Source organism: Vibrio sp. HS-50-1, from assembly GCF_024747315.1.
In the GTDB taxonomy this organism is placed as follows: Bacteria; Pseudomonadota; Gammaproteobacteria; order Enterobacterales; family Vibrionaceae; genus Vibrio; species Vibrio diabolicus.
In genome coordinates this window covers 57,672-115,342 of the sequence record NZ_JAMPZF010000024.1, presented here as the reverse complement: position 1 = coordinate 115,342, position 57,671 = coordinate 57,672, and the positions used below count along the sequence as shown (strand labels likewise).

Genomic DNA, 57,671 nt, shown 5'->3' with positions numbered 1-57,671 from the left:
GTTTACGTAGCTGTTGGTTACTCGTCAACAACACTCGGCTTTGATGCCTCAACTGGTTAGTTTTGAGTGTCACTTGCGCAGCTAAATCACGGTTAGCCTGTACAACATAGCGAGAACGCCAGTACATAAGTAGTGCAACCATGGCAATACTCGCGACCACAAAACCTAAAATTGCGAGTTGCGATAAATACCAAGGATTAAGCACAATAAAATACGACTCGAGCCCAACCAACCCAGCAGCGACTTGAGACTCATTACTTACCTGTAGATGGTATTCACCGGAATTGAGGTGCTCTAGAGTCAGTTGGCCTCCCTCTAGCGCTTGCCAAGGATCATCGCTATTCAATCGATAATACAAATTTTGGCTGTCTGGTTTTGGCATCACGCCAAATAAGAAACTTAGAGAAGAGCCATACGGTAATTTTATTCCATTCAAATCGGCGCTACCAACTTGTAGAACCTCGTTTTCAAGCACAACTTGGCTCACGATAAACTTCGACTCTGGAGGGTTGGACACAAGCAGCTTGGATGCTTCAGCTTTTACCAACCCGTATTTCGACCCTAGGACGAGCTCTCGCTCACCACCTTCTTTTTGCTGTATAACACTGCAAATTCCTGGTAGAAACTCGTTGTTCATTAAGCCAGACGCCGATGAATAATGTTTCACTAATTCACCCGAAAGGTGGTAATAGCTTAATCCGACAGAAGAGGCTAACCACACACCTTGCCTGTCTCTGATCAAGCAAGCAGGTCGCGCGTTGGGCACACTCATTTCAACAACATGTTTATCGTAACTTCCTTTAATGGTTTTAAAAACGCCGTAAGATGACGCAAACCACTGACTGCCATCAACCGCCTTGACCATGTCTAATGATTCACCAAATTTTTCGGAATAGCGGATGAACTGGATGTTTTCATTGCTGTATTGATAAACCCCATGATCGGTCCCTATCAATAGAGAATCTTCAGTGTCGTATAAACGCGTAACCTTAGCTGGTAAGTACTGACTTACTAGCCACTCACTTCCAAAGTTTCTTACGCTTTGCTTGGTTATATCAATATTGTAAAGATGGTATCCACTTGATACCCAGAGACGATCATTACCATCTACAGTCACGTGCTCCACTGCGTGTCCAGCCATAACCTGTAAATAAGGAAATGTCACTTTGTTAAGACCATTCAACTCGAATATTTCGAGCCCTTTAGAGGTCGCAAGCCAAAGCATCCCACCTTGAAATGCAAATTCATTGATCTGCGAATCAAGCTCCAAGACTTTGATATTGCCACTCTCACCTGTCCGATAAAGCTTTCGGTCATCCGCGAACCAAAGCGCATCATCAGGTCCTGTGGCGGTTTGTCGAATTCGCCCTGATAAGGTTTGCGAGTCGTAACTACTGAAGGTTACTCGTTCAAACTTTTTACTAAACAAGGAGTAATAACGAATGCCTTGGTTAGTCGCGATCCACATCCCTCCCATGTTGTCACTCAATAGCGAATAGATCTTTGTATTATCCAGCTCCAGTTCAAGAAAGCTTGCAGGCTCGACTTCTGTCACTTCGCCTGACAAGAATGAGTATAAATACAGACCATGCTCAGTCCCCACCCAGTACTCTTGATTTGTCTCAGCGAAAGTCAATACATGAGAACCGCCAATCTTAATCACCTCTTCATCAGGTTGATAAATATTGAAAATTAATGCCCCACGCAACGTTCCTACCAGAATTTCTCTGCGCGTGTGTGAGTAGTAGATCTTTTCAATGTAGTTCTGACCTGAAGCGACTACATGGTCAAACTTATCTCCTTCTGAAAGATAAAAGCCAGAAGTTGTAGCAAGTGCCCACTTCTCTTCGAGCAGAACTGCATCGTTAATATAAACATAGCTATTGTTGCTATGTTGATAGAGCTGCAACAAAGAAAAGGACTTTAACTCGCTAGTATCGATGTTGTAAGTATAGAAATGTGCGCCATCACTAACCCAAATATAATCTTCAGAAGAACCGATTTTTCTTATTTGCGACCCGGGGTTTAAGCTAAAGACTAAACGTCTTTCTTGATTTGGATAAGTTTGATACACCTCATTCTCAACAAAGGTCCAGAACGAGCCTTCATGATAAGCCAGTTGCTTGGCAGACGTTTGTAAAAAACTGCCTGATTTAGGTAGGATATTTTGGCCATCATAAAACAACACCCGCCCATGCACGTCGTGAATCCACAAGCCCCCTTGCTCACCCAAGAACAATTTTTTAGCCGCAATAAAAGTACCCTTAACCTGAGTCGGCAAAGGGTAAAAGATGGCATTCGCATTATGAAGAGCAAATGCTTGGAAAGATAGGAAAAAGCCCAACAAGACAAGGGCTAATTGGCGTAGCAAGACGAAAACCTTTTATATCAATTTGTGCTCGGCGCTCACCGTCCATATCTTCTACAGCATGGACTTATACGGTTATTTTGAGCTGCTAATTATTGATAATGATATCTCAATTACTGTTTGAGAAAAGGCTCGCCTTGCCAAAGGTTGTAATTCTTACTACTGGATCACGTTAAAAGGACTATTCCTACACAACAACACTACTTAATCCGTCTTTTGGCTCAAGCACTGCTCAAAATTATTCGCCATATTGTTGAGAAAAGTAAAGTAACTGCCCGGTTTTGCTTCAATTGTGCTCCCTAATGGGTCAAGTTCACCTTTGGCAACTTTGCTACCTCGCATCACGCTCTGAACGACAGCTGGAGTAAACTGAGGTTCAGAAAACACGCAGGCTACATCTCCTGAACTTAACTTTTGACGAATTTGGATTAAGGTTTTTGCTCCCGGCTTACGATCCGGGCTCACGGTGAAGTGCCCCATTTGATTTAACTCATAACGCTCTTCGAAATAACCATAAGCATCGTGAAACACAAAGTAACCTTTGTCTTTCACTGGCGATAATTTCTTCTTGATCTCTAGGTCCGTCTGGCTGAGCTCAGTTTCAAATTTTTTAAGGTTTTCTTGGTACTGTGCTGCATTTTCCGGATCAAGTGATCCTAGTTGATTTACGACAGCCTTGGCAACTTGTTGTGCTTGACTTACACCTAACCAAAAGTGCGGATCATGTGAACCATGATCGTGGCCATCATGGTCATGGTTGTGCTCACTATCAAACTCACGCAAATCTAGATCTGGAATTTGACTAATAGTCAGAGTATTCGATCTGTCTGACACGACTTTTTCCAGAAACGGTTCGAGATCATGTCCGTACCAAATGACTAAATCAGCAGAAGCGATTTTCTTAACATCCGATGGGCGTAAAGCGTAATCATGGGGCGAAGTGTTAGACTGCAGTAATACATCTGGCGAAGTCACCCCTTGAGTAAGCTCTGTCACTAATAACTGAATAGGTTTGATACTCGTTAGTACCGTTACTGCGTGTGCTGGCAACGTTAGCATCGCTGACGCAGCAAGAATTAATGCTCTTTTCATAGTTTTACTTGGGATATGGTGTAGAAAGTGTGATAATGTTACATTATAACATTATTGATTTGCAAATGAGTTTCATTCATGTCTTCCTTAGTCCATCTTGAGCACTTATGCGTCGAGTTCGATGGCCGCAGAGTTCTCGATAACATTAGTATGGAATTACAAAAGGGCAAAATAACAACCCTAATTGGTCCCAATGGAGCGGGAAAATCAACGTTAGTCAAAGTCATTTTAGGCCTTCAAAAACCGACTAGCGGCAAATTAAACCGACAAAGAAAACTAAAAATTGGTTATGTTCCTCAAAAATTGAAACTCAATGACTCTCTTCCATTGAATGTCACCCGTTTTCTAAATTTAGCAGGAAAATACAGTAAACAAGAATGTATTGATGCATTAAGGCTTGTTGGCGCTGAGCATTTAATTAGTAGTAACATGCATCGCTTATCAGGTGGTGAAAACCAACGCGTATTACTTGCGCGTGCTTTGCTTCAACGCCCAGAGCTGTTAGTGCTAGATGAACCTGCGCAGGGTGTGGATATTCAAGGTCAAATCGATCTCTACGATCTAATTGAAAGCATTCGTCACCGATTCGATTGCGGTGTATTTATGGTGTCACACGACTTACATTTAGTAATGGCCAAAACAGATGATGTCATTTGTCTGCATCACCATGTTTGCTGCTCTGGTTCACCTGCCACGATTACTCAGCACCCTTCTTACATCGCGCTATTTGGCAATGCAGCGAGAGAATCGCTCGCGTTTTATCATCACGACCACGAGCATCATCATCACGATTTATCCGGAACGCCAGTAACTGGCGATGCGACATCATGCTCCAACCATAAACACGGACATCATCACCATGATTGAGTTTCTTCTACCTTCTATTCTTGCTGGTATTGGCATCGCGATCATTGCAGGTCCTCTTGGGTCATTCGTCGTTTGGCGCAAAATGGCTTACTTCGGTGATACCCTGGCACATGCTTCATTGATGGGTTTGGCATTAGGCTTTCTGCTCAACGTGAACCTTTATCTTGCACTACTCGTTTGCTGTTTAGCACTCGCCGTATTGCTCGTGACATTGCAGAAACAACAACTGGTCGCAACCGATACGCTTCTGGGTATACTCGCCCATAGCGCATTATCTGTTGGTCTAGTTTCTGTTAGTTTCTTGGATAATGTCCGTGTAGATCTGATGAGTTACTTGTTCGGTGACTTACTCGCAGTATCTCCGCAAGATCTGATGTTCATTTACGCAGGTGTCGCTGCTGTTAGTGTGTGTCTTTACGTTTTTTGGCGACCTTTATTGTCGAGCACAGTTAGTGAAGAGCTTGCTGCCGTCGAGGGCGTCAATACAGACTTGGTTAGGTTGGTGTTAATGCTTATGGTAGGTGTTGTGATTGCCGTAGGAATGAAGTTTGTTGGGGCACTTATCATGACTTCTTTGCTGCTCATCCCAGCAGCAACAGCACGTAAGGTCTCTTCATCACCAGAGCAAATGGCACTGTTCGCATCTATTATTGGCTCTGTGGCAGTACTAATGGGGCTTAGCCTATCATGGCACTTCGATACGCCGGCTGGCCCATCAGTAGTAATCAGCGCAACATCTCTGTTTATGCTTAGCCAATTTATTCGCCAAAAATCGTAAAAAGTACCTTGATACAAAAAAGCCTAGCAATAATTGCTAGGCTTTTTTAGCTTTAAGCTTCGAGTTGGAAATTACCAGCCCGTTACTTCACGTAGACCTTGGCCGATCTCTGCTAGAGATTTCACAGTCTTAACGCCCGCCGCTTCTAGTGCTGCAAATTTGTCTTCAGCAGTACCTTTACCGCCAGAGATAATCGCACCAGCGTGGCCCATACGTTTACCAGGAGGAGCAGTTACACCAGCAATGTAGGAAACCACTGGCTTCGTTACGTTTTCTTTAATGTATGCTGCTGCTTCTTCTTCTGCTGTACCACCGATTTCACCGATCATAACAATCGCTTCAGTTTCAGGGTCTTCTTGGAAAAGTTTTAGGATATCAATGAAGTTTGAACCTGGGATTGGGTCACCACCAATACCAACACAAGTAGACTGGCCGAAACCTTCGTCTGTCGTTTGCTTAACTGCTTCGTAAGTTAGAGTACCGCTGCGAGATACGATACCTACTTTACCTTTCTTGTGGATATGACCAGGCATGATACCGATCTTACACTCGTCAGGAGTGATAACACCCGGACAGTTTGGACCGATCATGCGAACGCCAGTTTCTTCTAGCTTCACTTTCACGTCGATCATATCTGTTGTAGGAATGCCTTCCGTGATTGTTACGATTAGCTCGATGCCCGCATCAATCGCTTCTAGGATTGCATCTTTACAGAAAGGTGCTGGCACGTAGATGACTGTCGCTGTTGCGCCAGTTGCTTCTACTGCTTCGCGTACTGTGTTGAATACAGGTAGGCCTAGGTGAGTTTGGCCACCTTTACCAGGAGAAACGCCACCAACCATCTGAGTGCCGTATGCGATAGCTTGCTCTGAGTGGAACGTACCTTGACCACCAGTGAAACCCTGACAGATTACTTTAGTGTCTTTGTTAATTAATACAGACATTATTTAGCCTCCGCAGCAGCAACAACTTTCTGAGCAGCATCCGTTAGCGACTCAGCAGCAATGATATCAACATCAGAATTAGCAAGAACTTCGCGACCTAAGTCTGCGTTAGTACCTTCTAGACGAACAACAACTGGTACGCTTACGCCTACCTCTTTAACCGCACCGATAATACCTTCTGCGATCATGTCACAACGTACGATACCGCCGAAGATGTTTACAAGTACCGCTTTCACGTTGTCATCAGATAGGATGATCTTGAATGCTTCAGCAACGCGTTCTTTAGTAGCGCCACCACCTACATCTAAGAAGTTAGCTGGCTTGCCGCCGTGTAGGTTTACGATATCCATCGTACCCATTGCTAGGCCAGCACCGTTAACCATACAGCCAACGTTACCGTCTAGTGCTACGTAGTTCAGTTCCCACTGAGCTGCGTGCGCTTCGCGCTCATCTTCTTGTGATGGATCGTGCATTTCACGAAGCTTAGGCTGACGGTAAAGAGCGTTTGAATCGATGTTGATCTTACCATCAAGACATAGCAAGTTACCTTCACCAGTAACCACAAGCGGGTTGATCTCAAGTAGAGCAAGATCGTACTGGGCGAACATAGTGCCAAGACCCATAAAGATCTTAACGAATTGTTTGATTTGGTCGCCTTCAAGACCAAGTTTGAACGCAAGCTCGCGACCTTGGTAAGCTTGTGGGCCTACTAGTGGATCGATTGCTGCTTTGTGGATAAGCTCCGGCGTTTCTTCCGCAACTTTTTCGATTTCCACACCACCTTCTGTTGAAGCCATGAAAACGATCTTACGGCTTGCACGGTCAACAACCGCACCTAGGTATAATTCGTTTGCAATGTTTGAAGCTTCTTCAACAAGGATTTTTGTAACTGGCTGACCGTTAGCGTCAGTTTGGTAAGTCACTAGGTTTTTACCTAACCACTTTTGTGCAAACTCTTTAACGCCTTCTTTTGTATCGTGCAGCTCTACACCGCCCGCTTTACCACGGCCACCAGCGTGAACCTGACATTTAACTACTTTCTTTTCTGTACTGATACGGCCTGCAGCTTCAAAAGCTTCTTGTGGTGTATCACACGCGTAGCCTTCTGGCACAGGCAAACCGAATTCTGCAAACAGCTGTTTGGCTTGGTATTCATGCAAATTCATTTCGATATTCCGTTTGTTTTTCCCTTAAGGGATTTATTATTTCCATAACGCTGCAGTCTTGGCTGCTTGTACGTCTGTAGGGTCTTCTCAAATCAATCCCTCATCACGAGTACTCATGGTGTGGGATTCAAATGAAGGCCAGACGTTGAGCTAGTCTAGCCATTGAAATTTTTAACGTCTAGCTACCTACGATAACTAGACGTTTTAGCGATATTAAACGTCTAATAGGAGACGTGCTGGATCTTCTAGCAACTCTTTAATAGTCACTAGGAAGCCAACAGACTCGCGACCATCAATTAGGCGGTGATCGTAAGACAGCGCTAGGTACATCATCGGCAAGATTTCAACTTTGCCATCCACTGCCATCGGGCGCTCTTGGATCTTATGCATACCAAGAATCGCTGATTGAGGTGGGTTGATGATTGGTGTAGACATTAGTGAACCGAACACACCACCGTTTGTGATAGTGAAGTTACCGCCCATTAGCTCGTCTACCGTTAGCTTGCCATCACGACCTTTGATAGCCAGTTCTTTGATGCCTTTTTCAACATCAGCGAAACCAAGCTTGTCACAGTCTTTTAGGACTGGTGTAACTAGACCACGTGGCGTTGATACCGCCATGCTAATGTCGAAGTAGTTGTGGTAAACAATGTCATCGCCATCAATCGAAGCATTTACTTCTGGGTAACGCTTAAGCGCTTCTGTTACAGCTTTCACGTAGAAAGACATGAAGCCTAAACGAATACCGTGACGCTCTTCGAACTGATCTTTGTACTGCTTACGAAGGTCCATGATTGGTTTCATGTTCACTTCGTTAAACGTCGTTAGCATTGCCGTGTTGTTCTTCGCCTCTAGCAGACGGTTAGCGACTGTCTTACGCAGGCGAGTCATTGGAACACGTTTTTGGCTACGAGCCGCTGCCGGCACGTCAACCACTGCTGGTGCTTCTTCTTTTGGCGCAGTTTTAGCGTTCGCAAGATGCGCTTCAATATCTTCGCGCGTAATACGACCACCAACGCCAGTGCCTTTCACTTGGCTTGCTTCTAAGCCATGCTCAGCCAATAAACGACGTACTGCTGGGCTTAGTGCATCATTACTTTCTTCGCTAAGCGCAGCTTTATGACGTTTATCAGGAGATGCTTCCGTACCTTCTGTTTTGTCTGCGGTAGGCTCACCTGCAACTGCACCTGGCTTCAATTTAGCAATGATTTGTTTAGAAAGTACTGTCGCACCTTCTTCTTCAACGATAGCTTCCAAAACGCCTGCTTCCGGAGCTGGCACTTCTAGCACGACTTTGTCTGTCTCGATGTCAACCAAAACCTCGTCACGCTCTACTGCGTCGCCTGGTTGTTTGTGCCATGTCGCTACGGTTGCATCAGCAACTGATTCAGGTAAATCTGGAACCAGAATTTCAATTGTCATATCTGTTTCTTCCTTTAACTTCTAGTTCTTAATTTGAAGTTTTTAAGTTCACGTTCAGAGCGTCTTCAACCAACGCTTTTTGTTGTTTCAAGTGCACCGACATGTAGCCAACTGCTGGCGAAGCAGAAGCTGGGCGACCTGCGTATTTAAGATCTGCACCTGCAGGAATAGCGGCACGGAAGTTGTGTTGGCTACAGTACCAAGCACCTTGGTTCTGAGGCTCTTCCTGACACCACACGAAGTCTTCAACGTTGGTGTATTGAGCAATCGCTGCTTGTACTTCTTCCATCGGGAATGGATAAAGCTGCTCGATACGCACGATAGCGACATCGTCTTGCTCGTTATTACGGCGCTGCTCCAGTAGGTCAAAATAAACCTTACCTGAACAGAACACGACGCGTTTTACTTTGCTTGGGTCTAAATCATCTACTTCTGGAATTGCAGATTGGAATGTACCGTCCGCTAAGTCTTCAATTGTCGAAGTACATAGAGGATGGCGCAGCAAAGATTTTGGCGACATAACAATCAGAGGTCGACGCATTGGGCGTACAACTTGACGACGAATCATGTGGTATACCTGAGCCGGTGTTGAAGGAACTACAACCTGCATATTTTGCTCAGCACACAACTGAAGGTAACGCTCTAGACGTGCAGAGGAGTGCTCAGGGCCTTGACCTTCGTAACCGTGAGGTAGAAGCATTGTGAGACCACATAAGCGTGCCCATTTCTGCTCACCTGACGAGATGAATTGGTCAATCACAACCTGCGCGCCGTTGGCAAAGTCACCAAACTGCGCTTCCCAGATAGTCAAACCACCTGGCTCTGCTGTTGCGTAACCGTATTCAAATGCCAATACCGCTTCTTCTGACAGTACTGAGTCAAACACTTGGAATGGCCCCTGATTGTCATGAATATTCGCTAATGGAATGTACGTACTTGCATCTGTTTGGTTATGAAGAACCGAGTGACGGTGGAAGAAAGTACCACGACCCGAATCCTGACCAGAAAGGCGAATACGCTTGCCATCATCAACTAATGTTGCATACGCCAATGTTTCGGCCATACCCCAGTCGATTGCTTTTTCACCGGTCATCATTGCTAGGCGATCGTTGTAAAGCTTATTAACACGGCTTTGCAGTTTATGGCTTTCTGGATACTGACAAAGACGATTACCCAACTCGATAAGACGCGTCTTGTCATATTTTGAATCCCACTCCATATCCCATTCATGCCCTAAGTAAGGGGACCAGTCCACAGAGTGCAACGCCATTGGACGCCATTCTTTAACCACTACTTCACCGCGGTCTAATGCGTCGCGGTACTCATTGACTAACTGAGTCGCTGTCTCGATATCTGATTCGTTTTTATCGATCAGAATATCCGCATACAATTTGCGTGGTGTAGGGTGTTTTTTGATTTTTTGGTACATCAAAGGCTGAGTCGCGTTTGGCTCATCGGCCTCGTTGTGACCGTGGCGACGGTAACACACCAAATCAATCACGACATCGCGCTTGAACTCGTTGCGGTAATCCAAAGCAATACGAGTAACAAAAGCAACCGCTTCTGGGTCATCGGCATTCACGTGGAAAATTGGCGCCTGAACCATCTTCGCGATATCTGTACAGTACATCGTTGAACGCGTGTCACGAGGGTTAGACGTCGTAAAGCCAACTTGGTTGTTAATAACGATACGCACCGTACCACCGACTTGGAAACCGCGAGCCAGTGACATGTTGAACGTTTCGGCAACCACACCCTGACCAGCGATTGCAGAGTCACCGTGGATAGTGATAGGAAGCACTTTGCTACCTTGATTATCACCCAAGCGATCTTGACGTGCTCGCACCGACCCCATGACTACTGGGTTGACGATTTCTAGATGCGATGGGTTAAATGCAAGAGCTAAGTGAACATCACCACCTGGGGTAGCAAAGTCGGCAGAGAAGCCTTGGTGATATTTCACATCACCCGTACCCCAAGTTTCGTCGTGTTTACCGGCAAACTCATCGAAAAGATCTTGAGGCTTCTTACCAAGCACGTTCACCAGCATGTTCAAACGACCACGGTGAGCCATACCGATAACCACTTCACGCATCCCACTTGTTCCCGCGTGACGGATCAACTCTTTCGTCATCGGAATCAGTGCGTCACCACCTTCTAGAGAGAAACGTTTTGCACCTGGGAATTTCGCCCCGAGGTAACGCTCCAAACCTTCAGCGGCTGTTAGCTCTTCTAGGAATGTGCGCTTCTCATCTTTGTTGAATGATGGCTGGCCTACGACAGACTCAAGACGTTGTTGGATCCAACGTTTTTGCTCTGTGTCAGTCATGTGCATGTATTCAGCACCGATGGAACCGCAGTAAGTTTTGTTGAGGGCTTCATAGATGTCTTTCAACTTCATGGTTTCTTGCCCAACAGCAAAAGAACCTACGTTGAAAGTTTCTTCGAAGTCATCTTCGGTAAGATTATGAAAAGCAGGGTCTAACTCCGCCACGGTTGGGCGTTGCCATAGACCTAGTGGGTCTAATTCTGCAGCTTCATGTCCGCGGAAACGGTATGCGTTGATTAGCTGTAGAACTTTTACTTGTTTTGCATCGACATCTGGGTCACTAACTTGGACATTGTAATGCTTTGTTTCTCTAGCGAGTCGACGGAAGTAGTCACGGACACGTGAATGTGGTTGTTCTGCCACTTCTTCTGACGGCTTAGGTAAGCCTTCAAAAACACGTTTCCACTCCTCACTTACCAGATCGGGATCACTTAGATACAGTTCGTAGAGGTCCTCTACATACGTTGCATTGGCGCCAGCCAAGTGTGAAGACTCGAGCCATGCCTTCATCACGCCGTTGTGCATATTTTCCCTTAACCAGTAGTTTTCACGTTTGCTTCGGTCTTTGCCGAGCTATAAGAGCCGACCAGAACTAGTCGGCAATTTTTGTATTCTTTACTCGAAATATTCTTGAAGCAGTGAAGCGGTCATATCGGGTGATCCGCAACACTGCGACATTCCTAAGAGCGAGTAAATTAAACCGAGCGATTAACCAGCATCGACTTAATATGGCCGATGGCTTTCGTCGGATTTAATCCCTTAGGACAAACACTTACACAATTCATGATGCCATGGCAACGAAAAACGCTAAATGCATCATCAAGATCAGACAAACGTTCATCTGTTGCCGTATCGCGGCTATCAATTAGCCAACGGTACGCCGCAAGAAGACCAGCTGGACCGATGAATTTGTCAGGGTTCCACCAGAATGATGGGCAAGACGTTGTACAACATGCACACATGATACATTCGTACAATCCATCTAAATGCGCACGATCATCAGGCGATTGTAGGTTCTCGCGTGATGGTGGTAATGCACCATCATCAATCAAGAATGGTTTAACTTTCGCATAGTTATCATAGAACTGCGTCATGTCAACGATAAGATCGCGCACGACAGGTAACCCTGGCAGTGGACGAATAACTATCTTATCGCCTTGTAGAGCAGATAACGGTGTGATACACGCTAGACCATTTTTACCATTCATGTTCAAACCATCAGAACCACATACCCCTTCACGGCATGAGCGACGGAACGCGATGCTTGGATCTTGCTCTTTTAGCAGAATCAATGCATCAAGCACCATCATGTCTGAGCCTTCGTCTACCTCAAGGGTATACTCTTTCATGTAAGGCTTGGTATCTACATCCGGATTGTAACGGTATAAAGAGAAGTTCAATTTCATAGTCGTATCCTCCCTTTAGTATGTACGTACTTTCGGCGGGAAAGCTTCACGATGCGTTGGCGTCATGTTCACATCACGCTTAGTCATCGCTTCTGTTTCCGGGTTGTAGATAGAGTGGCATAGCCAGTTCTCATCATCACGCTCAGGGAAATCGAAACGAGCATGTGCGCCACGGCTTTCAGTACGGTAGTTAGCCGCTACGGCTGTAGAGAATGCTGTTTCCATCAAGTTGTCTAGCTCTAGACACTCAATACGTTGCGTGTTGAATTCAGAAGACTTGTCCGCTAGATGCGCATCTTTCAGACGTTCGCGAATTACTTTCAACTCTTCTAGACCCGTTGCCATTGCATCGCCTTCACGGAATACTGAGAAGCTGTTTTGCATGCAAGCTTGTAGGTCTTTACGGATTTGAACTGGATCTTCACCGCCAGTACTATTTTCCCAACGCATGGTACGCGCTAGAGATGCTTCAATATCAGATTCAGTTGCAGGGCGTGCCTCAGCTTGCGCTGCGAGCGTTTCGCCAAGGTGCAAGCCAGTCGCGCGACCAAATACGACTAAGTCTAGTAATGAATTGCCGCCTAGACGGTTTGCTCCGTGTACTGATACAGAAGCAATCTCACCACATGCATATAGACCTTGTACTTCCATCTCGCTGCCGTCAGCCTTTTGCTTGATTGCTTGACCAGACACTTGAGTCGGTACACCACCCATCATGTAGTGACAGGTTGGAATCACTGGAATTGGCTCTTTCACTGGATCAACGTGCGCGAAAGTACGAGACAGCTCACAAATACCAGGCAGACGTGACTCAAGCACTTCTTTACCAAGGTGATCCAATTTCAGCTTAATGTGTGGACCCCAAGGACCATCACAACCACGGCCTTCACGAATTTCGATCATCATTGAACGTGCAACTACGTCACGACCAGCAAGATCTTTCGCGTTAGGAGCATAGCGCTCCATGAAGCGTTCGCCATCTTTATTTAGAAGGTAACCACCTTCACCACGACAACCTTCTGTTACAAGAACACCTGCACCAGCGATACCCGTTGGGTGGAACTGCCACATTTCCATGTCTTGCATAGGTACACCCGCACGCAATGCCATACCTACACCGTCACCAGTGTTGATGTGTGCGTTAGTGGTCGACGCGTAAATACGACCTGCGCCACCTGTTGCTAGAATCGTTGCTTTTGATTTGAAGTAACAGATTTCACCCGTTTCCATACAAATCGCAGTACAGCCCATTACGGCGCCGTCTTGGTTTTTCACCAAGTCTAGTGCATACCATTCCGAGAAAATGGTGGTTTTGTGTTTCACATTTTGTTGGTAAAGCGTATGGAGAAGCGCGTGACCTGTACGGTCCGCAGCAGCTGCTGTACGTGCAGCTTGCTCACCACCAAATTCTTTTGACTGACCACCGAATGGACGTTGGTAGATAGTACCGTTATCAAAACGAGAGAATGGAAGACCCATTTTTTCTAGTTCGATAACGGACTCAGGGCCATTTTTACACATGTATTCAATCGCGTTCTGGTCACCGATGTAATCGGAACCTTTAACGGTATCGTACATGTGCCATTGCCAATCGTCTTTGTGCGAGTTACCCAGAGCAACGGTAATACCGCCCTGTGCAGACACAGTATGAGAACGTGTTGGAAATACTTTTGACAACAAAGCACATGATAGGCCTTGTTCTGAAATTTGTAGTGCAGCGCGCATACCTGCACCACCAGCGCCGATTACTACGGCGTCAAACTCACGAACTGGAATAGACACTTACGCACCCCACAGAATAAATAGACCAGAGAAGACATAGCCGAATAGCACGGCAATAACACCAAGTTGCAGTGCGCCACGCAGTTTCGCGCACTTAATGTAATCCGTTAATACCTGCCACAAACCGACCCATGCGTGGATCAGGATCGAGACAAGTGCCAACATGGTGAATACTTTAGTGAAGGTACCACCAAAGAATTGGGTCCAAGATGCGTAAGAGATATCTGAAAATGCACAGAAGCTAATCAGATAAATCGTGTATAGCGTCATAATGATTGCAGTTGCACGAATTAGTAGGAAATCGTGTACACCATTACGACCAAATGAAGATACGTGTTTTACCATACCAAGATCCCCGCCAATAATGATAATACTGCTGTTGCACCAAACGCGACTTTAGCGCTCATCGTGCCAGAATCTAGCTCTTCAAAGTGACCTAGATCCATCAACAAGTGACGGATACCACCTGCAATGTGGTAGGCAAGTGCAGTAAGAATTCCCCACAGGATGAATTTTACGAAGAAGCTATCGACGATGTCAGCGGCTTCCATAAAACCCATTGGGGATGACAGAGAAATGGACAGTAACCACAGTAGTATACCCACCGCAACAAACGTAATTACCCCAGACACACGGTGTAGGATGGATGCGATTGCTGTGATAGGAAAGTGGATGGTCTGTAAATCTAAATTAACAGGTCTTGACTTTCTTTCTTTCACGGGCTTGCTCACTCAGCTCCATTGAGCATTTATTGTTATAACCAATTTCAGCTTCCAAACGTACAAAAGTTAACATCTATTTAACAAATATCGCGAGTAACCACCCAGATAATTGTAAACAACTTGTTAACAATCGGAGTCCAGCAACAAACCTCACTCTTTGTTTCTAGCCCCGAATTTATAAGGATTTAACTAAAATTTTCTTAGCCAATATACGGCGAGCAACATTCTAATACAATTGGTGTAACAAATTATGCTACATAGAACAGATTTTTAACGATTTTCATGAGAAAAATCATAACAAGTGCACACAAAGATGGAGAAAAATTGACTTTAAGCTTTAACAACAGTACAAAAATGGCACATAAACATCCTGGACGGATTAAATAATAAACAAAGGAGATTGTTATGGCGGATAAGAAAGCGACCCTTCATGTTGAAGGTCAAGCGCCAATCGAACTGCCAATTATGGACGGTACGCTAGGTACACCTGTAATTGACGTTCGTAAGCTGGGAGCCAATGGTTACTTTACTTTTGACCCAGGTTTTCTTGCCACTGCATCTTGTGAATCATCAATCACGTACATCGATGGCGGCAAAGGTATTCTTTTGCACCGCGGTTTCCCGATTGATCAATTAGCCAATAACGCAGATTACTTAGAAGTATGTTACATCCTTCTTTATGGTGAAGCCCCTACCCGAGAACAATACGAGCAATTCAAGACGACCGTAACGCGTCATACTATGGTCCACGAACAAATCGCAAGCTTTTTCCATGGCTTCCGACGTGATGCTCACCCAATGGCAGTAATGTGTGGTGTAGTCGGTGCACTTGCAGCCTTCTACCACGACTCTCTTGACATCAACAACGACGAGCACCGCGAGATCGCGGCGTACCGTCTGCTATCGAAGATGCCGACACTGGCTGCAATGTGTTACAAATACTCTATTGGTCAGCCATTTATCTACCCACGCAACGATTTGAGCTACGCAGAAAACTTCCTACACATGATGTTCGCAAACCCTTGCGAAGAGTATGAAGTAAACCCTGTCGTTGCTCGTGCAATGGATAAAATCTTCACGCTACACGCGGATCACGAACAGAATGCGTCGACGTCAACTGTACGTCTAGCTGGCTCTTCTGGTGCTAACCCATTTGCATGTATTGCCGCTGGTATTGCATCACTTTGGGGACCAGCTCACGGTGGTGCAAACGAAGCGTGCTTGAGAATGCTAGAAGAGATTGGCAGCGTCGATAACATCCCTGAGTATGTAGACCGCGCGAAAGACAAAGATGACCCATTCCGCTTAATGGGCTTTGGTCACCGCGTTTATAAAAACTACGATCCACGTGCGACAGTAATGCGCGAAACGTGTCATGAAGTTCTCAAAGAGCTAAACATTCAAGACCCTCTGCTAGATGTAGCAATGGAACTTGAGCGCATTGCGCTTTCTGATGAGTACTTCGTTTCTAAGAAGCTGTACCCGAACGTAGACTTCTACTCAGGTATCATTCTTAAAGCGATTGGTATTCCAGTTTCTATGTTTACGGTTATCTTCGCGATTTCTCGTACCATCGGCTGGATTGCTCACTGGAACGAAATGCACAGCGATCCACTGAACCGCATCGGTCGTCCTCGTCAGCTATACACTGGTGAGACACAGCGTGAGTTTTCTCCACTTCACGAACGTGAATGATCTTTTTAGTTAGAAGATAAACAAAAGGGTTGAGATTTTGTCTCAACCCTTTTTTCTTTTCAGCGTCTCACGTTATGAATAGCGAACACTAAACCGGATTATCAATATCGATAAACTCCACATGTAGGCCGTATTCATCCGCTAGCCATTTTCCTAAAGCCTGAACACCATAACGCTCAGTAGCATGATGACCTGCAGCAAAGTAATGAATGTCCATTTCTCGCGCAGTATAGGTTGTACGCTCTGAAATTTCTCCAGAGATAAATGCATCTAATCCGTGTTGTACAGCAAGCTCAATAAAATCCTGCCCTCCACCAGTGCACCAACCGACTGTCTCAATCATCTTATCGGTATTCTCTGGAGCAATATGCAGTGGTTCTCTATCAAGAACTTGATTGATCTTGCTCGCAAATTCAGCACCAGACATCGGTTTTTTCAAGCGTCCAAACATAGATACTGATTGAGGGTGTCCTTCAAGTCCACCTTCTACTTCGATTTCAAGTAAGCGAGCTAATTCGGCGTTGTTGCCTAGCTCTGGGTGAATATCCAGAGGAAGGTGATAACCATATAAGTTGATATCGTTTTTGATCAGACTACGAATTCGTTTACCTTTCATACCACGAATTGGCTCAGGTTCACCTTTCCAAAAATAACCGTGATGAACGAGTAATGCGTCTGCATTAAGCTCAATCGCTTTATCGATTAAGGCTTGGGAGGCAGTTACGCCAGTGATAATACGCTTTACGGCTGGCGTCCCTTCTACCTGTAACCCGTTTGGTGCGTAATCTTTAATTAACTGCGGTGACAGTTTGTCATTAAGAATCTGTTCTAGCTTTAAGTTATTCATTATTACTTCCAATTTCTAGCGCATGTAAGCCTAAATAACCTCTCGATGAAATCAGACCGAGAGTGTGCAACCTAGTTGATACAACAACGTTTTGACATCTGGCACCTTGATATCATTTAGGTACTTAAAGTGTATCTCGAACCCTAATATCGATGCTAGCCACCCTACCCTCAAAAGCAAATTTAGTTACAATAACAAAGCTTGTCGCCTCACCATACATATAGGGATACGGATGAACCAACTGCAAAGCTTTTACCAATGGATCGCCACTTCACCTCCTCTTTTCAAGTTACGCCCTCCGTTTACAACCTTAGAGGATCTTTCGGTAACGCCTTTAAATAACGCTGAGCAATACAATGGTAATCCAAGATTGGGCTTTTTATATCAGCACTTATGCACTGCAGTTCTCTCTAGTTCAGAACGATATCAGGTTATCGCGGAAGAGGTTCAGTTAAACGACATCGAAGGTAAGACCATTGGTGCTATCGACTTGGTGTTGCGGAATACAGAATCAAATCAAATAGAACACTGGGAAGTGGCGATTAAGTTTTATCTTCTTTATAACGGCGTTTGGTATGGTCCGAATGCTCACGACCAGCTGCATACAAAACTGAATAGAATGCTTACTCATCAGTTGAAAATGAGCGATCGCCCGGAATTTCAAAAAATAATTCCGTTAAACGACGCCCCACAAGAGCATCTATTGATGCAAGGACGACTCTATATTAATCCGTTTACTCCAGAGCCAACTCCTAGCGAGTGCTTGGGTTATGAACTAAATCCAAGTCAGATTAGTGGTTACTGGTGCTACCAGAGCCAATGGGAGTTAATCGGTAAGCCACTTTATCATTTACACAAACCATGCTGGGCGATTGGTACGGACGATTTCTCTCAACCCATTGAAAAACCTTCAGACCGATTTGTACATGCACAAACGGAGGACGGTCAATTCTGGTTTGTGGTACCGGATTCCTGGCCCGGAAACAACTCAGTTCAGGAATCTTAAAACGCAAAAGGGTTGATGCTTGCACATCAACCCTTTGTTTTCTAAATCGACTATTGGATGGTTTACAGGCCGGCAGCTGCAAACACTTGATTAACGATCTCTTGTGCTTCTGCTTCGATTTGTTTTAGGTGCTCTTCACCTTTGAAGCTTTCACAGTAAATCTTGTAGATGTCCTCTGTGCCTGATGGACGAGCAGCAAACCAGCCGTTTGCCGTCGTTACTTTTAGACCACCGATTGCAGCACCATTACCAGGCGCATGCGTGAGACGAGCCGTAATTGGATCACCCGCTAGTGTTTCAGCCGCGACCATTTCTGGTGACAACTTCTTCAGTACGTCTTTTTGTGGGCCATTCGCTACAGCTTGAATACGGTTGTATTTCGACTCACCGTGTTTCGCCGCTAGCTCTTCATAGTAGTCTTGTGGGTTCTTACCCGTTACCGCAGTGATCTCTGCCGCTAGAAGACATAACAAGATGCCGTCTTTGTCTGTTGACCAAGGCGTGCCATCTTTACGAAGGAATGACGCACCAGCACTTTCTTCGCCGCCGAAACCAAACTTACCAGTGTACAGACCGTCTACAAACCATTTGAAGCCTACTGGTACTTCACATAGCTCACGACCTAGATCCGCCACAACACGGTCAATCAGTGCACTTGATACTAGTGTTTTACCAACCGCTACATCTTTACCCCATGCCTCACGATGGCGGTATAGGTAGTCGATACAAACGGCTAAGAAGTGATTCGGGTTCATCAAACCTTTTGGCGTAACGATACCGTGACGGTCGTAGTCAGGATCGTTACCAAATGCTAGATCGTACTCATCTTTCAATGCCAATAGACCCGCCATTGCGTAAGGAGAAGAACAGTCCATACGTACAACGCCGTCTTTATCGAGAGACATGAATTGGAAAGAAGGATCAATCGCTTCACTTACTAGCGTTAGGTCTAGGTTGTATGCCTGACCTATTTGACGCCAGTAATCGATGCCGCTGCCACCCAATGGATCTACACCAATCTTCAGGTTTGCTTTTTGGATTGCTTCCATATCGATAACGTTCACCAGATCATCGATATAGGGTTTAACCAAGTCCATCTCCACAAACAGATCCGATGCTTTTGCTTCTGCTAGTGGTAAGCGTTTAACACCTTGTAAACCTTCGGCAATCAGTGCGTTCGCACGATCTTCGATAGCTTGAGTCAACTCAGCTTCTGCTGGACCACCGTGAGTCGGATTGTATTTGATACCGCCGTCTTGTGGTGGGTTATGAGATGGTGTAATCACAATACCGTCTGCTTTTTCATCGTGCTTGATGTTGTAAGTCAGAATTGCGTGCGAGATACCTGGTGTTGGCGTGTAGCCGTTATCCTGCTGTACGATGACTTTTACGCCATTCGCAATCAAAACTTCAATCACGCTAGAAAATGCAGGTTCAGACAAAGCATGCGTGTCTTTACCGACAAACAAAGGACCTGTGGTCCCTTGCTGGGCACGAACTTCTGCAACCGCTTGAGCAATAGCCAAAATGTGGTTTTCGTTAAATGTATGCTTATCAGCGGTACCACGGTGACCTGATGTGCCGAATTGAACCTTGTGATCGGGGTTCTTAGCATCAGGTTGAAGCAAGAAGTAATTGGCAACAAGTGCCGGAATATTATGAAGATCTTCCTGCTGCGCTTTTTGCCCAGCACGAGGGTGCATAGCCATGTTTGACATCCTTTCTTTAAATACAAATAAAATTAAAAAAGCCTCATAATATCCGCTAACTGCGACACATTATGAGGCTTCTATCAGGTTTCTTAGATTGAACCTGTTACTTTTTCTATTAAGTCAGGTTGGTACCCCATGTGTGTCATCACTTGTTCAACCATCTGTCTTTTACGACTGGTATTGTTGTTCGTGATAACCCAAAACGGTGTGCCAGGAATGGCTTTTGGCTTGGTCGTGTTGCCATTTGCCAACAAGGTTTCTTCATTATCTGCAAAGTACACGCGTTTGCGTCCCTTTACATTCGTAGCCTGCGCGAAACCTTCTGGATTTAATTTATGTAAGGTCGATAGTACTAACATAAAGCGATCAATCGCTTTTTTTAGACCGGCAAACTCATCAGAAATAAGCAGCGAACGCATTTCTTTCACTACATCAACAGATTCCGTTTTACCCGCATCTTTACTTACTACAATCCCTTGTGGCTTCTCTACTACAGGCGCGGCTTCAGCTTCCTGCAACTGACCATCAAGGTTTAAAAGGCGTCGCAAAATATCCGAGGCGCTTTCACCGATATGCTTAGTTTGGCTAGCAATGTAACGGTATAGATCCTCATCAACCTCAATTGTTTTCATTCGCTTTTCACATTCTCAATGTTTAAACTCTGGGGGATTATAACGAGATCCTCTCGGATACTCCACGTTAAACCCATCACGAATAAGATAAAATGTCAGCATTACTCAACTATAAGCAGGAAGGCCAAGGCCAAACAGTTGTTTTGATTCACGGATTGTTTGGTAGTTTAAGTAATCTGGGTCTACTAGCCCGCGATCTTATTAAAGATCACACGGTGATCAGTATTGATCTGAGAAATCACGGCCTCTCTTTTCACTCAAACATTCATAATTACGCCGACATGGCAAAAGATGTGGCACAACTCCTACAACACTTAAATGTTGATCCATCTATTATTATTGGGCATTCAATGGGTGGAAAGGTCGCGATGACACTGGTGGACATTGCTCCAGAGCTCGTCAAACAGTTGGTTGTACTCGACATGGCACCTGTCGCCTACACAGCAAACCGTCACGATAATGTGTTTAACGGTTTACACGCCGTAATTAACGAAAAGCCAGCAAGCCGTCAACAAGCGATGGATATCCTAGCTCAACATGTTGAGATCGACGGTGTAAGACAATTTCTCTCTAAGTCACTATACAAAAATGGCGATAAAATGGACTGGCGGTTTAACGTATCGAGCCTTTTTGAGAATTACGCACAAATTATCGGCTGGCAGGAAATTGCCCCAACAGACATACCCACTCTGTTTGTTAAAGGTGGTGATTCCGATTACTTAATGCCAGAGCACCAACCTGCGGTGCAAAAACAGTTCAAACAAGCAAAAGCACATGTTATCGCTAATACTGGCCACTGGCTGCACGCCGAAAAACCGGCCGAAGTAATGAGAGTCATTCGGAAATACATTTCGAGTTAACAAATTCGAAAAGCAACAATAGATTATTGAAATAACCCTTCTTGTAGTGCATTAACTTTACCGTTTAACAGTGGTATAGTGCGCCCAAGATTTTTCGGCATGAAGGGCTAAAATGCTTTACGACTATATGGATATGCTCGAGTCTATTGGGCTCGATCTTCTTTTTGCTGCTATCTTCTTTTTCATCGGGATGGCGATAAAAGATGTGCTAAAGCAAGGCAATGTACCTGTTTTTGGTCGTCGTATTGTATGGTTAGTCCTTTTCCTAGGCTGTGCTGGCTTTATTGCAAAAGGTGTAATTCAGCTAACTTGGGAAGGCTCTGGGTTAGGTTAAACCCTTAGTACCATCGCCAATAACAAACAATGTAAAGGTATAGACTCTATGGCAAGTGTAGGTATCTTCTTCGGTAGCGACACAGGTAATACTGAAGCCGTTGCAAAGATGATTCAAAAGCAACTAGGTAAGCATCTAGTTCACGTTCAAGACATCGCGAAAAGCAGCAAAGAAGACATTGATAACTTCGATCTTCTTCTTCTAGGTATCCCAACTTGGTACTACGGTGAAGCACAATGTGATTGGGATGATTTCTTCCCTGAACTTGAGCAAATCGACTTCTCTACTAAGCTAGTGGCTATCTTTGGCTGTGGCGACCAAGAGGACTACGCAGAGTACTTCTGTGACGCGATGGGCACAGTACGTGATATCGTTGAGTCTAAAGGTGGCACAATTCTTGGCCATACTTCAACAGAAGGCTACGAATTTGAAGCGTCTAAAGCACTTGTTGAAGGTGACGACAGCCAATTCGTAGGTCTATGTATCGATGAAGACCGTCAACCGGAACTGACTGACGAACGTGTTGAGAACTGGGTTAAACAGATTTACGAAGAAATGTGTTTAGCTGAGCTTGAACGCTAAATAAATCGAATTATACAAAGACCTCCGATTGGAGGTCTTTTTGTATATTTTCACAAAGCATCGGTGAGCACTTCCTCTTCGCGATACTGAGGTTTCTTTCTTACATAAAGCTTGCGTTGAACCTCTGAAACCACATTCCCCTGCTTATCTTTTACATGGGTAATAAATTCAGGAAAACACTTTTCTCCATTCCGTGTCATTTGATAAATGTTTTCTAGCATCCCTTCAGTAACTTCGAATTCTGCATATAAATCACTTTGCCCTGGCTTAATAAAGTTAATACTCGCCTCTTTATCCCACACGTAATACTCCTCGCGTAGAATCCCCATCAGCATCAACGAGTAAATGGGGTCAGTTAAAGAGAAAATACTGCCACCATACTGAGTACGATTGGCGTTTTTATTCCACCAGCGAAGCTTCAAACGCACCTTCACGGTACGAAAGTCTTCAGAAATATGTAAGATTTTAATACCAGCGCCCCAAAAAGGTGGCCAAATATTGAGTGCGAATTTTACAATTCCTGGTTTGTATATCTTCGCAAGTCGCTTATTCATCGCAGTCCGTGCCCTCTCCAAGCTCAATGTTACATAATTGTAACTGGTCAGATCTGTAATATAATCGACCTGTTTCTAATTTACAAAAAGATTCTATTAACCCTTTGAAGTTCGTGGTTTAATGTTCTGAGCGCTTATCCTATAATGGTAGGAAGATTGAATTCTGTTAAATCGCTGCAGATGATCCAACGGGAAAGTATATGTCAGATAATAATCAGGCGCTGAAGGATGCGGGTTTAAAAGTAACCCTTCCAAGGCTAAAAATTCTAGAAGTACTTCAGCAGCCAGACTGCCAGCACATCAGTGCTGAAGATTTGTACAAAAAGTTGATTGATCTAGGTGAAGAGATTGGCCTAGCAACTGTTTACCGAGTTCTAAACCAATTCGATGATGCTGGTATTGTAACTCGTCACCACTTTGAAGGTGGTAAGTCAGTCTTCGAATTATCGACTCAACATCACCACGACCATCTAGTGTGCCTAGACTGTGGTGAGGTAATTGAATTTTCTGACGATCTTATTGAAGAACGTCAAAAAGAGATTGCAGCTAAGTACAATGTCACGCTAACAAACCACAGCTTATACTTGTACGGCAAGTGCAGTGATGGTGGTTGTAAAGACAATCCAGATGCACACAAACCAAAAAAATAACGGTTTGTTGATTTAAAATAAACGTCAGCTCATGCTGGCGTTTTTTGTTTCTGAGGGCGATATCTTTCAATAGCTGAATTGCCGTACCAACTTTTGTAAAGCGTCGATTAGACTTACCAATTCAAACCTTAATAAACATCATTGTTTTGCTTCCAAACCGAACATTTATCAAACGTCCCTCGTTCTTAAGCAACTCCCTACACTACCTATAACCGCCGCATTACGATAATGAGAATAAAAAAATGCCAGCATTTGCTGGCATTTTTATCGGTTTTTGCATTAATCGAGATTATTGGTTCTCAATTTTTGCCCAAGTATCACGTAGACCAACCGTACGGTTGAATACTAGTTTATCTGCTGAAGAATCTTTCGAGTCTGCGCAGAAGTAACCCATACGCTCAAACTGGTAGCCTTTTTCTGCTTCTGCTGACGCTAAGCTAGGCTCTACAAAACCATTGATCACAACTAATGATTCAGGGTTGATTGTAGAAGCAAAGTCTTCTGCTGCACCCGGGTTTGGAACCGTAAATAGACGATCGTACAGACGGATTTCCGCTGGTAATGCTTTATCAGCTGATACCCAATGAATCACACCTTTTACTTTACGGCCATCAGCCGGGTTCTTACCTAGTGTGTCTGCATCGTAAGAACAGAAGATAGTCGTGATGTTACCTTCGGCATCTTTTTCAACGCGCTCTGCTTTGATCACGTAAGCACCACGTAAGCGAACTTCTTTACCTAGCACTAAACGCTTGTACTTTTTGTTCGCCTCTTCACGGAAGTCTTCACGCTCAATCCACAACTCACGAGTGAATGGTACTTCACGCACACCCATCTCTGGTTTGTTTGGGTGATTAGCAACCGTCAAGTTTACTACTGCACCTTCTTCAAAGTTTTCGATAACAACTTTAACAGGATCCAGCACAGCCATTGCACGCGGAGCGTTCTCGTTTAGGTCATCACGAATACAAGATTCTAATGAGCTAAACTCGATCATATTTTCTTGCTTCGTTACACCAATACGCTTACAGAATTCACGGATAGATGCTGGCGTGAAGCCACGACGACGCAGACCAGAGACTGTTGGCATACGTGGGTCATCCCAACCGTTAACCAGTTTTTCAGTGACGAGTTGATTAAGCTTACGCTTAGACATCACTGTGTACTCAAGGTTTAAGCGACTGAACTCGTATTGATGCGGACGGCTTTCGATCGTGATGTTGTCCAGAACCCAGTCGTACAGACGACGGTTATCCATAAACTCAAGAGTACAGATAGAGTGTGTAATGCCTTCTAATGCATCAGAGATACAGTGCGTGAAGTCGTACATTGGGTAAATGCACCACTTATCACCAGTTTGGTGGTGCGTAGCAAAACGCACACGGTATAAAACTGGATCGCGCATAACCATGAATGAAGAACCCATGTCAATCTTGGCACGAAGACACGCTTTACCTTCTTCAAATTCACCAGCGCGCATTTTTTCAAATAACGCTAAGTTCTCTTCAACAGAACGGTCACGGTATGGGCTTGGTTTACCTGGCGCCTTTAGCGTGCCACGGTATTCACGAATCTGCTCTGGACTTAGCTCATCTACATACGCTAAGCCTTTGTTAATCAATTCAATTGCATATTCGTAAAGCTTATCGAAGTAGTTTGATGAGTAACATACTTCACCACTCCACTCAAAGCCCAACCAGTTTACATCTTTCTTGATAGACTCAACGTATTCGATGTCTTCTTTTTCAGGGTTCGTATCGTCGAAACGTAGATTACATTGACCCTGGTAGTCCTGAGCAATACCGAAGTTCAAACAGATAGACTTAGCATGACCGATATGCAGGTAGCCATTTGGCTCCGGCGGGAATCGAGTATGCACGCTAGTGTGTTTACCATCCGCTAGATCTTTATCAATGATCTGGCGAATAAAGTTTGATGGACGAGCATCAGCTTCACTCATCTATAGCACCTCAAAAATATTAGTATTGTCAGAGAAAACGGAACTCTGCATCCAAGTATGGTTTTGCAGAGTACATTGTTTCTAATGATCCACAATTCTAAGCAATTAGACAACAAGAACTCGCGCTAAAACGACAATATTTATCGAGTTAGTGCGAAAGCACAGCAGATTCAAAGTGCCAAAACAAAAAAAGACCTCCCGAGGGAGGTCTTTAGTCAGATATCAGTTCGATGTAATTAAGGCAATTTTACATTCGATAGGTCTTCATTAGCACCGATTGCTTTCATTTCGCCAGCAACGATTTCAGCTAGAGGGCCAAGGATAACTTGAAGGTTGTTTTCACCAAGTTTAACAACACCTTTCGCACCCAGTTTCTTCAGTACTTCCTCATCAGCGACTGAACGATCTTTTAGCGTCAAGCGTAGTCGAGTGATACATGCGTCGATTGAAGTTAGGTTGTCATGACCGCCAAGTGCTTTTAAGTATTGGCGAGCTAGGTCACCACTTTTCTTCTCACCAGCAGGCGCAGCTGCTTCGCTGTCGTCATCTTCACGACCAGGCGATTTCAAGTTGAATGCGCGGATTGCGAAGCTGAATGTGAAGAAGTATAGAGCACCAAAGCCAAGACCAACTGCACCAAGTAGTAGCGGCTTAGTTGCTAGACCGTAGTTCAACAAGTAGTCAATTAGACCAGCTGAGAATGTGAAGCCGTGTAGCGTACCAAGCATGTTAGCAACAACTAGCGACAGACCAGTGAACACTGCGTGAATCGCGTATAGTGCAGGCGCTAGGAATACGAACATGAACTCTAGGGGCTCTGTGATACCAGTTAGGAATGAACAGAATGCAACAGAGAACAATGCACCACCAACTTGGCTACGTTTCTCAGCAGGAGCCGCTAGGTACATTGCAAGCGCCGCACCAGGTAGGCCGAACATCATTACTGGGAAGAAACCGTTCATGAACACACCAGCGCTCTTATCGCCGCCGAAGAAACGGTGTAGGTCACCAGATTTAACTGTTTCAGTTACTTCCTTCACTGTTGCAGTGATTTCAGGAGTGACAGAGTTAGCGAATTCAAATGTATGAGTTTGACCAGCCACAAGCGTTTTCGCTAGCGCAGGATCAACACACAGTTGTTGTAGAGCAGGAAGCGCTTGACCCGCAGCATTTGCACCAGTTACTAGCACTTCTTGACAAGACCCCATACCAAACCAGAAGAATGAGTTAAGTACGTGGTGTAGACCTACAGGAATAAGGGCTCGGTTCAGTGTACCGTAGATAAACTGACCAATAGCGCCAGAAGTTGAGATGCCATGAGCAAGCGCATCTAGACCACCTTGAATTGTTGGCCATACAATGCCACCAACTGCACCAGCAACTAAAGCGAATAGACCTGCCATAATCGGCACTAAACGTTTACCAGAGAAGAAAGCAAGCCACTCAGGAAGACGTGTAGCATGGAAAGCGTTGTAAGAGTGGCCAGCAATAATACCTGCGATGATACCACCAAAGAACGACATGTTTACTGATGCATCAATTGTTGACGCTGTCGCTGTCAGTACAAAGTACGCAACTGCACCAGCAAGGCCAGCTGCACCTTGACCGTCTTTAGATAGACCGATCGCAATACCAAGGCCAAACAACAATGGAAGGTTAGAAAAGATTGAGTTACCTGCTTGTGCCATAAATGCGATGTCAAAAACATCCGGCTGGCCCAAGCGCAGTAACAAGCCTGCGATTGGCAAAGTCGCAATAGGAAGCATAAGAGCTTTACCTAACTTCTGCGCGTATCCGAGAATATTCACCTTAAGTTCCCCCTATAGGATTAGATGTTATGTTGAATGACTTATTTCAGTCGTCCAATTTAGTCATCCTCAGTTTATGACATTAATTTTGCTCCGCAAATTAAAAGCTCACCGTTTGTGATCATAATCACCACAATTTGCCCTTTCGGAAGGTTTTTGCTAGCGAGATCATAAAACTTATTTTATTATACGAAAAAATGGCGTTTTAAAGATAATATTCTCGCACTTTATGCAAGGCAGAATCAGTGTTATTTTGGTATCTAGGCGGGTAAATCACTGTAACTTTGCTCTGAAAAAGAATCATAAAAAACCATACAATTATTACTTTTCAGTTAGTTACTATGACAATAACATCGATAAAACGCGACTTGCTGTATGTGACTCGTTATCTAATTCAGTGATACAAACTAAGTACCCATATGACTAAAGCAGTCTCCACTTAGGTAACGATATAGAAATTGAATTCTCATCTATAAGGACTAGCTGACTATGTACGCGCTAAGTAACTGTAAAATTTATACCGGTAGTGATGTTCTTACCGATCATGCGGTCATCATCGAAAACGACCTTATTCAATCTATTGTGCCGGTTGCAGAGCTACCTCAGGGCATCGAAGTGAAAGACCTCGCAGGCGCAAACCTAAGTCCGGGCTTTATAGACCTGCAACTGAATGGCTGTGGCGGTGTAATGCTAAACGATGCAATCACACCGGAAACCATGCAAATCATGCACGAAGCAAACCTCAAGTCCGGCTGTACTAGCTTCTTACCAACGCTCATTACTTCATCAGACGAAGATATGCGAACTGCAATTTCTGCCGCTCGTGAATATCATAACCAATATCAAAACCAATCACTTGGTCTACACCTAGAAGGCCCTTATCTTAACGTCGCGAAAAAAGGTATCCACAACGTCGATTTTATTCGCCCGTCAGATGAAAGCATGATTGATCTTATCTGCGCAAACGCCGATATCATCGCTAAAGTAACGCTTGCACCAGAGCAAAACGATCCAGAGCATATTGCACGATTAAAAGCAGCCGGCATCGTGGTTTCTATTGGTCATACAAATGCGACCTACGCCGAAGCGCGTAAAGGCTTTGAAGCAGGTATTACTTTTGCCACACACCTATTTAATGCGATGACACCAATGGTTGGTCGTGAACCTGGAGTTGTTGGTGCAATTTACGATACTCCTGACGTTTATGCTGGCATTATTGCTGATGGTTTCCACGTAGACTACGCAAACATCCGAATTGCTCATAAAATCAAAGGTGAAAAGCTTGTTTTGGTGACGGATGCCACAGCTCCAGCAGGTGCTAACATTGATCACTTTATTTTTGTCGGTAAGAAAGTATATTACCGAGATGGTAAGTGTGTTGATGAAAACGGCACACTAGGCGGCTCAGCTTTGACAATGATAGAAGCAGTTCAGAATTCAGTTGAGCACGCGGGGATCGCTTTAGACGAAGCTCTACGAATGGCCACGTTATACCCAGCAACTGCAATTGGTGTTGAGGATCGCCTTGGCCGAGTTCGAAAAGGGATGGTTGCAAACCTAACCATTTTCGATCGTGACTTCAAAGTAAAAGCGACGGTTGTTAACGGACAATACGAGCAAAATTAAGCATGAATGGCGGACAGATTGGTAATGTAGATTTAGTAAAACAGCTTAACAGCGCTGCGGTATATAGGCTGATTGATCAGCAAGGTCCTATCTCCCGTATTCAAGTCGCAGATGTGAGCCAGCTCGCACCTGCTAGTGTTACCAAAATAACCCGCCAACTTTTAGAGCGCGGCCTTATTAAAGAGGTCGCCCAGCAAGCTTCAACTGGTGGTCGTCGTGCAATCTCTCTGACCACCGAAGTCAAACCCTTCCACTCTATTGCGGTTCGTTTAGGTCGAGATTACGTACAATTTTGTTTGTACGATTTAGGTGGCACTGCACTTGCGGAAGATCAGCACGAACTGCATTACACCAACCAAGCTGACTTGATCGCTGGGCTTATCGATTTACTTAAAGACTTCGTAAACCGTTGCGAAGACAAAATTGATCAGCTCATCGCAATTGGTATTACGCTACCGGGCCTTGTTAACCCAACAACAGGCGTAGTTGAGTACATGCCGAATACCGATATCGATAATCTAGCGTTGGGTGAAATTGTTGGAGAGAAGTTTAATACCGCATGCTTTGTTGGGAATGACGTACGTGGTATGGCGTTAGCGGAGCACTACTTTGGGGCAAGCCAAGACTGTCAGGACTCCATTTTAGTTAGCGTTCACCGCGGTACCGGCGCAGGTATTATCGTTAACGGCCAGGTTTTTCTGGGCTTTAACCGCAACGTCGGTGAAATTGGTCATATCCAAATCGATCCGCTTGGTGAACAGTGCCAATGTGGGAACTTTGGTTGCTTAGAAACCGTAGCAGCGAACCCAGCTATTATCCAACGAGTAAAACAATTGATTGCTCAAGGCTATGAGTCAAGCTTGACTGACCTTCAAAACATCACGATTGAAGCTGTGTGTCAGCATGCAATGGATGGTGACGAACTTGCAAAGCAGAGTTTAGTGCGAGTGGGTAACCAGTTAGGTAAAGCGATTGCAATTACCGTTAACTTGTTTAACCCTCAGAAAATTGTCATTGCGGGCGACATTACTGCCGCACAAGATATTGTCTTCCCTGCAATTCAACGTAATGTCGAAAATCAATCTCTCAAAACTTTCCATAACGACCTTCCTATCGTGGCTTCACACATTGATAAGCAGCCAACGATGGGCGCATTTGCGATGATTAAACGCGCAATGCTAAACGGAGTTTTGTTACAAAAGTTACTTGAAGACTAAGTTTATACAACTAATTGAGTTACAATCTCGGGCTGTGTTTTCACAGCCCGTTTTTGTATATCAGGAATACAGCTCAACAGTATGGAAATTATTCTAATTACAACAGCTTTTTTAGCTGGCTTTATTGCGCTTAAATGTAGCCTCCCTCCCCTCGTTGGTTTTCTACTGGCAGGATTTGGTTTGCATGCATTTGGCTATCAAAGCAATGACGTTATCGTCACTCTTGCAGATCTTGGTGTCACTCTTCTTCTATTCACGATCGGACTCAAGCTTGATGTCAAAACGCTACTGTCCAAAGAAATATGGGGAGGAGCGACCGCCCACAACATACTGTCTACCGCTTTTTTTGCACTAGCGCTATCAGGTTTAAAACTACTGGGCTTAACTTCGCTCGCCAGTATGGATAGCGGTCAAATCCTACTTTTAGCTTTTGCACTATCGTTCTCCAGTACCGTTTTTGCCGTAAAAGCATTGCAAGAAAAAGGGGAAATGAACGCGACCTACGGCACACTCGCGATCGGTATCTTGGTTATGCAAGATATTTTTGCCGTGGTATTCCTGACTGCTTCAACCGGCAAAGTCCCAGAATGGTATGCCATTGGTTTGTTCGCATTGCCTTTCCTTCGTCCACTATTCTATAAGCTGTTAGATAAAGTTGGCCACGGCGAAATGCTGGTGCTGTTCGGTATTTTCTTCGCGCTTGTTGTTGGGGCAGGGCTATTCGAATTGGTCGGTATGAAACCTGACTTGGGCGCGCTGATTTTAGGCATGTTACTCGCAGGCCACCCTAAAGCTTCAGAGCTATCCAAATCGCTATTCAATATGAAGGAGCTGTTCTTAGTCTGCTTCTTTTTAAACATTGGCTTGTCCGCTTCATTGAGCGTCAATGGCGTCGTACTCGCCCTACTATTTATCTTACTGCTGCCAATAAAAGGGCTTTTGTACTTCATCACGATTAATCACTTTAAGTTTCGAGTACGTACCTCTTTGCTCGCCTCTTTATCGCTGTTCAACTACAGTGAGTTTGGCCTTATAGTCGCAGGGTTGGCCTATAAAATGGGCTGGATGCCAAGCGATATGCTCGCTGCGATTGCGGTTGCGGTGTCTGTGTCCTTTATTATTTCTGCGCCACTTAACCGCCTTAGCCACAAAATTTATCAACACTCCGGCAAGTGGCTGCAAGAGACAGCCGCAGAAAAGCTTAACCAGCGTGACCAACTCATTAACCCTGGGCATGCCCAGGTATTGATCTTAGGCATGGGTCGCATCGGGACAGGGGCCTATGATGAATTACGTGCGCGCTATGGCAAAATTTCACTAGGCATAGAAATTCGTGAAGATGCAGCACATCAGCACCGTTCAGAGGGAAGAAACGTGATCGCTGGCGATGCCACAGACCCAGATTTTTGGGAACGAATTTTAGATACAGGTCATGTCAAACTGGTGCTGCTTGCCATGCCTCATCATCAAGGTAACCAAACCGCACTTGAGCAGCTTAAACGCAGAAAATATAAAGGGCAAATAGCTGCTATCGCCGAGTACCCAGATCAGTTAGAAGGTTTGCTGGAAAGCGGAGTTGACGCCGCATTCAATATATACAGTGAAGCAGGTATCGGTTTTGCTCGACATGTGTGTAAACAACTTGAACCTCAGTTCACACCAATAAAATAAGCAACCATACTAATATTTTTTAAAAGCCTTTCTATCAATAGAAAGGCTTTTTTGTATGGTTTTTATACCAAACCTTGATTTCATTCACCAAACGAGCCATTAAATTAAATAATATTTACACAACAAGGCTTTTTATCATTTTTATAATCACAAAACGTTGCTTTTTTTACTAGTAATGGCAAATTTAAGCCATACCGATTAGAAATTATTTAGTTTAGTAAGGATGTAGTATGTGTTCAGTATTTGGCATTTTAGACATTAAAAGCGATGCAGCCGCATTGCGCCCTATCGCATTAGAAATGTCGAAAAAACTTCGTCATCGTGGCCCTGACTGGTCTGGGATTTACTCTTCAGAGCGCGCGATTTTAGCGCATGAGCGCTTGGCGATTGTTGGTCTAAATAGTGGTGCACAACCGCTATACAGCCCTGATAAAAAGCTCATCCTTGCAGTCAATGGTGAAATCTACAACCATAAAGAAATTCGTGCTCGTTACGAAGGAAAATACGAGTTTCAAACCGATTCAGACTGTGAAGTCATTCTTGCACTGTACCAAGATATGGGTGCAGATCTCCTTGAAGAACTAAACGGTATTTTCGCTTTTGTTCTGTACGATGAAGAAAAAGACGAATACTTAGTCGGTCGCGACCACATTGGCATTATCCCTCTTTATCAAGGTCATGATGAGCATGGCAACTACTATGTTGCATCAGAGATGAAGGCACTTGTTCCAGTATGTAAAACAGTGAGCGAGTTCCCTCCTGGTAGCTACTACAGTTCAAAAGATGCCGAGCCAACGCGTTACTATGTTCGTGACTGGAACGAATACGCTGCCGTTCAAGGTAACACCACCAGCAAAGAAGAACTGACTGAAGCACTAGAAGCAGCGGTTAAACGCCAACTAATGACGGATGTTCCATATGGTGTTTTACTATCAGGTGGTTTAGATTCATCCATCACCTCTGCTGTGGCTAAACGTTTTGCTGCAATGCGAATTGAAGACGATGAAAAGTCAGAAGCTTGGTGGCCACAACTGCACTCTTTTGCTGTTGGCCTAGAAGGCGCGCCTGACCTGAAAGCCGCTCGCGAAGTTGCCGACCAAATCGGTACCGTTCACCATGAAATGACTTATACAATTCAAGAAGGTCTCGACGCGATTCGCGACGTGATTTACCACATCGAAACGTACGATGTGACCACCATCCGCGCATCCACGCCTATGTTCTTAATGGGTCGCAAGATCAAAGCGATGGGCATTAAGATGGTACTTTCTGGTGAAGGTGCAGATGAGATCTTTGGCGGCTACCTGTACTTCCACAAAGCACCAAACGCGAAAGAGTTCCACGAAGAAACAGTACGTAAGCTGCTTGCTCTGAACATGTTTGACTGCGCGCGCGCAAACAAATCGCTAGCGGCATGGGGGGTTGAAGGCCGAGTACCGTTCCTTGATAAAGAGTTTATCGACGTTGCAATGCGCCTAAACCCAGCAGATAAGATGTGTGGCAACGGCAAAATGGAAAAACACATTCTACGCGAGTGTTTTGAGCATTACTTGCCAGAGTCGATCGCATGGCGTCAAAAAGAACAGTTCTCTGATGGCGTAGGTTACAGCTGGATTGATACGTTGAAAGAAGTCGCAGAGCAAAAAGTGACGGATCAGCAGATGGAAACGGCTCAATACCGCTTCCCATACAACACGCCAACCACAAAAGAAGGTTACGTGTACCGAGAAATCTTTGAAGAGCTGTTCCCACTACCTTCAGCGGCTGAGTGTGTGCCAGGTGGTCCTTCAGTAGCTTGTTCATCAGCGAAAGCGATTGAATGGGATGAGTCATTCCAAAACTGTGTAGACCCGTCAGGTCGTGCGGTGCAAACCGTCCATAACGACGCTTACTAAGCGACTAAGTAGGGTGTCATGCCCTACTCCTAATCGGTAACCATCGTTGTTTTGCTAAGCTCGCTAAACAGCGTCCCACTGCTGGTGATTACCAGCAAGATTAAAAAAGAGGTGCCAAAGCACCTCTTTTTTTGTTTTTACACATTAGCTATTTCAAGTCTAAATCGCTGTTATCAATACTGACAGGCACTCGTTTAGTGATCATCTGCACTAACATGATTGAGCGTTTCTCACCATCTTGCTCTTGGAAGATAGCATCTATACCAGCAAACTGACCGCTCTTAACTCGGATTTGATCACCTGGTTTTGGCATACACTCAGAAGCGGTATTTTCATTACAGCATTTTTCTAGCTGCATCAATTCAAAGACTAAGTCACCTTGGACTTCTTTCGGTTGAGCACCAAAACGCACAAAATCAACAACCCCTCGAGTGGAGCGGACTGAGGTGAAGTTAGGTCCCTGTTCATAATCAAAGTAAGCAAACACATAACAAGGAAACAGCGGCTCTTCGACTTTTTGTCTTTTCCCGCGCAAAATCTTCTCAACTTCTACAGTTGGATAAAAGCACTCTACACCTTGGTTTTCAAGGTGCTGTTTCGCCCTAACCTGCTCCCCACGTTTACAATAAAGTAGATACCAACGTTTCATCTTTTTTACTAGCCAATTCTATTTTGTTTTTATCCTAGCATTAAGCCAAAGTTGAGTCATTGACATTCAGTTTATCTATAAAAGTATGATTATACATCGCTCGCATTAACGGTATTTTTTCAAGAACTTACGAGAAGAAGTCCATAGACAAAAATGGAAATTAAGTTTGTAACACAGCCAACACACCATCATATCATCTGCAAATACACTCAAAAACAGTCACTTAACAAACAACTTTAGTCGTAATACAAAATTTTATTGTTTGTCACTCATTAAATTGCAATGTATACGTAGAAGTCGTTAAAAAATGTAATAACTATTATTAGAAGAGCTTATGTCAAACCAACATCAATATTTCGGCCATCCTCGTGGCTTGTTCTTATTGTTCGGTACTGAACTGTGGGAACGCTTTTCTTACTACGCAATGCGCGCCATTCTAGTACTTTACCTTACAGATACAACGATGAATGGCGGCCTTGGCTGGTCAACCAAAGACGCACTAGACCTATACGGTATTTATACTGGTCTTGTGTATATCACACCTCTTATCGGTGGTTACTTAGCGGATAACTATTTAGGTCAACGCCGTTCAATTTTGCTTGGTGGCGCGTTAATGGCTATCGGCCAGTTTACACTCGCACTTCCTGCTGACGCTCTGGGTATTGGTTCGCTACACAGTTTCTATTTAGGTCTTGGTCTGCTTATCACTGGTAACGGCCTCTTTAAGCCGAATATCTCAACCATGGTTGGCGATTTATATAAAGAGGGTGACAACCGTCGTGACGGCGCATTCACTATCTTTTATATGGGTATCAACTTAGGTGCGTTACTTGCCGGCGTCGTTTCTGGCTCTGTGACAACCTCTTACGGTTGGAAAGCCGGTTTTGTGGCCGCAGGTGTAGGTATGATTATTAGCTTAGTGATGCAAATGGTGCTAGCTCAGTCTTGGCTTGGTGACATCGGTCGCGAGCCCGCAGCAAAACGAGATCTAAGCAACAAAAACTCCACCACGAAGCAACCCCTAACGAAAGAAGAAGTAAACCGACTAAAAGTAATTTTGGTCATGAGCTTATTCACTATCGTCTTCTGGGCTGGCTTTGAGCAGGCCGGTGGCCTAATGAACATCTACACTCAACAATATACTGATCGTATGATTGGTGATTTTGAAGTACCTGCTGCGTGGTTCCAATCGCTAAACCCATTTTTCATTATTACCCTAGCACCAGTTCTGGCGGTCCTTTGGGTAAAACTGGGGAAACGCGAACCTACGTCGCCAGTGAAATTTGCGATGGCACTATTTTTCTTGGCAATTGGCTTCCTATGTATGGTTGGCGCTGTGCTAGAACAAGGTGGAGACACAACGGTAAAAACATCAATGTTGTGGCTGGTGGGTGCTTTCTTCTTCCACACCTTGGGCGAACTGTGTTTATCTCCAATTGGTCTTTCACTGGTAACCAAGTTAGCACCGCTTCGCTTAGCTTCACTCATGATGGGTGCATGGTTTGGCTGTAATGCGATTGCAAACTACGTTGCGGGCTATGTGGGGTCTCACGTAGGAGAATTGGGCGCAATGGCTATCTTTAGTGGCATTGCCGTCAGCGCTACCGTGAGTGGTGTCATCCTACTTCTATTCTCGAATACGCTCGTTCGCTGGATGCATGGTGCAGAGAATACTCACAGCACAGCAGAACAAGTCGAAGAGCAGCAAGTACAAGTCGCTTAATCGCTCTACAAAAAAGGGTCGCTTTTGCGACCCTTTTTTGTACCTAAAGCTTAGAGTGAACTAACTCAGCCATCATTTCTATATGAAGCTCACTATCGTTCAAACAAGGAATGTAGGTAAAGTTTTCACCACCTGCTTCAAGGAAAATCTCTTTACACTCTTCCGAGATTTCTTCCAACGTTTCTAAACAATCCGAAGAGAATGCTGGTGTCACTACATTGATATTTTTTACCCCTTTTGCAGGAAGTGCCTCTAGGGTTTTATCGGTATAGGGCTGTAACCACTCTTCTCGGCCAAATCGAGACTGATACGTCATACCTATCTGTTGCTCGTTTAACCCTAACGCTTCAGCGAGTAAGCGAGTCGTCTCTTCACAGTGCTGAGGGTAAACATCTCCATTATCAGCGTAACGTTTTGGAATACCGTGATAAGAACATAGCAAGTAGTCTCCCTTACCATACTCTTGCCAATGTTCACGAGCTGAATGCGCTAACGCTTCAATGTATTTCGGGTGATTGTAGTAATCCCGAATAAAGCTAAAGCCCGGTATCACGGGCAGGTTTTTAAACGCTTTAGTGATTCCGTCAGAAACCGCTGCCGTTGTTGTGCCCGAGTATTGCGGATACAAAGGTAAAACGATGACTTCTTCTACCCCTTGAGCCAACAGCGCTTCAAAACCTGATTGCAAACTTGGATTTCCATAAGTCATGCCAAGTTCGACTGGCATATCAAGCTTTTGAGCCAACTTTTCTGTTTGACGCTTAGAGTACACCATCAGTGGCGAGCCCTCTTCCATCCAAACTGATTGATAGAGTTTAGCAACCTTGGGAGCTCGGATTGGAAGGATAACGCCGTGCAATAGCGGACACCAAAGCCATCGAGTCATGTCTACCACTCGGTGATCATGAAGAAACTGACTTAAAAAGCGCTTTACGGCAGGAGCGGTTGGTGCGTCAGGAGTACCCAGGTTCACGAGGAGTACACCCTGTTTATTATTCTCTTTCATAACATCCTATTCATGGTAAACGGCTTAGTTCATATACTTAAATAGCCTCACAGCGCTGCATCGTTGCCACTTGAAGTCATTTAGATATATGTTTACGAGTAAACTAAAAAAAGCGACCACTTGGGTCGCTTTCAATATATCAAAATATTAATTTTTTGACTTCAGCAAATTAAGAGAGTGCTTTCTCGATATCTGCACTAACTTCAGCTACTTGCTTAGTACCATCAAACTTAAGGTACTTAGTGTTGCCTGCTTCAGCTTCTTTACCGTAGTAGTTGATTAGTGGTGCAGTTTGCTCGTGGTAAACACCTAGACGTGCACGTACTGTTTCTTCTTTGTCGTCATCACGAACAACAAGATCTTCACCAGTTACGTCATCTTTACCTTCCACTTTAGGTGGGTTGTAAACAACGTGGTAAGTACGACCAGAAGGAAGGTGAGCACGACGACCTGCCATACGCTCAACAATCACATCATCTGCAACGTCAAATTCGATAACGTAGTCTACATCAACGCCCATTTCTTTTAGGCCGTCAGCTTGAGGAATAGTACGTGGGAAACCATCCAGTAGGAAACCGTTTGCACAGTCTTCTTGAGCGATACGCTCTTTGATAAGACCAAGGATGATTTCATCAGAAACTAGCTGACCAGCGTCGATAACAGCTTTAGCTTGTTTACCAAGCTCTGTACCTGCTTTGATAGCAGCACGAAGCATATCACCAGTAGAGATTTGTGGAATACCGTATTTTTCCATGATGAAGTTTGCTTGTGTGCCTTTACCTGCACCTGGAGCACCTAGAAGAATGATGCGCATGATTTATCCTCTTTAATATTTAAGATTTATACCGAAGCTCACAATAGCTGGGCTTCTTAGACATCAAACCCGAGAAGCACTCGCAACGATAAGTTTCGGTATAACGTATATAGGCGAGCAAAAATACACGCCTTATTACTCACATTCAAGTCGCAGATTCTATCACAGGTTCGCCGCGCAAAGAGTGTATTAAGACTAAAGAATGTTAACGATACCCTCTTTCACGCCCTATTGATTATTAACTCAACACCTGAGATGCAAAATTTTGCGACAACAAACAAAAAGCTCGCGAAATGCGAGCTTTTTGATGTACTGAGGTTATTACACCTTAGTCAAAAGTTTATTAACAGCTCCTAAGAACTCCGTTGGGTCCTCAATTGAGCCTCGCTCTGCAAGCATTGCTTGACCAAGCAGGACTTCTACCCAACGACCAAATGCCTCTTCATCCGCTTCGTCAGCCATGCGCTTAACCAGCTCGTGCTCAGGGTTTAGCTCAAAGATGTACTTCACTTCTGGCACTGCCTGACCCGCCGCTGCAAGAAGCTTCGCCATTTGAGTGCCCATTTCGTAATCGTCCGTTACCACAACAGCAGGTGTAGACGCGAGTTTAAAGGTCGTACGAACTTCTTTCACACGATCGCCTAGGTAAGACTTCGTGCGTTCTACAACCGACTTAAACTCTTCTTCAGTTTCTTTCTGCTTCTCTTTTTCTGCTTCATCTTCAAACTGACTTAGATCGAGCCCAGCTTTTGTGATTGACTGGAACTGCTTGCCGTCAAACTCAGTTAAGTAGTTCATCAGCCACTCATCAATGCGATCGTACATCAAGATAACTTCAATGCCTTTCGCTTTGAACTGCTCTAAGTGAGGGCTGTTTTTCGCAGCTGCATAGCTGTCTGCCGTCAAGTAGTAGATCTTATCTTGACCTTCTTTCATGCGCTCAACGTAAGCAGCTAGACCCACGGTTTGCTCCGCAGAATCCACTTCAGTTGAAGCAAAGCGCAATAGGCCTGCAACTTTCTCTTTGTTTGCGAAGTCTTCTGCCGGGCCCTCTTTCATCACAAGACCAAACTCTTTCCAGAATGATTGGTATTTCTCTTCATCATTCTTAGCCATGCGCTCTAACATCGTTAGCACACGCTTAGTACAAGCATTACGTAGAGACTGAGTCACTTTGTTATCTTGTAAGATCTCACGCGATACGTTGAGTGGCAGATCATTGGAGTCTATTAAACCTCGTACAAAACGTAGGTAAGACGGCATGAACTGCTCTGCATCGTCCATAATGAACACGCGTTGTACGTACAGTTTCAAGCCTGATTTGTGGTCGCGGTTCATCATATCCCATGGCGCTTTAGATGGGATGTAAAGCAAGCTCGTGTAATCGTTTTTACCTTCTACACGGTTATGGCTCCAAACCAATGGATCAGCAAAGTCATGTGATACGTGCTTGTAGAACTCTTGATACTCTTCATCTGAGATATCCGATTTATTACGCGTCCACAGTGCTTGAGCTTTGTTGATTTGCTCCCACTTCTTCTCATCCGTTTCTTTGCCTTCGTCATCGCGAACAACAGTTTGGATTGAAACTGGGATGCCAATGTGATCCGAGTACTTACTGATCACATCACGTAGACGCCATTCATTTAGGAACTCTTTACCTTCTTCACGCATATGAAGAATGATATCAGTACCACGCGATTCTTTAGTGATGTTTTCGATGGTGTACTCACCTTCACCGGCTGAGTGCCATTGTACTGCTTCATCAGCGGCTAGGCCCGCAGCACGAGTGCGTACGGTGACGGCATCAGCAACGATAAACGCAGAGTAGAAGCCAACACCAAACTGACCAATAAGCTGAGAGTCTTTGCTCTGCTCTTCAGACAGCTTTGAGAAAAACTCCGCGGTCCCGGATTTTGCGATCGTACCTAAGTGCTCGATCACATCATCGCGGCTCATACCGATACCGTTATCAGAAATGGTTAAGGTATTTGCGCTTTCATCAAACGACAGTTTCACGCAAAGGTCTGCATTACCTTCATATAAGTCTGGGTTAGATAGCGCTTGGAAGCGCAGCTTGTCCGATGCATCTGATGCGTTAGAAATCAGCTCGCGCAAAAAGATCTCTTTATTTGAATAAAGAGAATGGATCATTAAATGCAGTAGTTGTTTTACTTCTGATTGAAAACCACGAGTTTCTTTGTTTTGAGATACGGTTTCGCTCATGTGTGCTCCATAACATCTAAACTAATTGGCTTTTTCATGGAGATAAGTTTGTGACTTTCCCCTTGAAATTACCTTACTGAGATGTCATTTAACATGTGGCTGACAAATGTAAATTCAAGGTCAATATTGCTAAAAACGGTGTTTTTTTAGAAAAATTTAATTATCCTACCAGCCTAAAAGCATCTAAAATGTCGTGCGCACTCCATGCGCTTCGGTAATTTTGTGACATAAATCACTATAATTACAACATCATCCATCTAAGAAGAACTAAATGACTAACATCGGCACCAAATTTCTACTTGCTCAAAGGTTCACCTTTGATCCAAATAGTAATTCGCTCGCTGACCAACAAAACGGCAACGACGTTGTACGATTAGGAAGCAACGAAAGCCGTATACTTCTGATGTTGGCAGAGAGACCAAACGAAGTTTTAACCCGTAACGAGCTTCACGAGTTTGTTTGGCGTGAGCAAGGTTTTGAGGTGGATGACTCAAGCCTGACTCAAGCGATCTCTACTCTGCGTAAGATGTTGAAGGACTCAACAAAATCTCCAGAGTTTGTTAAAACGGTTCCTAAACGCGGTTATCAACTCATTTGTTCAGTGGAACGCTTAAGCCCATTATCTGCTGACTCTAATACTGACGTTGAAGAAGCCACTTCTGAAAATGAAGTGCACGCTGCTGAAATAGAAACAAGTGACGCGCCGTCAACAGAAGCGGCGACAGACACCACGACTGAAGTAGAGCCTCAAGTAGAACTACCTAAGGCACAGCCAAAACCAGCAGCTAACACTAATAACTGGCTGCCGCGTATGATCGTTCTTTTGTCTCTGCTGCTTCCTATTTGTGTATTGCTATTCACCAATCCTGCAGAATCCCAATTCCGTCAGATTGGTGAGTATCAAAATGTACCTGTGATGACGCCAGTGAACCACCCGCAAATCAATAGTTGGTTGCCGTCCATTGAGCAGTGCATTGAACGCTACGTAAAATACCATGCAGAAGATTCAATGCCGGTAGAAGTGATTGCTACAGGTGGCCAGAACAATCAGCTGATTCTGAACTACATTCATGACAGTCAACATTCATATGAGAACGTGACATTGCGTATTTTCGCTGGTCAAAATGACCCAACCGATATCTGTAAATAAGGAGGCCAGAATGAAGATAAAATTAGCATCTGCGGTTTTGGCCGTATCCGTTCTTTTCAGTGGTTGGTTATATTGGGGTAGCGACCTAAAAGTGGAACAGGTCCTCACTGCCAATGAGTGGCAGTCAACCATGGTGACGGTCATTACAGACAGCTTGCCTGACGATCCTGTCGGCCCACTGCGTCGTGTTAATGTTGAATCAAATGTGAAATATCTCCCTAATGGAGACTATATTCGCGTAGCAAATATCAAACTATTCGCTCAAGGTTCAACGGCAGAATCCACGATTAATATCTCGGAAAAAGGGCGCTGGGAAGTAAGTGACAACTATTTGTTGGTTTCGCCTTCTGAGTTTAAAGATATTTCATCTTCTCAATCAAAAGACTTCTCCGAAGCACAGCTACGTTTGATCACTCAAATCTTTAAGCTTGATGCCGAGCAAAGTCGCCGTATTGATGTCGTGAACGAAAAAACGCTATTGCTCACTAGCTTGAACCACGGTTCTTCGGTGCTGTTTAAAAACTAACTTTGATTTGATGATAAGGGGGCAAAACGCCCCCTTTATTTTGCTTATGGATTGGCTAGATACCCTCACCCTCTTTTTCGGCTCACTTATCGCCAATACTCTGGCTTCGCTTTCTGGCGGCGGTGCAGGCTTACTTCAATTCCCTTTGCTCATCTTTCTCGGCTTGCCATTCTCGGTTGCGCTGGGGACACATAAAGTGGCTTCCGTCGCTTTAGGCTTAGGGGCAGCAAGCACACACTTAAAAGCAGGCACAATTAAATGGAAGGTCGCGCTCTACCTTATAGTCTCTGGCAGCATTGGCGTAGTCTTAGGGGCGAACTTAATTGTCCAAATACCTGATGGTATGGCGGAAAAAATGCTAGGGAGCATGATTCTCGCGCTCGGCATCTATTCACGATTTAAGAAATCGTTAGGCCAATCAGAAATAATACGTAACCGTCACCCAATCGGTTGGGTCATCGGCGGTGTCGGACTAATGCTCATCGGTATCATCAACGGGTCGCTGACCGCAGGTTCTGGTCTGCTCGTGACATTATTTTTAGTTCGCTGGTTTGGGTATAACTATAAACAAGCCGTTGCTTACACCATGATTTGTGTCGGCCTGTTTTGGAATGGCATTGGAGGCATTGCCGTCGTCCAAGCTGGCGCTCCGATACATTGGGCTTGGTTGCCTGTTTTATTGTTAAGCTCATTTCTAGGCGGCAGTTTAGGCGCATGGGCCGCGACTCGATACAGCAACCGAGTGATTAAAATTGCATTCGAAATTCTCACGTTTGCCGTGGGTATCAAGTTGCTAGTTTAAACCGATTAAAAGGAAAGTTTCATGGATAAAGCAATCATTGATATTTATTACTGCCGCCAATGCAACTGGATGTTGCGTTCAACTTGGCTATCGCAAGAACTACTGCATACTTTTAGCGAAGAAATAGAAACGATCAGCTTGCACCCAGATACGGGTGGTCGCTTCGAAATTTTCTGCAATGGCCAGCAAATTTGGGAACGGAAAAAAGACAGCGGCTTTCCTGAAGCAAAGGTGCTAAAACAGCGCGTAAGAGACATTATCGACCCAGAACGAGATCTAGGCCATTCAGACACAAAATAAGGGAGCAATTCGCTCCCTATTTTTTTACTTAGTAAAACCGTTAAATCATGGTTTGTGCTAATACTTCGCCTTCTGGCGTTTTTACCGTTAGCGTATTGTCTTCTAAAGTACCAAAGCTTCTTGGTAAACCATTACGTGGAAATGTCATCGAGCCTGGGTTAAATATAATGGCTCCATCTTGCATCTCTGCGACAGGAACATGCGTATGACCGTGGGCGATGATATCACCTTCACGCAGTGGCGGCCGTTTTTCAGAGTTATACAAGTGACCATGAGTCAAAAAGATTCTCTTGCCAGATTCAAGTAGCACCCACGAGTAATCCATCATCATTGGAAACTTCAATAGCATTTGGTCCACTTCACTATCGCAGTTACCACGCACAGAAATAATTTGCTCACTGTATTGGTTCAATAGCTCCGCCACCTGCGGTGGGTTGTAACCTTCTGGAATCGGGTTTCTTGGCCCGTGGTTTAGCGTATCCCCCAACAAAATCAGGTGCTCCGCACCAGAGGATAAAAATAGCTCAATAGTTTCTTTAGTTGCTGGCAAAGAGCCATGCAGATCTGAGGCAAAAAATAGTTTCACGACATCGTCTCCTCACAAAGTACGAGGTCATTCTACGGCATTTTTATGACAGCTCAACCAACGACTACTGATAGCGCAATGATTCAATGACCATAGGCAAAATATAGAACCATGCTGCATACGCAGTTCCAACCAACACCAGTATCCAAAACACCATCGACATAAATTTTGACTTAGCTAGGTGGTGCAGCGGGTCTGGCTCTCCGCATCCTGGACATGCGTGAGCGCGCTTTGAGATTTGTTTCTCACACACAGGGCAAGAGACTAAAGGCATGATACAAATTCCTCGACAATAGACTTAGGGCGCAAAGAATAATGGTGAATTAACACATATGCAACCTAACATATATTAAATATTTTAGTTCTTTGTAACAGTCGCTGACTTGAGAAAAAAATGCGTTGATTTTTCATTTATATCAACCTATTACACTTCTTCTCGCACCATGCCATTAATGACAATATTGTTATAACTCACCATGCCAATGACCTCCCCATCTTCAATGACAGGAGCTCGGCTAATGCCAAATCGTTCAAATAGGCGCGCACAATATTTCACATTCATATCAGGGTCGACACACAAAGCGGGCTTGGTCATGATCTCATAAATATTCGTGCGCTGTGGAGAGCGATTATTCGCCAGCACCTTTTTGGCGATATCATTCATCAAGACGATGCCATATTCATCGTTGTCATCTCGCTTTTTCACCACTAGCGCTTTGACTTGGTATTTTTTAGCCAACGTTATGCCTTCATAAACTGTCATTAGCCCATCAACCATGACATAAGTAGCCGCCATTACATCTCGAACTCTAATTATCGTTTGACTGCTCATAACTCATCCTCAACCACTTTGGTCAACGTCTCTACTTGATGCGCGACACCGACTGCATCCTCAATATCGATCTGAATAGCAATGCCCTGCCCCGACTCTCGGTCGAACTCACCAACTTCATTGATGGTTTCTAATATGTGTCGAGAAAGGTGCTCCTCAACGACAAACAGCAGCACATCTTTTTGTACTTCCAGCGTTAAGCCAAAAAACGTTCGCTTTTGATTTAAGCCTTGTCCACGAGCGTTATTAATCACCGTCGCACCAGTCGCGCCAGCTTCGCGAGCAGCGTCCAGTACCTTGTCTGTTTTGCTGTCTTCAACAAACGCAAGTATCAATTTAAAGCGCATTTTCTTCGTCCTCCGAGACATCTTTATTCAGCCATTGGGTTATTTGCGCATAGCCCATCACAGAGATCATAGGAAACAGACTGGCAAAAGCGATCAAGCCAAAGCCATCAATCATTGGGTTTCTTCCTGGGACGGTAGAAGCAAGCCCCAGCCCTAGTGCGGTTACAAGCGGAACAGTGACAGTAGAAGTCGTGACGCCTCCAGAATCGTAGGCGAGCGGAACAATAAGCTTTGGCGCATAAAACGTTTGAATCACAACCACGATGTAACCCGCGATGATGTAATAGTGAATAGGGTCACCGACAACAATCCGATAGCTCCCTAGCGCGATGCCAATGGCCACCCCAAATGCAACGGCCACGCGTAAACCGTTAATACTGATACTGCCACCAGAAACTTGGTTTGCTTTTATCGCTACGGCTATGAGAGAAGGCTCAGCAATCGTGGTACTAAAACCGATAAAAAAGGCGAAGGTATACACCCAATAGTAGTCGACCCACACTAAGGCTTTTCCCGCAGAGACTTTAAACTCTTGTAAAAATTCCGGCGCCGTCAGTTGCACGGCCATGGTCTCTCCGAGCGGAAACAGAGCCATTTCTAATCCGAGCAAAAAAAGAGCGAGCCCAAGAATCACATAAACAAACCCAAGCAAAACCTTCTTAAGGTTGTTAACTGGACGCCTTAACACCGCTAACTGAAAACCAAAAATAATGCTGGCGATAGGAATGACATCTCGAATGGTCGATAATAAAGTGTCTAGGAAATGTTCAATTGAAATCATGTTACGACCATTCCGTAAACCATCACAAACATCATCGGTAACAGCGAGGCAAAAGCGATTAAACCAAAACCATCCACCATGGGGTTGCGCCCTTTAATCGCCGATGCTAAACCAACCCCTAGTGCAGTGACCAAAGGCACGGTGATAGTCGACGTCGTCACACCTCCAGAATCATAAGCAACGCCAATAATGGCTTCCGGTGCAAACCACGTCAGGACTACAACGCCGACGTAGCCGCCGATGATCATGTAATGAATTGGCCACCCTTTTAAGATGCGCAGAACGCCAATAACGATAGCGATCCCCACAGAAAGTGCCACCGTTACTCGTAGCCCTTGTCCATAATCCTGCATGGATTGCTCTGAGTTTGTGATCATCCCTCCTTCTGCCGCAACTTCTGATGCTTCTTCTGCTACGGCCGTTAATGCTGGCTCTGCGATCGTGGTGCCAAACCCCAAACAAAACGCAAAAACTAACAACCAGAACACGCTACCTTTTTTTGCAAAGGCTTGAGCCATACTCTCTCCGATAGGAAAAAGACCAAGCTCTAGACCAAAAATAAAAAACGTTAACCCTAAAACCACAAGCAATAAGCCAAAAAGAATGGAGATGAGATTAGGAAGTGGCTCTTGCAAAACAACTAATTGAAAAAAAGTGATAACAACAACGATGGGTAGCAGATCGCGAGCACTATTAAGGAGCGCTCGAAAAAGAGCAACAAATGCTTCCATACCTATCCTCCTTGATGGTGCAAACTGATTACGCTTGTTCCGGTAGCGATGTTTCTAGTCTGGCATAGATTTAGTTCTCCTACCGTGAACGAATTAGCGCCATGCATAACATTTAGTTACATTTTTTCAATATGTGAAGTCAGTAGCCTCGCTACAGGCTTGCCACTATCCTAGAAATAATAGTCTTGAGATGATCAAGCTCAGCACAAAACGACTATAATGTTCTAATACGTGTACATTCAAAGAGATAACATGAAGATATTACTCACAGGTGGCACTGGGTTTATTGGTTCGGAGTTGCTCAAGCTGCTATCCACTCACCAAGTTATGCTACTTACACGCTCTCCAGAGCATGCAAAACAACGCCTCCAACACGCTGATTTGGGTAATATCGAATACCTTGACTCGCTTGAGTCATTCGCCGATCTCAATCACATTGATGCCATAATTAATCTTGCGGGTGAGCCTATCGCAGATAAAAGATGGACCAGTGAACAGAAAGAAAAAATCTGCAAAAGTCGCTGGAAAATTACCGAACAAATCGTTGAGCTGATCCACGCCAGCACAGAACCTCCCGCTGTTTTTATTAGTGGCTCGGCCGTTGGTTACTATGGCGATCAACAAGACCACCCGTTTGATGAGTGCCTGCATGTTAACAGCGAAGACTTTCCTCACGAGGTTTGTGCAAAGTGGGAGCAAATAGCCAAACGCGCAGAGTCTGAACAAACACGTGTTTGTCTATTGCGAACTGGCGTAGTACTCGGCCTTAATGGCGGGGCTTTGGCGAAAATGCTCTTACCTTACAAACTTGGCGTAGGCGGCCCGCTCGGGAACGGTAACCAGTACATGCCTTGGATTCACATTCTGGATATGGTCCGCGCCATCATGTACTTGCTTGAAACACCACATGCCCACGGTGCGTTCAATATGTGCGCACCTCACCCTGTGACTAACCGTATCTTTAGCGGCACGTTGGCAAAAACGCTCAAACGACCACATATCTTGTTCACGCCTAAATGGGCAATGGAACTCCTAATGGGTGAATCTTCCTGTTTATTGTTCGATAGCATGAGAGCCAAACCCAAAAAGCTCACCGAACTTGGCTTCAAATTTAGCTACTCCAGAATAGAGCCAGCACTCAAGCACTTGCTTCATGACCGGAGCTGATGAATGATGACCTCATTCAATGTTGCTTGAGGCTTAATTTATGAAAAAGTCGATTCTTATTACGGGCTGCTCAACCGGTATCGGTTACGTGTGCGCTCACGCCCTGCAAAACGAGGGATTTCATGTCATCGCATCTTGTAGGAAAGAGCAAGATGTCCAACGTCTAATTAATGAAGGGCTAACCTGCATCAAGCTAGACCTAAACAGCCCTGAAAGTATTTCTTCGGGCGTGAAGCAAGCATTAGAGCTAGCAGAGGGTAAGCTTTATGCCGTGTTCAATAATGGTGCCTATGGCCAGCCCGGTGCATTGGAAGACTTGCCCACCGAGGCTCTTCAAGCTCAATTTCAGACCAACTTTTTTGGTTGGCACCAGTTAGTCAGAGAAGTGCTTCCTCACATGCGCATACAAGGCGAAGGACGGATAATACAAAACAGTTCTGTTCTTGGCTTTGCTGCAATGAAGTACCGCGGCGCCTACAATGCGTCAAAGTTTGCCCTAGAAGGCTGGACTGACACACTACGGCTAGAGCTTGCGGATACGAATATCAAAGTGGCATTGATAGAACCTGGGCCTATCGAAACTCAATTTAGAAATAATGCATTAAAAGCCTTCGAGAAGTGGATTGATATTGAATCCAGCCCTCACCGCCTCGCCTATGAAGGACAAAGAGAGCGACTCAACAAAGACAAATCTAATAATCGATTTGTTTTACCTGCAGAGTCCTGCGTCGCACCTGTTCTTCATGCATTAACTAGCGCTTCACCTAAAATTCGCTATCGAATTACTACGCCGACTAAATTATTCGCAATCTTGAAAAGGTTATTACCAACCCGTGTACTTGATAAAATTTTGCGACAGGCTGCATAAAAAAGTTTTGTCGAAATGTAATTTCACCGTAACAATGTGATGTCATTATGAACATGTAGGTTAAAAAAACCTCAACCAAACGAATCAATTTCTACGCAATTCAGCGGGGATTCTTTCGCCTAAAGTGATTGAGTTGCTTAGATTTGGTATCGCCACCCATTACGTTTTGTAGCAATGTTTTTACTACTGCGAGGCAACAATGACATTAAATCAGCTTAACTGGCTTAGTGTGGGTGTAGTGTTGACCATGTTCATCCTATTTTGATACCGCACTAACAAATAGCATTAGAACTGCGCTGCTTCGGCAGCGTTTTCTTTTTGCCTTACACCTATTCAGCAGTAACACTATTCTCTTACCGCATCCTTTCACAAAATAGAATGATTCATTATTGATGACGATTAGCAACCATCGCTTGAATTTCCCTTAAATCAACTCCATATCTATTATCAACGACAAGACACAAAGCAAGGATACTCTGATGCAATCCCCATTTATCGTTGAGATAACAGAACAGAACTTTCGCGAAACTCTTGAAGGATCAATGAACACGCCCGTTCTGATCCACTTTTGGGCCAATGCTCAACCAGAAAGCGCACAGATACTCCCTGAGTTGCAATCTCTTGCTCAACAGTACAACGGTGCATTTACGCTTGCTTTATTAAATTGTGAAGATCAGCCGGCTCTAGCGTCTCAATTTGGTGTGCAAGTATTGCCAACTATCGCGCTGTTTATAAATGGTCAAGCCGTCGATGGATTGGGTGGCCCTCAGCCAATTGATGCCATTGCAACCATGCTACAAAAGCATTTGCCAAGCCCAGATGAACAGCTATTAAAGCAAGTCAGTGAACTTCTTCAGCAAGGTGAGCATGCTCAGGCTTTAAGCATCATCCACACTTTGCCGCCAGAACTGCAAGAGCGTGGCGATGTGAAACTCGCGATGGCTGATTGTTTATTAGAAACCAAACAATTTGATGTCGCCCAAGAGCTACTGAACGCTATCCCTCTTGAGTATCAAGATAACTACTACAAGAGTCTAATAGCCAAGCTCGAGCTGCATTTGCAGGCTGCAGATAGCCCTGAGTTACAACGACTAGAACAAGCATACGCAGCAGACATGGCAAACTTCGAACTTGCTTGTGAATTGGCGGTACAGTACAACCAAGTGGGTCGTGATGAAGAAGCGTTGGAACTGCTGTGGAATATTCTTAAAAAAGACTTGGGTGCCCAAGACGGTGAAGTAAAGAAGACTTTTATGGATATTCTCAGCGCGCTAGGTCAAGGCAACGCATTAGCAAGCAAATATCGCCGTCAGCTGTATTCGATTCTGTACTAACTCGCTGAAAAGCGAAACTTCGACTAAAGGCCGGATATTCCGGCCTTTGTTATATAAAAAACCAATAACCTCTTAAGGTTCTCAGAACTTCAATTGTCTATTGTCTATAAATAGGTAAAAATGAATCGGACATTATGCACTTAAGGGAATAACTCATGCCAATTGATTCACTGATTACCATCGGTATTTTCGTCGTTCTTGCTGTAGTTATCTTATCTTCAGCCATTAAGACGGTGCCACAAGGAAATAACTGGACAGTCGAACGCTTCGGACGCTACACCCATACGCTAAAACCCGGCTTAAACTTGATCATCCCATTTGTTGATAAGATAGGGCAAAAAGTCAACATGATGGAGCGCGTTCTTGATATTCCAGCGCAAGAAGTTATTTCAAAAGACAACGCTAACGTGGTTATTGATGCCGTCGGATTTGTTCAAGTCATTGATGCTGCCAAAGCGGCTTATGAAGTCAACGATTTGGAACATGCCATTAGAAATTTAACTCTCACCAATATCCGTACCGTTTTAGGCTCAATGGAGTTGGACGAAATGCTGAGTCAGCGTGACATGATCAACTCCAAGCTGCTGGCAATTGTTGACCAAGCCACCAACCCGTGGGGTGTAAAAGTCACACGAATTGAAATAAAAGATGTACAGCCACCATCCGATCTAACGGCGGCGATGAATGCTCAAATGAAAGCCGAGCGAAATAAACGAGCGGAGATTCTTGAAGCAGAAGGGGTACGCCAAGCTGAAATTTTAAAGGCTGAAGGTCATAAGCAATCGGAGATATTAAAAGCTGAGGGCGAAAAGCAGTCTGCTATTCTCCATGCTGAAGCTCGTGAACGCGCCGCGCAAGCAGAAGCAAAAGCGACTTATATGGTTTCTGAAGCGATTGCCAAAGGCGATATGCAAGCCGTCAATTACTTCATTGCTCAAGGCTATACCGAAGCGATCAAAAGCATTGGTCAAGCCGAAAACGGCAAAATCATTATGCTTCCATTAGAAGCGACCGGACTAATGGGCTCGGTTGCAGGGATAGCAGAGATGTTTAAACAACAAGATAAAGAATAACTTATGGACTTTTTCAGTTTGCTGGAAGGTATCTCTTTCTGGCATTGGCTAGCCTTCGGTTTTGCACTTCTAGCGGTAGAGCTACTTGGGACTGCGGGATATTTTCTCTGGCTCGGGGTTTCTGCACTTATCGTTGGAGCACTAATGACCGTTTTGCCAATGAGCTGGCAATTACAATGGCTTTGCTTTGCAAGTTTCAGCTTAATCACCACTTGGTTATGGTGGCGACGACAATGGTCTCAAGACAAGAAAGAAGACCAAGAAAGAGATCTGAACCAAAAGTATAAGCAGTTAATCGGACGCACACTTACCATTGAAGAGGACTTTTCTGTTGGACTCAATCGTATCAAGGTTGCCGATACCACGTGGTCGGCGCAGTCGGATCAAGCACTTCCAGCAGGAACGCGCGTTAAAATAAAAGATATCGATGGTATTATTTTAATCATTGAGCCTGATTCTAAGTAATTTATGCCAAAGTAATGGGGCAAACTATGCTCCATTACTTTAATCTAAACAACCGCTTTCATTTCATTGATTTAATTAAAATCGAACAAAAAATAAGTAGCAGCCATATTATTAATATCCTACCCTATCCTTCCAATAATTTAATTATTCATCATACGATAATCAATAAGATAGAAATATATCGATATAAATTATCTTTATAAATTTATTTTAAAAAATAAAACTTTATTGAATTATTTTTTGATCTTTTTGCCCCCCCCATACATACTTAACGCATAAGCATTTAAGTTGAATGCTTTTTATTTGGTAAGTAAGAGGATGTACTATGAAGAAACTTCTCTTTTTAATGTTATGCGGTATCTTTTCTTTTTCTTCCTTTGCCTACACCAACGGAAATGGTGGTACAACTAATTTAGGACCGATAGTCGAATGTAAATTGCCAAGTGGTGATGTCACTAATATTCCAAGTGAAATGTGTCGATTTAGAGGCGGGGAATGGAACTAATATAGAAGTCAGTAGTTAGTTCAATATTAAGAAACTATTGATACCTTACTTTTCAGTAAAGTCATTATTTATCCAAGAAAGTAGATATTCAATGTCTACATTAAGGTGATGATTATGAAATTTTTAGCTGGTCTATTGTTAGCATGTTTTGCCCTAGCTCCATTAACTACTTATGCTAATGGTGCTTCAGGTGGTCGTACGCTAGCCCCAGAGATAAAGTGTGAGTTACCAAACGGTAACGTGCATATGCTACCGCCGTTATATTGCAAAATATATGATGGTCGAGAAGTAAAATAAAAAAGGAGCCTAGCGGCTCCTTTTCATTATCTCACTAAGTATTAGTGGAAGCTGTAAGGGATAAGAACTTGTAGACGTAGGTCTGTTTCATCCGCATCACCAGCACCAGCGTACTCATCACGCTCTAGGATTGTACCGTGTAGACGGATCGTAGAACCTTTCAGTGCACCACTCTGTAGAGAGTAAGATACTGTCGCGTTAACTGCGTATTCACTTTCGTAATCCCAGTCACCTGATGCACCGCTTGCTGCAGAATCAGCTCCAGTACCGTAACCAAAGCCTAGGTAGTAGTTCCAGCCGTTACCTTGGTTGTAAGATAGACGGTTGTACCACGCTAGCTCACCCGCTTTGTTCCAGTCAGACAGTGCATCCCACCACTGAGACCAAGTACCGTTGTTCATACCGTAAGTATGAATTGTACGTGGAACGAAGTCAGCACGGTTGTCTGTGTCTGTGTAGCGTAGCTCAGACATCCAAGCTAGCTTGCCGAAAGATTGATTCAAAGATAGACCAGTGTGGAAACCTAGACCATCGTATTTCACATCATCGTCAACACCGTAGAAATCAAATGCTAGAGTTGTACGGTCACTCACAGTGTACTTCAAGTAAGCCTTGTAAGAAGTGTTGTCAGTTTCGTTGTGGTAGCTAGTTACTTGACCTGCACCCCAGTCGATACCATTTGCATATTGAACGCCAGTAGCTTGACCCAAACCAAGTTGCATAAACAAGCTGTCAGTTAGGTTACCGTTTAGGCCTAGAGAGTGTAGGTAGCTCCATGAAGTATCAGACCAAAGCGCTGGCGCGTAGTCATCTTCGTGAAGTAGCCAAGGTGCTGTAAATTGGTCTGCACCAAAGTAGCTTAGGTTGAAATCACCTAGTTTAGCGTTCAATTCGAAACCACGGTAAGTACCAGGTACGAAACTCCAAACGTTACCAATAGTACCGTTACCACCCGCTTGTAGCATACCAAAGCGCGCGTTGAAGCTTTCGTTTGCTTTGAACTTCAGTGCTGCTTTGTAAACTTTAAGCTGTTGACCATCACCTGCACCCCAGTCTAGGTTGTTACAAGTTGAAATTTCGTTACATAGGTAGCCTTCGTTTGAATTGTAAAGGCTATCGTTGTAAAGGTCGCCAGAATAGTAAGCCGCAACATCTGCACCAACCCAACCATCATGGTAGCCAGAAGTAAAGTCTAAAATTGCGTTGTAAGAAGAGTAGTTTAGACGACTCCAACGGTCACCGTTTTCACCGCCAGGCTTACCTGTTGTACGAGTACGAGAACGAGTATCAACTAGAAATAATGCATTAAGACTAGAGTCTTGCATAAATTCGTTCACTTTCTCTACGTACTCGCCACCTGCTGCACTTTCAGTAGACGCTGTAGCTGGAGCAACAGCAACAACACCAAACATTGCTGCGGTTAACGCTGAAACCTTAAAAAATTTGTCCATGGAAAAACTCCTAAAAATGGATATAGCTGTATTTTTTTATCTCACCTTTAGTTGGCCGCCGAAGGAGAGAAGTAAATTCCTGATCAAACCTCATTATTTCTAATTTGGCTTTTTTTAGTTCCTGCATACACACCGTGTATCCACGTGATTAAGACTAACTTCGCAGCTAAAAACATCCAAACGGAACTTATTTTTTTTCTAAAAAAATATGAGCCAGTCCAAAGTTCCATATAAGTTGTTGATCCAGATCTTACTTTTAACAACACTAACACAAAAAGACAGTTAAACATTAAATATCAACAGCTTAAATAACACCCTAGAATTCCAACTTGAAGTCACTCGCAGACTAAAGAAGTAAAAAACCTTAAAAATTCAATGGGAGATCTTGATCACTGAAAAGATAAAAAGCACAAATAACTCAATCAAAAAGCACTTAATTATGAGCAAGAAAAAGCCCCACATGCTTACTATGTGGGGCTTTTAGTTATTTTTTAGCTTTTTTGATAAGACTTAATTCATCAACTCGAGTAAGTCTTGTTCTGTTTTGATCTCGATACCCAGTTCTTGTGCCTTTGCCAACTTCGAACCTGCATTTTCACCAGCAAACAAAATATCCGTTTTCTTAGAAACACTACCTGTCACTTTTGCACCTAGGGATTGGAGGGCTTCTTTAGCCTCTGTGCGACCTAATTGAGAAAGTGTTCCTGTCAATACAACAGTCTTACCTTCTAACGGTAGCTCTCCTACCTGCTCAGTAGTATTAATCTCTGGCCAATGGATCCCTTGTTCAAGCAAATCTTTAACCACTGCTTGGTTCTGCTCTTCACTGAAGAAAGTCGTAATATGTTGAGCAACCACAGCACCGATGTCTTGCACTTCAATTAACTGCTGTTCGTTAGCATTTTGGATGGCTTCCAACGTTTTAAAGTGCATTGCTAGGTTTGCGGCGGTTGCCTCGCCAACTTCACGAATCCCAAGCGAATACAAAAAGCGAGGTAACGTTGTTTCTTTGGATTTTTCTAACGCATTCACAATATTCTGCGCAGACTTTGGCCCCATGCGATCTAATACCGTTAAAATCCCCGCAGATAACTTAAATAAGTCAGCAGGAGTTTTCACCATCTCACGGTCAACAAGTTGCTCGATCACTTTATCGCCTAGACCGTCAACGTCTAACGCTTTACGAGACACAAAGTGTTTTAGCGCTTGTTTACGTTGGGCTTGGCAAACTAAGCCACCCGTACAACGTGTTACCGCCTCTCCTTCGATCCGCTCAACATGCGAACCACAAACCGGACACTGAGTTGGGAAAATAATATCTCGCGCCGTTTCTGGTCGACGCTCTTTGATGACAGAAACGACTTGAGGAATAACGTCACCCGCTCGACGAATCACAACGTGATCACCGATCTTAACTTGCAGACGTTCTATCTCATCTGCGTTATGAAGCGTCGCATTACTTACCGTTACCCCGCCAACAAATACAGGCTCTAGTTTAGCAACAGGTGTAATCGCACCAGTACGACCGACTTGGAATTCCACCTCATTCAACGTCGTCATTTCTTCCTGAGCCGGGAATTTGTAGGCAATCGCCCAACGTGGAGCGCGAGCAACAAATCCAAGACGCTCTTGCACGGCAATATCGTCAATTTTAATAACGACACCATCGATCTCATAAGGAAGGGCATCACGACGCTGCAAGATATCTTGGTAGTAAGCTTTTACATCCGCCAAGCTTTCAACTCGCTTGGTCTCCGGGCACATTGGTAATCCCCAAGATTTAATTTGCAAGAAGCGTTCGTAGTGACTTGCCGCCAATTCAGCGCCTTGCACCACGCCTACACTGTATGCATAGAAGCTAAGCGGACGAGAAGCCGTAATGCGTGAATCCAATTGTCGTAAGCTACCTGCCGCAGCATTACGTGGATTAACAAAGATTTTTTCGCCTTTCTTCCTTGCTAATTCATTGAGCTTTTCAAACCCAGCTTTCGGCATAAAGACTTCACCACGAACTTCAAGACGATTTGGCCAGTCATTACCCCTGAGTTTTAAAGGAATGGCTTTAATCGTACGTACATTTTCTGTGATGTTCTCGCCAGTAGTGCCATCGCCTCGTGTTGCCGCCTGAACTAAAACACCGTTCTCATACAGTAAACTAACTGCGAGTCCATCCAGTTTCGGCTCACAACAGTATTCTTTCACACTCTGACTGCCCACCCGCTCTTGTGCTCGCTTATGGAAACTATCAAGTTCGCTGTCATCAAACGCATTATCAAGCGAAAGCATCGGTACTTCATGTGTCACTTGGCTAAACGCAGAGAGAGGTTGTCCACCGACACGTTGACTTGGTGAATCTACGGTAATTAAATCAGGGTTCTCAGCTTCAATATCCAGGAGCTCTCGCATTAAGCGGTCGTACTCGGCATCAGGGATCTCTGGGTTATCTTCCACGTAGTAACGCACAGCGTGGTAATGCAACGACTCTTTTAGTTCTTCTAATCGCTGAAGTACTGATTCAGACATAGTAAAGCCCCGTGTATTTTCAATCGGTGAGGTTGGGAAATCCAAGAAAAAGGGCTCCATCCGGAGCCCTATTATTATTTGCTGTTAAGATTATGCGTTAGCGGCATTAAACTCAACTATTTGACGTCGATAAGACGCTAAACGGTCTGGCGTCATTAAGTTACGCTGGTCATCAAGAACGTTGCCACCTAAATCATCAGCAATTTGCTGCGCAGTTCGGAGCATTAAGTTGAAGTTCTGTTCAGCCTCGCCATAACAAGGCAATGTCATGAAGAATGAAATACCCTTCGTTGTAAACTCAGCAGGATCAGCATGCTCAAACGTACCAGGGTGCATCATATTAGCGACGCTAAACAGCACTTTGCCGTTACCGGACAAGTCGACATGACGGTGGAAAATATCCATCTCGCCATAAATTAAGCCGTTTTGTTGCATACTCTCAAATAAAGCAGTACCAACAAATGGCTCTTCACCCGCACAGTGCACATTCAATACAATCACTTGCATTTCAGGTTCTGGCTTTGGCTCTTCCTTAGGCTCTGCAACGACAGGCTCACTAACCGTTTCGACTTGCTGTTCTTTCTCCGTAATATCAAACGCGGCGGGAATAGCTTCTTCTACCACAGCAGGCTGGAATGGCTCTTCAGCTACTGGTGCTTGAACGACAGGCTCAACGTCCTCTTCTTTATCTTTTTCTGCAACAAATGAAGGGATGTCATCCGGCTCCTGCTGCGTCTGTTTTACTTCAGATGGACCACCGAATAACGGGTCAGATTCAAACTTGTTGTCGAAAGAACTCGCCATCCCAAAATCTGGCTCTTTGCGATCTTTACGAATGATCTCAAAGTCATCTTCAGGAGCGGGAGCGAAGTCTCGTTCTTTCTCGACAAGATCATTTTTGTCTTCTTGGTCAACATCCAGCTTACCAAGTGGCTTGTTACCAAACTTTGCTTTGCCTTCTTTTTTACTGCTCCACAAACCATGAAACAGCAATGCCGCGATGGCTAATGCGCCAACAACAATGAGTACGAATCGCAATTCCTGCATTATTTACTCTCAATATACTTGTTTTTACTACTCGCAGTTCCTTGAGCAGCAACCCAAGTGCAATAAATCTGAATGATACGTTTACTTTACCAAAACTATATGTAGATTTAGAACAACTTAATGCAAGAAGTTCCGTTTTTTGTTGTGATTCTTGCCACGATTCCACTTAACAAGACGTCATTTGTCAGGGCATTGAAAGAAAAGCCCTCACAGGTACAATGAGTTTTCATTTACACGAAGCCAAAATAGACATGAAGCAAAACAATCAGCAGAGAACCGGATTCGGTTATTTTCTATACGGGATACAATTGGCACTTGCCCCTAAAATCAGACGCTTTGTCATCTTACCTCTACTTGCAAATATCTTGCTTGTGGGTGGTGCCATCTTCTATCTATTTTCAAACCTTAATATATGGATCGAAGACTGGATTGGGCAGCTGCCTGAGTTTTTATCCTGGTTAACTTACATTCTTTGGCCTTTACTCGCTCTGACGATACTCGCCACCTTCTCCTATTTTTTCAGCACGCTCGCGAACTTTATCG

Annotated in this window: 54 protein-coding genes (2 of these 54 cut by a window edge); 25 read left to right on the top strand and 29 right to left on the bottom strand. The window is 44.3% G+C overall.

What is annotated here, in order from left to right; genetic code table 11:
* Both NDJ01_RS10200 and znuA read right to left on the bottom strand, forming a co-directional pair.
* Positions 1-2,371 carry the 5' portion of an AraC family transcriptional regulator gene (locus NDJ01_RS10200; protein ID WP_258586652.1) on the bottom strand. 1,007 nt of this gene lie to the left of the window's left edge, so only the first 2,371 of its 3,378 coding nucleotides appear in the window; the start codon lies at positions 2,369-2,371; the stop codon falls past the left edge of the window.
* Between the two features lie 201 nt (positions 2,372-2,572).
* The gene (gene znuA, locus NDJ01_RS10195) at positions 2,573-3,460 is read right to left on the bottom strand and encodes a zinc ABC transporter substrate-binding protein ZnuA (RefSeq protein ID WP_006742703.1); all 888 of its coding nucleotides are present in this window, start codon (positions 3,458-3,460) and stop codon (positions 2,573-2,575) included.
* Positions 3,461-3,538: 78 nt separating this feature from the next.
* On the opposite strand from znuA, the gene znuC reads away from it, so the two are divergent.
* Both znuC and znuB read left to right on the top strand, forming a co-directional pair.
* Positions 3,539-4,327 (top strand): zinc ABC transporter ATP-binding protein ZnuC, encoded by a 789-nt coding sequence (gene znuC, locus NDJ01_RS10190; RefSeq protein WP_006742704.1) that lies wholly within the window; start codon positions 3,539-3,541, stop codon positions 4,325-4,327.
* Complete coding sequence (gene znuB, locus NDJ01_RS10185; RefSeq protein ID WP_258586868.1) at positions 4,320-5,105, top strand: zinc ABC transporter permease subunit ZnuB; 786 nt, start codon at positions 4,320-4,322, stop codon at positions 5,103-5,105. Before znuC ends, znuB begins: the two co-directional genes overlap by 8 nt.
* Before the next feature lie 71 nt (positions 5,106-5,176).
* On the opposite strand, the gene sucD is transcribed toward znuB, so the two are convergent.
* The 8 genes from sucD to sdhC all read right to left on the bottom strand — a co-directional run bounded on the left by sucD (position 5,177) and on the right by sdhC (position 14,885).
* On the bottom strand, positions 5,177-6,049 hold the full coding sequence (gene sucD / locus NDJ01_RS10180) for a succinate--CoA ligase subunit alpha (RefSeq protein WP_005382181.1): 873 nt from the start codon (positions 6,047-6,049) through the stop codon (positions 5,177-5,179).
* Complete coding sequence (gene sucC, locus NDJ01_RS10175) at positions 6,049-7,215, bottom strand: ADP-forming succinate--CoA ligase subunit beta (protein WP_005393009.1); 1,167 nt, start codon at positions 7,213-7,215, stop codon at positions 6,049-6,051. The genes sucD and sucC overlap by 1 nt, the downstream gene beginning before the upstream one ends.
* Positions 7,216-7,428: 213 nt before the next feature.
* The gene (odhB, locus tag NDJ01_RS10170; RefSeq protein ID WP_047009527.1) at positions 7,429-8,637 is read right to left on the bottom strand and encodes a 2-oxoglutarate dehydrogenase complex dihydrolipoyllysine-residue succinyltransferase; all 1,209 of its coding nucleotides are present in this window, start codon (positions 8,635-8,637) and stop codon (positions 7,429-7,431) included.
* Positions 8,638-8,665: 28 nt separating this feature from the next.
* The gene (gene sucA / locus NDJ01_RS10165) at positions 8,666-11,491 is read right to left on the bottom strand and encodes a 2-oxoglutarate dehydrogenase E1 component (RefSeq protein ID WP_047009528.1); all 2,826 of its coding nucleotides are present in this window, start codon (positions 11,489-11,491) and stop codon (positions 8,666-8,668) included.
* Positions 11,492-11,661: 170 nt separating this feature from the next.
* Positions 11,662-12,372: a succinate dehydrogenase iron-sulfur subunit gene (locus tag NDJ01_RS10160; protein WP_005382174.1), complete on the bottom strand. Its 711-nt coding sequence runs from the start codon at positions 12,370-12,372 to the stop codon at positions 11,662-11,664.
* A gap of 15 nt (positions 12,373-12,387) precedes the next feature.
* Positions 12,388-14,154, bottom strand: coding sequence for a succinate dehydrogenase flavoprotein subunit (sdhA, locus tag NDJ01_RS10155; RefSeq protein ID WP_005393016.1), 1,767 nt, complete (start codon positions 14,152-14,154; stop codon positions 12,388-12,390).
* Entirely contained in the window at positions 14,155-14,499 is a 345-nt protein-coding gene (sdhD, locus tag NDJ01_RS10150; RefSeq protein ID WP_005382169.1) for a succinate dehydrogenase, hydrophobic membrane anchor protein, read from the bottom strand. It lies immediately after the preceding gene.
* Positions 14,493-14,885 (bottom strand): succinate dehydrogenase cytochrome b556 subunit, encoded by a 393-nt coding sequence (sdhC, locus tag NDJ01_RS10145; RefSeq protein ID WP_017634811.1) that lies wholly within the window; start codon positions 14,883-14,885, stop codon positions 14,493-14,495. The genes sdhD and sdhC overlap by 7 nt, the downstream gene beginning before the upstream one ends.
* Positions 14,886-15,281: 396 nt before the next feature.
* Here sdhC and NDJ01_RS10140 point away from each other — a divergent pair, with 396 nt between their 5' ends.
* Positions 15,282-16,571, top strand: a complete 1,290-nt coding sequence (locus NDJ01_RS10140; RefSeq protein ID WP_005382163.1) for a citrate synthase — start codon at positions 15,282-15,284, stop codon at positions 16,569-16,571.
* Between the two features lie 88 nt (positions 16,572-16,659).
* Here NDJ01_RS10140 and NDJ01_RS10135 read toward each other — a convergent pair whose 3' ends face one another.
* Positions 16,660-17,418, bottom strand: coding sequence for a Nif3-like dinuclear metal center hexameric protein (locus NDJ01_RS10135; protein ID WP_047009529.1), 759 nt, complete (start codon positions 17,416-17,418; stop codon positions 16,660-16,662).
* Positions 17,419-17,650: 232 nt separating this feature from the next.
* Between NDJ01_RS10135 and NDJ01_RS10130 the strand changes: the two genes are divergently transcribed.
* Complete coding sequence (locus NDJ01_RS10130; protein WP_258586651.1) at positions 17,651-18,424, top strand: DUF1853 family protein; 774 nt, start codon at positions 17,651-17,653, stop codon at positions 18,422-18,424.
* 62 nt (positions 18,425-18,486) lie between these two features.
* On the opposite strand, the gene pgm is transcribed toward NDJ01_RS10130, so the two are convergent.
* A complete protein-coding gene (gene pgm, locus NDJ01_RS10125; RefSeq protein WP_258586650.1) occupies positions 18,487-20,133 on the bottom strand; it encodes a phosphoglucomutase (alpha-D-glucose-1,6-bisphosphate-dependent) in 1,647 nt (548 codons plus the stop codon).
* A gap of 92 nt (positions 20,134-20,225) precedes the next feature.
* Positions 20,226-20,768 (bottom strand): replication initiation negative regulator SeqA, encoded by a 543-nt coding sequence (seqA, locus tag NDJ01_RS10120; RefSeq protein WP_005393026.1) that lies wholly within the window; start codon positions 20,766-20,768, stop codon positions 20,226-20,228.
* 92 nt (positions 20,769-20,860) lie between these two features.
* On the opposite strand from seqA, the gene NDJ01_RS10115 reads away from it, so the two are divergent.
* The 3 genes from NDJ01_RS10115 (at position 20,861) to fldA (ending at position 22,544) form a co-directional block, all read left to right on the top strand.
* Positions 20,861-21,628: an alpha/beta fold hydrolase gene (locus NDJ01_RS10115; RefSeq protein ID WP_256954484.1), complete on the top strand. Its 768-nt coding sequence runs from the start codon at positions 20,861-20,863 to the stop codon at positions 21,626-21,628.
* Positions 21,629-21,740: 112 nt separating this feature from the next.
* A complete protein-coding gene (locus tag NDJ01_RS10110) occupies positions 21,741-21,962 on the top strand; it encodes a DUF2788 domain-containing protein (protein WP_005393038.1) in 222 nt (73 codons plus the stop codon).
* Between the two features lie 48 nt (positions 21,963-22,010).
* A complete protein-coding gene (gene fldA, locus NDJ01_RS10105; RefSeq protein ID WP_258586649.1) occupies positions 22,011-22,544 on the top strand; it encodes a flavodoxin FldA in 534 nt (177 codons plus the stop codon).
* 50 nt (positions 22,545-22,594) lie between these two features.
* On the opposite strand, the gene NDJ01_RS10100 is transcribed toward fldA, so the two are convergent.
* Positions 22,595-23,098, bottom strand: a complete 504-nt coding sequence (locus NDJ01_RS10100; RefSeq protein WP_047009532.1) for a DUF4442 domain-containing protein — start codon at positions 23,096-23,098, stop codon at positions 22,595-22,597.
* 200 nt (positions 23,099-23,298) lie between these two features.
* Here NDJ01_RS10100 and fcrX point away from each other — a divergent pair, with 200 nt between their 5' ends.
* Positions 23,299-23,748 (top strand): ferric iron uptake transcriptional regulator FcrX, encoded by a 450-nt coding sequence (gene fcrX, locus NDJ01_RS10095; RefSeq protein WP_005382141.1) that lies wholly within the window; start codon positions 23,299-23,301, stop codon positions 23,746-23,748.
* Between the two features lie 289 nt (positions 23,749-24,037).
* On the opposite strand, the gene glnS is transcribed toward fcrX, so the two are convergent.
* Positions 24,038-25,708, bottom strand: a complete 1,671-nt coding sequence (glnS, locus tag NDJ01_RS10090; protein ID WP_237283687.1) for a glutamine--tRNA ligase — start codon at positions 25,706-25,708, stop codon at positions 24,038-24,040.
* 236 nt (positions 25,709-25,944) lie between these two features.
* Positions 25,945-27,516 (bottom strand): N-acetylglucosamine-specific PTS transporter subunit IIBC, encoded by a 1,572-nt coding sequence (gene nagE / locus NDJ01_RS10085; protein ID WP_006742711.1) that lies wholly within the window; start codon positions 27,514-27,516, stop codon positions 25,945-25,947.
* A gap of 489 nt (positions 27,517-28,005) precedes the next feature.
* Between nagE and nagA the strand changes: the two genes are divergently transcribed.
* The 4 genes from nagA (at position 28,006) to asnB (ending at position 33,925) form a co-directional block, all read left to right on the top strand.
* Positions 28,006-29,142, top strand: a complete 1,137-nt coding sequence (nagA, locus tag NDJ01_RS10080) for an N-acetylglucosamine-6-phosphate deacetylase (RefSeq protein ID WP_047009534.1) — start codon at positions 28,006-28,008, stop codon at positions 29,140-29,142.
* 2 nt (positions 29,143-29,144) lie between these two features.
* Positions 29,145-30,359, top strand: a complete 1,215-nt coding sequence (locus NDJ01_RS10075; protein ID WP_258586648.1) for an ROK family transcriptional regulator — start codon at positions 29,145-29,147, stop codon at positions 30,357-30,359.
* Between the two features lie 81 nt (positions 30,360-30,440).
* Positions 30,441-32,030 (top strand): cation:proton antiporter family protein, encoded by a 1,590-nt coding sequence (locus tag NDJ01_RS10070; RefSeq protein ID WP_258586647.1) that lies wholly within the window; start codon positions 30,441-30,443, stop codon positions 32,028-32,030.
* Between the two features lie 230 nt (positions 32,031-32,260).
* Entirely contained in the window at positions 32,261-33,925 is a 1,665-nt protein-coding gene (gene asnB, locus NDJ01_RS10065) for an asparagine synthase B (RefSeq protein WP_005393054.1), read from the top strand.
* Positions 33,926-34,073: 148 nt separating this feature from the next.
* Here asnB and rfaH read toward each other — a convergent pair whose 3' ends face one another.
* Entirely contained in the window at positions 34,074-34,574 is a 501-nt protein-coding gene (gene rfaH, locus NDJ01_RS10060) for a transcription/translation regulatory transformer protein RfaH (protein ID WP_005393056.1), read from the bottom strand.
* 334 nt (positions 34,575-34,908) lie between these two features.
* Between rfaH and NDJ01_RS10055 the strand changes: the two genes are divergently transcribed.
* Positions 34,909-36,297: a peptide MFS transporter gene (locus tag NDJ01_RS10055; protein WP_114322605.1), complete on the top strand. Its 1,389-nt coding sequence runs from the start codon at positions 34,909-34,911 to the stop codon at positions 36,295-36,297.
* Positions 36,298-36,340: 43 nt separating this feature from the next.
* On the opposite strand, the gene hemH is transcribed toward NDJ01_RS10055, so the two are convergent.
* The 3 genes from hemH to htpG all read right to left on the bottom strand — a co-directional run bounded on the left by hemH (position 36,341) and on the right by htpG (position 40,343).
* Positions 36,341-37,303 carry a ferrochelatase gene (gene hemH / locus NDJ01_RS10050; protein WP_258586646.1) on the bottom strand — a complete coding sequence of 321 codons (963 nt, stop codon included), beginning with the start codon at positions 37,301-37,303 and terminating at the stop codon, positions 36,341-36,343.
* A 169-nt stretch (positions 37,304-37,472) separates the two neighbouring features.
* Positions 37,473-38,117 (bottom strand): adenylate kinase, encoded by a 645-nt coding sequence (gene adk / locus NDJ01_RS10045; protein WP_005393061.1) that lies wholly within the window; start codon positions 38,115-38,117, stop codon positions 37,473-37,475.
* A gap of 321 nt (positions 38,118-38,438) precedes the next feature.
* Positions 38,439-40,343: a molecular chaperone HtpG gene (gene htpG / locus NDJ01_RS10040; protein WP_005393063.1), complete on the bottom strand. Its 1,905-nt coding sequence runs from the start codon at positions 40,341-40,343 to the stop codon at positions 38,439-38,441.
* A 271-nt stretch (positions 40,344-40,614) separates the two neighbouring features.
* Between htpG and NDJ01_RS10035 the strand changes: the two genes are divergently transcribed.
* Genes NDJ01_RS10035 through NDJ01_RS10020 form a run of 4 tightly spaced genes read left to right on the top strand, consistent with a single transcriptional unit; the run spans position 40,615 to position 43,121 of the window.
* Positions 40,615-41,493, top strand: coding sequence for a transcriptional regulator (locus NDJ01_RS10035; protein ID WP_046874266.1), 879 nt, complete (start codon positions 40,615-40,617; stop codon positions 41,491-41,493).
* 10 nt (positions 41,494-41,503) lie between these two features.
* A complete protein-coding gene (toxS, locus tag NDJ01_RS10030) occupies positions 41,504-42,019 on the top strand; it encodes a transmembrane regulator ToxS (protein ID WP_005393067.1) in 516 nt (171 codons plus the stop codon).
* Between the two features lie 46 nt (positions 42,020-42,065).
* A complete protein-coding gene (locus NDJ01_RS10025; protein ID WP_053807090.1) occupies positions 42,066-42,821 on the top strand; it encodes a sulfite exporter TauE/SafE family protein in 756 nt (251 codons plus the stop codon).
* A 21-nt stretch (positions 42,822-42,842) separates the two neighbouring features.
* Positions 42,843-43,121, top strand: a complete 279-nt coding sequence (locus tag NDJ01_RS10020) for a SelT/SelW/SelH family protein (protein ID WP_005382088.1) — start codon at positions 42,843-42,845, stop codon at positions 43,119-43,121.
* 40 nt (positions 43,122-43,161) lie between these two features.
* Here NDJ01_RS10020 and yfcE read toward each other — a convergent pair whose 3' ends face one another.
* The 6 genes from yfcE to NDJ01_RS09990 form a co-directional block, all read right to left on the bottom strand.
* Positions 43,162-43,707, bottom strand: a complete 546-nt coding sequence (yfcE, locus tag NDJ01_RS10015) for a phosphodiesterase (RefSeq protein ID WP_074191008.1) — start codon at positions 43,705-43,707, stop codon at positions 43,162-43,164.
* A 64-nt stretch (positions 43,708-43,771) separates the two neighbouring features.
* Complete coding sequence (locus NDJ01_RS10010; RefSeq protein WP_005393073.1) at positions 43,772-43,981, bottom strand: hypothetical protein; 210 nt, start codon at positions 43,979-43,981, stop codon at positions 43,772-43,774.
* Positions 43,982-44,131: 150 nt separating this feature from the next.
* Complete coding sequence (locus NDJ01_RS10005; protein WP_005393075.1) at positions 44,132-44,539, bottom strand: CBS domain-containing protein; 408 nt, start codon at positions 44,537-44,539, stop codon at positions 44,132-44,134.
* Positions 44,536-44,886, bottom strand: a complete 351-nt coding sequence (locus NDJ01_RS10000; protein ID WP_005393077.1) for a P-II family nitrogen regulator — start codon at positions 44,884-44,886, stop codon at positions 44,536-44,538. Before NDJ01_RS10000 ends, NDJ01_RS10005 begins: the two co-directional genes overlap by 4 nt.
* Positions 44,876-45,667 carry a DUF1538 domain-containing protein gene (locus tag NDJ01_RS09995; protein ID WP_258586645.1) on the bottom strand — a complete coding sequence of 264 codons (792 nt, stop codon included), beginning with the start codon at positions 45,665-45,667 and terminating at the stop codon, positions 44,876-44,878. The genes NDJ01_RS10000 and NDJ01_RS09995 overlap by 11 nt, the downstream gene beginning before the upstream one ends.
* On the bottom strand, positions 45,664-46,398 hold the full coding sequence (locus NDJ01_RS09990) for a DUF1538 domain-containing protein (protein WP_046874270.1): 735 nt from the start codon (positions 46,396-46,398) through the stop codon (positions 45,664-45,666). The genes NDJ01_RS09995 and NDJ01_RS09990 overlap by 4 nt, the downstream gene beginning before the upstream one ends.
* A 252-nt stretch (positions 46,399-46,650) precedes the next feature.
* On the opposite strand from NDJ01_RS09990, the gene NDJ01_RS09985 reads away from it, so the two are divergent.
* From NDJ01_RS09985 to NDJ01_RS09955, 7 genes are all read left to right on the top strand, one after another.
* Entirely contained in the window at positions 46,651-47,565 is a 915-nt protein-coding gene (locus NDJ01_RS09985; protein WP_145532369.1) for a TIGR01777 family oxidoreductase, read from the top strand.
* A gap of 40 nt (positions 47,566-47,605) precedes the next feature.
* Positions 47,606-48,433: an SDR family oxidoreductase gene (locus NDJ01_RS09980; protein ID WP_047009542.1), complete on the top strand. Its 828-nt coding sequence runs from the start codon at positions 47,606-47,608 to the stop codon at positions 48,431-48,433.
* A gap of 479 nt (positions 48,434-48,912) precedes the next feature.
* Positions 48,913-49,767, top strand: a complete 855-nt coding sequence (locus NDJ01_RS09975; protein WP_048626123.1) for a co-chaperone YbbN — start codon at positions 48,913-48,915, stop codon at positions 49,765-49,767.
* Positions 49,768-49,922: 155 nt separating this feature from the next.
* Entirely contained in the window at positions 49,923-50,840 is a 918-nt protein-coding gene (locus NDJ01_RS09970) for an SPFH domain-containing protein (RefSeq protein WP_005393087.1), read from the top strand.
* A 3-nt stretch (positions 50,841-50,843) separates the two neighbouring features.
* Positions 50,844-51,305: an NfeD family protein gene (locus NDJ01_RS09965; RefSeq protein WP_053807089.1), complete on the top strand. Its 462-nt coding sequence runs from the start codon at positions 50,844-50,846 to the stop codon at positions 51,303-51,305.
* A gap of 325 nt (positions 51,306-51,630) precedes the next feature.
* On the top strand, positions 51,631-51,810 hold the full coding sequence (locus tag NDJ01_RS09960; protein WP_074191004.1) for a hypothetical protein: 180 nt from the start codon (positions 51,631-51,633) through the stop codon (positions 51,808-51,810).
* A 114-nt stretch (positions 51,811-51,924) separates the two neighbouring features.
* Positions 51,925-52,107 (top strand): hypothetical protein, encoded by a 183-nt coding sequence (locus NDJ01_RS09955; RefSeq protein WP_053807088.1) that lies wholly within the window; start codon positions 51,925-51,927, stop codon positions 52,105-52,107.
* 41 nt (positions 52,108-52,148) lie between these two features.
* Here NDJ01_RS09955 and NDJ01_RS09950 read toward each other — a convergent pair whose 3' ends face one another.
* The 3 genes from NDJ01_RS09950 to zipA form a co-directional block, all read right to left on the bottom strand.
* Positions 52,149-53,558, bottom strand: a complete 1,410-nt coding sequence (locus NDJ01_RS09950; RefSeq protein WP_006742721.1) for a hypothetical protein — start codon at positions 53,556-53,558, stop codon at positions 52,149-52,151.
* A 510-nt stretch (positions 53,559-54,068) separates the two neighbouring features.
* Positions 54,069-56,081, bottom strand: a complete 2,013-nt coding sequence (gene ligA / locus NDJ01_RS09945) for an NAD-dependent DNA ligase LigA (RefSeq protein WP_048626121.1) — start codon at positions 56,079-56,081, stop codon at positions 54,069-54,071.
* Between the two features lie 90 nt (positions 56,082-56,171).
* Positions 56,172-57,128, bottom strand: a complete 957-nt coding sequence (gene zipA / locus NDJ01_RS09940; protein WP_258586644.1) for a cell division protein ZipA — start codon at positions 57,126-57,128, stop codon at positions 56,172-56,174.
* A gap of 251 nt (positions 57,129-57,379) precedes the next feature.
* On the opposite strand from zipA, the gene cysZ reads away from it, so the two are divergent.
* Positions 57,380-57,671 carry the 5' portion of a sulfate transporter CysZ gene (cysZ, locus tag NDJ01_RS09935; RefSeq protein ID WP_031780324.1) on the top strand. The gene runs 452 nt beyond the window's last position, so the window shows 292 of its 744 coding nt (coding positions 1-292); the start codon lies at positions 57,380-57,382; its stop codon lies off the right edge, out of view.

Excerpts from the sequence above, each read along its gene's own strand:
- znuA (WP_006742703.1), bottom strand. The coding sequence starts at position 3,460 with ATGAAAAGAGCATTAATTCTTGCTGCGTCAGCGATGCTAACGTTGCCA.
- znuC (WP_006742704.1), top strand. The coding sequence starts at position 3,539 with ATGTCTTCCTTAGTCCATCTTGAGCACTTATGCGTCGAGTTCGATGGC.
- znuB (WP_258586868.1), top strand. The coding sequence starts at position 4,320 with ATGATTGAGTTTCTTCTACCTTCTATTCTTGCTGGTATTGGCATCGCG.
- sucD (WP_005382181.1), bottom strand. The coding sequence starts at position 6,049 with ATGTCTGTATTAATTAACAAAGACACTAAAGTAATCTGTCAGGGTTTC.
- sucC (WP_005393009.1), bottom strand. The coding sequence starts at position 7,215 with ATGAATTTGCATGAATACCAAGCCAAACAGCTGTTTGCAGAATTCGGT.
- odhB (WP_047009527.1), bottom strand. The coding sequence starts at position 8,637 with ATGACAATTGAAATTCTGGTTCCAGATTTACCTGAATCAGTTGCTGAT.
- sucA (WP_047009528.1), bottom strand. The coding sequence starts at position 11,491 with ATGCACAACGGCGTGATGAAGGCATGGCTCGAGTCTTCACACTTGGCT.
- NDJ01_RS10160 (WP_005382174.1), bottom strand. The coding sequence starts at position 12,372 with ATGAAATTGAACTTCTCTTTATACCGTTACAATCCGGATGTAGATACC.
- sdhD (WP_005382169.1), bottom strand. The coding sequence starts at position 14,499 with ATGGTAAAACACGTATCTTCATTTGGTCGTAATGGTGTACACGATTTC.
- NDJ01_RS10140 (WP_005382163.1), top strand. The coding sequence starts at position 15,282 with ATGGCGGATAAGAAAGCGACCCTTCATGTTGAAGGTCAAGCGCCAATC.
- NDJ01_RS10135 (WP_047009529.1), bottom strand. The coding sequence starts at position 17,418 with ATGAATAACTTAAAGCTAGAACAGATTCTTAATGACAAACTGTCACCG.
- NDJ01_RS10130 (WP_258586651.1), top strand. The coding sequence starts at position 17,651 with ATGAACCAACTGCAAAGCTTTTACCAATGGATCGCCACTTCACCTCCT.
- pgm (WP_258586650.1), bottom strand. The coding sequence starts at position 20,133 with ATGGCTATGCACCCTCGTGCTGGGCAAAAAGCGCAGCAGGAAGATCTT.
- seqA (WP_005393026.1), bottom strand. The coding sequence starts at position 20,768 with ATGAAAACAATTGAGGTTGATGAGGATCTATACCGTTACATTGCTAGC.
- NDJ01_RS10115 (WP_256954484.1), top strand. The coding sequence starts at position 20,861 with ATGTCAGCATTACTCAACTATAAGCAGGAAGGCCAAGGCCAAACAGTT.
- NDJ01_RS10110 (WP_005393038.1), top strand. The coding sequence starts at position 21,741 with ATGCTTTACGACTATATGGATATGCTCGAGTCTATTGGGCTCGATCTT.
- fldA (WP_258586649.1), top strand. The coding sequence starts at position 22,011 with ATGGCAAGTGTAGGTATCTTCTTCGGTAGCGACACAGGTAATACTGAA.
- NDJ01_RS10100 (WP_047009532.1), bottom strand. The coding sequence starts at position 23,098 with ATGAATAAGCGACTTGCGAAGATATACAAACCAGGAATTGTAAAATTC.
- fcrX (WP_005382141.1), top strand. The coding sequence starts at position 23,299 with ATGTCAGATAATAATCAGGCGCTGAAGGATGCGGGTTTAAAAGTAACC.
- glnS (WP_237283687.1), bottom strand. The coding sequence starts at position 25,708 with ATGAGTGAAGCTGATGCTCGTCCATCAAACTTTATTCGCCAGATCATT.
- nagA (WP_047009534.1), top strand. The coding sequence starts at position 28,006 with ATGTACGCGCTAAGTAACTGTAAAATTTATACCGGTAGTGATGTTCTT.
- NDJ01_RS10075 (WP_258586648.1), top strand. The coding sequence starts at position 29,145 with ATGAATGGCGGACAGATTGGTAATGTAGATTTAGTAAAACAGCTTAAC.
- NDJ01_RS10070 (WP_258586647.1), top strand. The coding sequence starts at position 30,441 with ATGGAAATTATTCTAATTACAACAGCTTTTTTAGCTGGCTTTATTGCG.
- asnB (WP_005393054.1), top strand. The coding sequence starts at position 32,261 with ATGTGTTCAGTATTTGGCATTTTAGACATTAAAAGCGATGCAGCCGCA.
- rfaH (WP_005393056.1), bottom strand. The coding sequence starts at position 34,574 with ATGAAACGTTGGTATCTACTTTATTGTAAACGTGGGGAGCAGGTTAGG.
- NDJ01_RS10055 (WP_114322605.1), top strand. The coding sequence starts at position 34,909 with ATGTCAAACCAACATCAATATTTCGGCCATCCTCGTGGCTTGTTCTTA.
- hemH (WP_258586646.1), bottom strand. The coding sequence starts at position 37,303 with ATGAAAGAGAATAATAAACAGGGTGTACTCCTCGTGAACCTGGGTACT.
- adk (WP_005393061.1), bottom strand. The coding sequence starts at position 38,117 with ATGCGCATCATTCTTCTAGGTGCTCCAGGTGCAGGTAAAGGCACACAA.
- htpG (WP_005393063.1), bottom strand. The coding sequence starts at position 40,343 with ATGAGCGAAACCGTATCTCAAAACAAAGAAACTCGTGGTTTTCAATCA.
- NDJ01_RS10035 (WP_046874266.1), top strand. The coding sequence starts at position 40,615 with ATGACTAACATCGGCACCAAATTTCTACTTGCTCAAAGGTTCACCTTT.
- toxS (WP_005393067.1), top strand. The coding sequence starts at position 41,504 with ATGAAGATAAAATTAGCATCTGCGGTTTTGGCCGTATCCGTTCTTTTC.
- NDJ01_RS10025 (WP_053807090.1), top strand. The coding sequence starts at position 42,066 with ATGGATTGGCTAGATACCCTCACCCTCTTTTTCGGCTCACTTATCGCC.
- NDJ01_RS10020 (WP_005382088.1), top strand. The coding sequence starts at position 42,843 with ATGGATAAAGCAATCATTGATATTTATTACTGCCGCCAATGCAACTGG.
- NDJ01_RS10010 (WP_005393073.1), bottom strand. The coding sequence starts at position 43,981 with ATGCCTTTAGTCTCTTGCCCTGTGTGTGAGAAACAAATCTCAAAGCGC.
- NDJ01_RS10005 (WP_005393075.1), bottom strand. The coding sequence starts at position 44,539 with ATGAGCAGTCAAACGATAATTAGAGTTCGAGATGTAATGGCGGCTACT.
- NDJ01_RS10000 (WP_005393077.1), bottom strand. The coding sequence starts at position 44,886 with ATGCGCTTTAAATTGATACTTGCGTTTGTTGAAGACAGCAAAACAGAC.
- NDJ01_RS09995 (WP_258586645.1), bottom strand. The coding sequence starts at position 45,667 with ATGATTTCAATTGAACATTTCCTAGACACTTTATTATCGACCATTCGA.
- NDJ01_RS09990 (WP_046874270.1), bottom strand. The coding sequence starts at position 46,398 with ATGGAAGCATTTGTTGCTCTTTTTCGAGCGCTCCTTAATAGTGCTCGC.
- NDJ01_RS09985 (WP_145532369.1), top strand. The coding sequence starts at position 46,651 with ATGAAGATATTACTCACAGGTGGCACTGGGTTTATTGGTTCGGAGTTG.
- NDJ01_RS09980 (WP_047009542.1), top strand. The coding sequence starts at position 47,606 with ATGAAAAAGTCGATTCTTATTACGGGCTGCTCAACCGGTATCGGTTAC.
- NDJ01_RS09975 (WP_048626123.1), top strand. The coding sequence starts at position 48,913 with ATGCAATCCCCATTTATCGTTGAGATAACAGAACAGAACTTTCGCGAA.
- NDJ01_RS09970 (WP_005393087.1), top strand. The coding sequence starts at position 49,923 with ATGCCAATTGATTCACTGATTACCATCGGTATTTTCGTCGTTCTTGCT.
- NDJ01_RS09965 (WP_053807089.1), top strand. The coding sequence starts at position 50,844 with ATGGACTTTTTCAGTTTGCTGGAAGGTATCTCTTTCTGGCATTGGCTA.
- NDJ01_RS09960 (WP_074191004.1), top strand. The coding sequence starts at position 51,631 with ATGAAGAAACTTCTCTTTTTAATGTTATGCGGTATCTTTTCTTTTTCT.
- NDJ01_RS09955 (WP_053807088.1), top strand. The coding sequence starts at position 51,925 with ATGAAATTTTTAGCTGGTCTATTGTTAGCATGTTTTGCCCTAGCTCCA.
- NDJ01_RS09950 (WP_006742721.1), bottom strand. The coding sequence starts at position 53,558 with ATGGACAAATTTTTTAAGGTTTCAGCGTTAACCGCAGCAATGTTTGGT.
- ligA (WP_048626121.1), bottom strand. The coding sequence starts at position 56,081 with ATGTCTGAATCAGTACTTCAGCGATTAGAAGAACTAAAAGAGTCGTTG.
- zipA (WP_258586644.1), bottom strand. The coding sequence starts at position 57,128 with ATGCAGGAATTGCGATTCGTACTCATTGTTGTTGGCGCATTAGCCATC.